At 66.4% G+C, this 54,153-nt stretch carries 51 protein-coding genes (1 of these 51 cut by a window edge); 28 read left to right on the forward strand and 23 right to left on the reverse strand.

Translation table 11 applies throughout. The features are described 5' to 3' along the window. The 3 genes from AAHB16_RS19335 to AAHB16_RS19345 all read right to left on the reverse strand — a co-directional run. On the reverse strand, positions 1–78 hold the start of the coding sequence (locus AAHB16_RS19335) for an Sbal_3080 family lipoprotein (RefSeq protein WP_150373293.1). 489 nt of this gene lie to the left of the window's left edge; only the first 78 of its 567 coding nucleotides appear in the window; the start codon lies at positions 76–78; its stop codon lies beyond the left edge, outside the window. 138 nt (positions 79–216) lie between these two features. Further along, positions 217–783 carry an OB-fold putative lipoprotein gene (locus AAHB16_RS19340; RefSeq protein WP_150373291.1) on the reverse strand — a complete coding sequence of 189 codons (567 nt, stop codon included), beginning with the start codon at positions 781–783 and terminating at the stop codon, positions 217–219. 75 nt (positions 784–858) lie between these two features. Next, positions 859–1,443: a TetR/AcrR family transcriptional regulator gene (locus AAHB16_RS19345; RefSeq protein ID WP_150373290.1), complete on the reverse strand. Its 585-nt coding sequence runs from the start codon at positions 1,441–1,443 to the stop codon at positions 859–861. A gap of 136 nt (positions 1,444–1,579) precedes the next feature. Here AAHB16_RS19345 and AAHB16_RS19350 point away from each other — a divergent pair, with 136 nt between their 5' ends. After that, positions 1,580–2,518: a 2-dehydropantoate 2-reductase gene (locus AAHB16_RS19350; protein WP_150373288.1), complete on the forward strand. Its 939-nt coding sequence runs from the start codon at positions 1,580–1,582 to the stop codon at positions 2,516–2,518. Between the two features lie 76 nt (positions 2,519–2,594). After that, positions 2,595–3,560 carry a ketopantoate reductase family protein gene (locus AAHB16_RS19355; RefSeq protein WP_342051752.1) on the forward strand — a complete coding sequence of 322 codons (966 nt, stop codon included), beginning with the start codon at positions 2,595–2,597 and terminating at the stop codon, positions 3,558–3,560. A 9-nt stretch (positions 3,561–3,569) separates the two neighbouring features. On the opposite strand, the gene mnmE is transcribed toward AAHB16_RS19355, so the two are convergent. From mnmE to rpmH, 7 genes are all read right to left on the reverse strand, one after another. Beyond that, positions 3,570–4,997: a tRNA uridine-5-carboxymethylaminomethyl(34) synthesis GTPase MnmE gene (gene mnmE / locus AAHB16_RS19360; protein ID WP_342051753.1), complete on the reverse strand. Its 1,428-nt coding sequence runs from the start codon at positions 4,995–4,997 to the stop codon at positions 3,570–3,572. Continuing rightward, complete coding sequence (locus AAHB16_RS19365; RefSeq protein WP_342051754.1) at positions 4,994–5,857, reverse strand: CHAD domain-containing protein; 864 nt, start codon at positions 5,855–5,857, stop codon at positions 4,994–4,996. Before AAHB16_RS19365 ends, mnmE begins: the two co-directional genes overlap by 4 nt. Before the next feature lie 111 nt (positions 5,858–5,968). Then, positions 5,969–6,739, reverse strand: a complete 771-nt coding sequence (tam, locus tag AAHB16_RS19370) for a trans-aconitate 2-methyltransferase (RefSeq protein WP_150373284.1) — start codon at positions 6,737–6,739, stop codon at positions 5,969–5,971. A gap of 106 nt (positions 6,740–6,845) precedes the next feature. Continuing rightward, entirely contained in the window at positions 6,846–8,519 is a 1,674-nt protein-coding gene (gene yidC / locus AAHB16_RS19375) for a membrane protein insertase YidC (protein ID WP_150373283.1), read from the reverse strand. Positions 8,520–8,541: 22 nt separating this feature from the next. Beyond that, positions 8,542–8,838, reverse strand: a complete 297-nt coding sequence (yidD, locus tag AAHB16_RS19380) for a membrane protein insertion efficiency factor YidD (RefSeq protein WP_150373281.1) — start codon at positions 8,836–8,838, stop codon at positions 8,542–8,544. A 10-nt stretch (positions 8,839–8,848) separates the two neighbouring features. Then, positions 8,849–9,232, reverse strand: a complete 384-nt coding sequence (gene rnpA / locus AAHB16_RS19385) for a ribonuclease P protein component (protein WP_150373280.1) — start codon at positions 9,230–9,232, stop codon at positions 8,849–8,851. A gap of 118 nt (positions 9,233–9,350) precedes the next feature. After that, the gene (rpmH, locus tag AAHB16_RS19390; RefSeq protein WP_008650850.1) at positions 9,351–9,485 is read right to left on the reverse strand and encodes a 50S ribosomal protein L34; all 135 of its coding nucleotides are present in this window, start codon (positions 9,483–9,485) and stop codon (positions 9,351–9,353) included. Positions 9,486–10,277: 792 nt separating this feature from the next. Here rpmH and dnaA point away from each other — a divergent pair. The 3 genes from dnaA (at position 10,278) to gyrB (ending at position 16,200) form a co-directional block, all read left to right on the forward strand. Next, the gene (dnaA, locus tag AAHB16_RS19395) at positions 10,278–12,026 is read left to right on the forward strand and encodes a chromosomal replication initiator protein DnaA (protein ID WP_342051755.1); all 1,749 of its coding nucleotides are present in this window, start codon (positions 10,278–10,280) and stop codon (positions 12,024–12,026) included. 378 nt (positions 12,027–12,404) lie between these two features. After that, complete coding sequence (dnaN, locus tag AAHB16_RS19400; RefSeq protein ID WP_150373277.1) at positions 12,405–13,520, forward strand: DNA polymerase III subunit beta; 1,116 nt, start codon at positions 12,405–12,407, stop codon at positions 13,518–13,520. 154 nt (positions 13,521–13,674) lie between these two features. After that, positions 13,675–16,200 carry a DNA topoisomerase (ATP-hydrolyzing) subunit B gene (gene gyrB / locus AAHB16_RS19405; protein WP_342051756.1) on the forward strand — a complete coding sequence of 842 codons (2,526 nt, stop codon included), beginning with the start codon at positions 13,675–13,677 and terminating at the stop codon, positions 16,198–16,200. A 118-nt stretch (positions 16,201–16,318) separates the two neighbouring features. On the opposite strand, the gene AAHB16_RS19410 is transcribed toward gyrB, so the two are convergent. Next, a complete protein-coding gene (locus AAHB16_RS19410; RefSeq protein ID WP_150373925.1) occupies positions 16,319–17,233 on the reverse strand; it encodes an AraC family transcriptional regulator in 915 nt (304 codons plus the stop codon). 283 nt (positions 17,234–17,516) lie between these two features. Between AAHB16_RS19410 and AAHB16_RS19415 the strand changes: the two genes are divergently transcribed. Both AAHB16_RS19415 and AAHB16_RS19420 read left to right on the forward strand, forming a co-directional pair. Then, entirely contained in the window at positions 17,517–18,257 is a 741-nt protein-coding gene (locus AAHB16_RS19415) for an SDR family oxidoreductase (RefSeq protein WP_342051757.1), read from the forward strand. 40 nt (positions 18,258–18,297) lie between these two features. Next, on the forward strand, positions 18,298–19,059 hold the full coding sequence (locus AAHB16_RS19420) for an SDR family NAD(P)-dependent oxidoreductase (RefSeq protein WP_150373924.1): 762 nt from the start codon (positions 18,298–18,300) through the stop codon (positions 19,057–19,059). An 84-nt stretch (positions 19,060–19,143) separates the two neighbouring features. On the opposite strand, the gene AAHB16_RS19425 is transcribed toward AAHB16_RS19420, so the two are convergent. The 3 genes from AAHB16_RS19425 to AAHB16_RS19435 form a co-directional block, all read right to left on the reverse strand. Further along, positions 19,144–20,823 carry a putative bifunctional diguanylate cyclase/phosphodiesterase gene (locus tag AAHB16_RS19425; protein ID WP_342051758.1) on the reverse strand — a complete coding sequence of 560 codons (1,680 nt, stop codon included), beginning with the start codon at positions 20,821–20,823 and terminating at the stop codon, positions 19,144–19,146. A gap of 223 nt (positions 20,824–21,046) precedes the next feature. Continuing rightward, positions 21,047–22,282, reverse strand: coding sequence for an NAD(P)/FAD-dependent oxidoreductase (locus AAHB16_RS19430; RefSeq protein ID WP_342051759.1), 1,236 nt, complete (start codon positions 22,280–22,282; stop codon positions 21,047–21,049). A 165-nt stretch (positions 22,283–22,447) separates the two neighbouring features. After that, positions 22,448–23,356: a LysR family transcriptional regulator gene (locus AAHB16_RS19435; RefSeq protein WP_150373269.1), complete on the reverse strand. Its 909-nt coding sequence runs from the start codon at positions 23,354–23,356 to the stop codon at positions 22,448–22,450. A gap of 143 nt (positions 23,357–23,499) precedes the next feature. On the opposite strand from AAHB16_RS19435, the gene AAHB16_RS19440 reads away from it, so the two are divergent. From AAHB16_RS19440 to AAHB16_RS19465, 6 genes are all read left to right on the forward strand, one after another. Beyond that, the gene (locus AAHB16_RS19440) at positions 23,500–26,550 is read left to right on the forward strand and encodes a xanthine dehydrogenase family protein molybdopterin-binding subunit (RefSeq protein WP_342051760.1); all 3,051 of its coding nucleotides are present in this window, start codon (positions 23,500–23,502) and stop codon (positions 26,548–26,550) included. Further along, positions 26,547–27,362 carry an FAD binding domain-containing protein gene (locus AAHB16_RS19445; protein WP_342051761.1) on the forward strand — a complete coding sequence of 272 codons (816 nt, stop codon included), beginning with the start codon at positions 26,547–26,549 and terminating at the stop codon, positions 27,360–27,362. Before AAHB16_RS19440 ends, AAHB16_RS19445 begins: the two co-directional genes overlap by 4 nt. Continuing rightward, a complete protein-coding gene (locus AAHB16_RS19450) occupies positions 27,359–27,937 on the forward strand; it encodes a (2Fe-2S)-binding protein (protein WP_150373264.1) in 579 nt (192 codons plus the stop codon). Before AAHB16_RS19445 ends, AAHB16_RS19450 begins: the two co-directional genes overlap by 4 nt. Beyond that, a complete protein-coding gene (locus AAHB16_RS19455; RefSeq protein ID WP_342051762.1) occupies positions 27,930–29,552 on the forward strand; it encodes an AMP-binding protein in 1,623 nt (540 codons plus the stop codon). The genes AAHB16_RS19450 and AAHB16_RS19455 overlap by 8 nt, the downstream gene beginning before the upstream one ends. A 3-nt stretch (positions 29,553–29,555) precedes the next feature. Then, a complete protein-coding gene (locus AAHB16_RS19460) occupies positions 29,556–30,371 on the forward strand; it encodes an enoyl-CoA hydratase/isomerase family protein (RefSeq protein WP_150373261.1) in 816 nt (271 codons plus the stop codon). Positions 30,372–30,466: 95 nt separating this feature from the next. After that, entirely contained in the window at positions 30,467–31,810 is a 1,344-nt protein-coding gene (locus tag AAHB16_RS19465; RefSeq protein ID WP_342051763.1) for an MFS transporter, read from the forward strand. Positions 31,811–31,894: 84 nt separating this feature from the next. On the opposite strand, the gene AAHB16_RS19470 is transcribed toward AAHB16_RS19465, so the two are convergent. After that, a complete protein-coding gene (locus AAHB16_RS19470) occupies positions 31,895–32,812 on the reverse strand; it encodes a hypothetical protein (RefSeq protein ID WP_150373257.1) in 918 nt (305 codons plus the stop codon). Positions 32,813–33,092: 280 nt separating this feature from the next. After that, complete coding sequence (locus tag AAHB16_RS19475) at positions 33,093–33,254, reverse strand: hypothetical protein (protein ID WP_191002157.1); 162 nt, start codon at positions 33,252–33,254, stop codon at positions 33,093–33,095. Positions 33,255–33,365: 111 nt separating this feature from the next. Between AAHB16_RS19475 and AAHB16_RS19480 the strand changes: the two genes are divergently transcribed. The 3 genes from AAHB16_RS19480 to AAHB16_RS19490 are packed head-to-tail and all read left to right on the forward strand — an operon-like array spanning position 33,366 to position 35,768. Continuing rightward, positions 33,366–33,725 (forward strand): PepSY domain-containing protein, encoded by a 360-nt coding sequence (locus tag AAHB16_RS19480; protein ID WP_223851347.1) that lies wholly within the window; start codon positions 33,366–33,368, stop codon positions 33,723–33,725. A gap of 1 nt (position 33,726) precedes the next feature. Then, positions 33,727–34,392, forward strand: a complete 666-nt coding sequence (locus tag AAHB16_RS19485) for a response regulator transcription factor (protein ID WP_342051764.1) — start codon at positions 33,727–33,729, stop codon at positions 34,390–34,392. Next, the gene (locus AAHB16_RS19490) at positions 34,389–35,768 is read left to right on the forward strand and encodes a sensor histidine kinase (protein ID WP_342051765.1); all 1,380 of its coding nucleotides are present in this window, start codon (positions 34,389–34,391) and stop codon (positions 35,766–35,768) included. The genes AAHB16_RS19485 and AAHB16_RS19490 overlap by 4 nt, the downstream gene beginning before the upstream one ends. A 60-nt stretch (positions 35,769–35,828) precedes the next feature. Here AAHB16_RS19490 and AAHB16_RS19495 read toward each other — a convergent pair whose 3' ends face one another. The 4 genes from AAHB16_RS19495 to AAHB16_RS19510 form a co-directional block, all read right to left on the reverse strand. After that, positions 35,829–36,440, reverse strand: a complete 612-nt coding sequence (locus AAHB16_RS19495) for a 2-hydroxychromene-2-carboxylate isomerase (protein WP_150373252.1) — start codon at positions 36,438–36,440, stop codon at positions 35,829–35,831. A 6-nt stretch (positions 36,441–36,446) separates the two neighbouring features. Then, positions 36,447–37,775, reverse strand: a complete 1,329-nt coding sequence (locus tag AAHB16_RS19500; RefSeq protein WP_342051766.1) for an MFS transporter — start codon at positions 37,773–37,775, stop codon at positions 36,447–36,449. Positions 37,776–37,809: 34 nt separating this feature from the next. Further along, positions 37,810–38,589 (reverse strand): aldolase, encoded by a 780-nt coding sequence (locus tag AAHB16_RS19505; RefSeq protein WP_150373249.1) that lies wholly within the window; start codon positions 38,587–38,589, stop codon positions 37,810–37,812. Positions 38,590–38,695: 106 nt separating this feature from the next. After that, positions 38,696–39,595, reverse strand: a complete 900-nt coding sequence (locus AAHB16_RS19510) for a LysR family transcriptional regulator (protein ID WP_342051767.1) — start codon at positions 39,593–39,595, stop codon at positions 38,696–38,698. Between the two features lie 45 nt (positions 39,596–39,640). On the opposite strand from AAHB16_RS19510, the gene AAHB16_RS19515 reads away from it, so the two are divergent. The 8 genes from AAHB16_RS19515 (at position 39,641) to AAHB16_RS19550 (ending at position 47,725) form a co-directional block, all read left to right on the forward strand. Beyond that, the gene (locus tag AAHB16_RS19515; protein WP_150373246.1) at positions 39,641–39,979 is read left to right on the forward strand and encodes a nucleotide pyrophosphohydrolase; all 339 of its coding nucleotides are present in this window, start codon (positions 39,641–39,643) and stop codon (positions 39,977–39,979) included. A gap of 29 nt (positions 39,980–40,008) precedes the next feature. Next, positions 40,009–40,845 carry a DUF72 domain-containing protein gene (locus tag AAHB16_RS19520; RefSeq protein WP_150373245.1) on the forward strand — a complete coding sequence of 279 codons (837 nt, stop codon included), beginning with the start codon at positions 40,009–40,011 and terminating at the stop codon, positions 40,843–40,845. A 26-nt stretch (positions 40,846–40,871) separates the two neighbouring features. Next, entirely contained in the window at positions 40,872–42,266 is a 1,395-nt protein-coding gene (dbpA, locus tag AAHB16_RS19525) for an ATP-dependent RNA helicase DbpA (protein ID WP_342051768.1), read from the forward strand. A gap of 170 nt (positions 42,267–42,436) precedes the next feature. Continuing rightward, positions 42,437–42,877, forward strand: a complete 441-nt coding sequence (locus AAHB16_RS19530; protein ID WP_342051775.1) for a CBS domain-containing protein — start codon at positions 42,437–42,439, stop codon at positions 42,875–42,877. 233 nt (positions 42,878–43,110) lie between these two features. Next, on the forward strand, positions 43,111–44,601 hold the full coding sequence (locus AAHB16_RS19535; protein ID WP_342051769.1) for an MDR family MFS transporter: 1,491 nt from the start codon (positions 43,111–43,113) through the stop codon (positions 44,599–44,601). A 75-nt stretch (positions 44,602–44,676) separates the two neighbouring features. Beyond that, entirely contained in the window at positions 44,677–45,303 is a 627-nt protein-coding gene (locus AAHB16_RS19540) for a glutathione peroxidase (protein WP_223851346.1), read from the forward strand. Positions 45,304–45,361: 58 nt separating this feature from the next. Next, positions 45,362–46,210 carry a fumarylacetoacetate hydrolase family protein gene (locus tag AAHB16_RS19545; protein ID WP_150373241.1) on the forward strand — a complete coding sequence of 283 codons (849 nt, stop codon included), beginning with the start codon at positions 45,362–45,364 and terminating at the stop codon, positions 46,208–46,210. Between the two features lie 237 nt (positions 46,211–46,447). Beyond that, positions 46,448–47,725 carry a M20 aminoacylase family protein gene (locus AAHB16_RS19550; RefSeq protein ID WP_342051770.1) on the forward strand — a complete coding sequence of 426 codons (1,278 nt, stop codon included), beginning with the start codon at positions 46,448–46,450 and terminating at the stop codon, positions 47,723–47,725. 7 nt (positions 47,726–47,732) lie between these two features. On the opposite strand, the gene AAHB16_RS19555 is transcribed toward AAHB16_RS19550, so the two are convergent. Then, on the reverse strand, positions 47,733–48,545 hold the full coding sequence (locus AAHB16_RS19555) for an AraC family transcriptional regulator (RefSeq protein ID WP_150373239.1): 813 nt from the start codon (positions 48,543–48,545) through the stop codon (positions 47,733–47,735). A 141-nt stretch (positions 48,546–48,686) separates the two neighbouring features. On the opposite strand from AAHB16_RS19555, the gene AAHB16_RS19560 reads away from it, so the two are divergent. Further along, on the forward strand, positions 48,687–49,910 hold the full coding sequence (locus tag AAHB16_RS19560) for an MFS transporter (RefSeq protein ID WP_150373237.1): 1,224 nt from the start codon (positions 48,687–48,689) through the stop codon (positions 49,908–49,910). A 57-nt stretch (positions 49,911–49,967) separates the two neighbouring features. Here the strand turns inward: AAHB16_RS19560 and AAHB16_RS19565 are convergent, their stop codons facing one another. Beyond that, positions 49,968–51,254: a M20/M25/M40 family metallo-hydrolase gene (locus AAHB16_RS19565; RefSeq protein ID WP_150373236.1), complete on the reverse strand. Its 1,287-nt coding sequence runs from the start codon at positions 51,252–51,254 to the stop codon at positions 49,968–49,970. A 159-nt stretch (positions 51,255–51,413) separates the two neighbouring features. Here AAHB16_RS19565 and AAHB16_RS19570 point away from each other — a divergent pair, with 159 nt between their 5' ends. Together AAHB16_RS19570 and AAHB16_RS19575 are read left to right on the forward strand one after the other, a co-directional pair. Next, positions 51,414–51,713 (forward strand): hypothetical protein, encoded by a 300-nt coding sequence (locus AAHB16_RS19570; RefSeq protein WP_191002156.1) that lies wholly within the window; start codon positions 51,414–51,416, stop codon positions 51,711–51,713. Positions 51,714–51,798: 85 nt separating this feature from the next. Beyond that, positions 51,799–52,824: a Bug family tripartite tricarboxylate transporter substrate binding protein gene (locus tag AAHB16_RS19575; RefSeq protein ID WP_150373234.1), complete on the forward strand. Its 1,026-nt coding sequence runs from the start codon at positions 51,799–51,801 to the stop codon at positions 52,822–52,824. Positions 52,825–52,852: 28 nt separating this feature from the next. Here AAHB16_RS19575 and AAHB16_RS19580 read toward each other — a convergent pair whose 3' ends face one another. Beyond that, positions 52,853–53,581: a response regulator transcription factor gene (locus tag AAHB16_RS19580; RefSeq protein WP_342051771.1), complete on the reverse strand. Its 729-nt coding sequence runs from the start codon at positions 53,579–53,581 to the stop codon at positions 52,853–52,855. A gap of 163 nt (positions 53,582–53,744) precedes the next feature. Between AAHB16_RS19580 and AAHB16_RS19585 the strand changes: the two genes are divergently transcribed. Next, on the forward strand, positions 53,745–54,153 hold a 409-nt coding region (locus AAHB16_RS19585), incomplete at its 3' end, for a response regulator transcription factor (protein WP_342051772.1).

A 54,153-nucleotide genomic window follows, 5' to 3' on the forward strand; every position in this document is an offset into this window, starting at 1 on the left:
CACGGGGGTGACGGCCACGTAGGTCGAGCAGGCGCTGACCGTCAGGGCGAGCGCGGTGGCAAGAAGGGTTCGTTTCATCGGGGTGTCCTGGCGGGGTTCCGGAGCGTGTCGGCGCGGCCGAGCGCACCGCCGGCAGCATGCCTACTTACTCTAGGCGCCCGGACGCCCTTTCAATCGCACGAACAGAGGCCAAAACCCCCGGCAAAGCGCCGGCGGCTAGTTCGCGCCGCCGCGCAGCAGGCAGTCCGCGAGCAGCGGCGTGTCGCCGTTCAGCAGACCGGCACCCGTGCATTCCACGGCCACTTTCTGGCCGCGCCGCACCATGGTCGCGCGCGCTTCCACCTCGCAGGCGCGCGTGCCCGGACCGCAGATCTGCCGCGGCAGCAGGTTCGCGCGCACGACATGACCGTAATCGTTGGTACGGATCTCGAGGAACACGTCGCTGCCTTCGCGGCGAATGCCGCTCGCAATGCCCTCGACGATGAAATACTGGCCGCGGTAGCGATCGTCCGCCGCGCCGGTATTGTCGCGGTAGTCGTTGAGAATCGCATCCGCGTCGTACTGGGGAAGCCGGTCGGCCGGCCGCGCGGGGTCGATGCTGATCGGATCGAGCGTGCCGTTGCGCGGGATGCCGCGCGGCAGGCTGGCCGGCGCGTCGGGGGCCGCCGCATCGCTGGTATCGGAGACGACCGCGGGGGTCTTTTCATTGCCGACAAACCACAGCATGCCGAGAACCACGACAGCAATGACGGCAATGAGGGTCTGACGGGTGCGACTCAACATCGGAGAACCTGCGCTGGCGGAATGTGGCAAAGATCGCCAGTGTAAACGGTTCGCCGTTGTCCTGATGGGGAGTCCTCAGCCGCCGGGCAACTGCGCGCGCGCCGCGGCCAGCACCTCGTTGGACAGCGCATGCCCGCGCGTGGCGCGCGAGAGTACCAGCGCACCGACCAGCATCGCCATCTGCGCCAGCGCATCGGTATGCCGCTGGCCGGCATCCTCGGCCGGTTGCAGTGCTTCCAGCAACGCCAGCTGCGCGGCGAATCCCGCGACGAAGGCCTCGTGCACGGGCTTGTCGTCGGCCTCGCGGGCCACATCGTTGGCGAGCGCGGCAATCGGGCAGCCCGTGCCCATGGCATTGCGGCTGCGCGCGGACAGGTAGCTGTCGATCAGCGCCGTGAGCGCGGTGGCGCGGTCCGGCGCGCCGTCGATGCGCTTGCGCCACCGTTCGGTCGATTCCTCGAACGCGCGCGTGCAGGCGATGGCGGCCAGCGCATCCTTCGATTCGAAATGGCCGTAGAACCCGCCGTGCGTGAGGCCGGCCGCCGACATCAGATCCGCCACGCTGATGCCGTGAAACCCCTGTTCGCGAAACAGGCGGGCGGACACCTGTTCGATATTGGCACGGTTCTTCTCTGCTTCCGCCTTCGATACCCGTGGCATCTGGTCGCTCCTGCTTCATTTCTCGATGGCCCGATGGTCGGCGCTCCCCGGCCCGCTGTCAACGTGCCCTGAATAAAAGTTGATCGTCATGTATTATCGCGAAGCGATATGACGGACATTCCTGGAGACGAACATCATGAAGATTCTGGTTTTGGGCGCGGGCGCCATCGGCGGCTATTACGGTGCGCGGCTGATCGAAGCGGGCGCCGACGTCACGTTTCTCGTGCGCCCGGGCCGTGCGGCGCGGTTGGCCGCCGACGGCCTCGTGGTGCGCAGCGAGCTCGGTGAATTCCGGCAGCCCGTCCGGTGCGTGGACGACGCCGGCGTGCGCGCATCCGACGTCGCCTACGACCTCGTGCTGCTCGCCTGCAAGGGTTACGACCTCGCCTCCGCGATGGACGCCATCGCGCCGGCCATCGGCCCGCAGACGCGCATCCTGCCGTTTCTCAATGGGGTGTCCGTGTACGAGCGCCTTGACGCGCGCTTCGGCCGCGCGCATGTGATGGGCGGCGTATCGCAGATCGCGACCATGCTCGACGCCGATGGATCGATCGCCCATTACGGCAAGCTCGACGTGGTGATCGTCGGCGCGCGCGAGCCGGTACAGCAGGCCGCGGCGGAAGCGTTCCACGCGCTCATCCGCACCACGCCCGGTACGCGCAGCGTCTCCGACAACATCGGGCAGGCGCTGTGGAACAAGTGGATCCATATCGCGACGGCCGCGCTGATGACCTGCCTGATGCGCGGAACGGTCGGCGAGATCGCGCGCACGCAGGACGGCAAGGCGCTGATGCGCCGCGCGATGTCCGAGAGCCTTGCCGTGGCCGACGCCGAGGGTTATCCGATTCCGGCAGCGGTGGTGACGCAGATGGAGACGCGGCTGCTCGACGAAAATCTGGACTGGATGGCCTCGATGGCGCGCGATATCGCCAATGGGGCACCGCGCCTCGAGGCCGACGACGTGGTCGGCGACCTCGTGCGCCGCGCGGCGGCGTTCGGGCAGGACGCGCCGATCGCGCAGGCCGCGTACTGCCATCTGCAGGTGTACGAAGGCCAACAGCGCCGGGGCGCCTGAGCCTGACATCGCCGCCTGCGGCGTGCGCGGCGCCGCAGTATAGTTTCCCCCACACCAGACCCTGTGGAGAGACACCATGAAGATTGCAGTGATCGGCGCCGGCGGCGTGGGCGGGTTTTTCGGGGCGAAGCTGGCCGCTGCCGGCTGCGACGTGACGTTCGTCGCGCGCGGCAACCATCTGCGCGCGATGCGCGAGCATGGCTTGCGGGTTCGTGGCACGCGGAGCGCGGATGGAACGGGTGACGATCTGCACCTCCGCGACGTGAATGCCGTGGAGGACGTCGGCCAGATCGCGCACGCGGACCTGATCCTGATCGCCGTCAAGCTGTGGGACACCGAAGCGCTCGCACCCGCGCTCAGGCGCCTGACCGACGGGGGCGCGGCGGTGGTGTCTTTCCAGAACGGCGTGCACAAGGACGAGATCCTGCGCCGTCATCTGCCCGCGGAGGCCACCTTCGGCGGCGTGAGCTACATCGCATCCGTGATCGCCGAGCCCGGCATCATCGAATACAAGGGCGCATTGCAGCGGCTGGTGTTCGGCGAGTTCGACCGCAGCGTGAGCCCGCGTGTCCAGGCGTTCCATGCCGCCTGCGTGAAGGCGGGCTTCCAGGCCGATATCAGCGAGGACATCACGCGCACGATCTGGGAAAAGTTCGTCTTCCTCGTGGGCCTGTCCGGCACGACGTCGAGCATGCGCCAGCCGATCGGCCCGATCCGATCGAACCCGCAGACGCGGCCGTTCCTGCATGACGTCATGCGCGAAGTGGTCGCCGTGGGCCGCGCAAAGGGCGTTGCGCTCGCGGAGAACTTCGCCGACGATCGCCTCGCCTTCTCGGACACGCTGCAACCCGACATGACGTCGTCGATGCACCACGATCTCCAGCGCGGCAATCGCCTGGAAGTCCCCTGGCTCAGCGGCGGCGTCGCCGCGTACGGCCGGGAACTGGGTGTACCCACGCCGTGCAACCGGGCCATTGCCGATGTGCTGGCGCTGTATGCGGAGGGGACGCGCGAGTCGTCCCGAGCCGTGCAGGGGACGTGACGGGAGATCTCACTTCCCGATACAGAACCGCGTAAAGATCGTCCCCAGCAGATCGTCGCTCGTGAACTCGCCCGTGATGCTGTTCAGGTGTTCCTGTGCCAGCCGCAGTTCTTCGGCAAACAGGTCGAGCGCCTGCGCCTGCTGGTCCGCGCGTTCCGCGGCACAGTCGAGGTGCGATTGCGCGCAGCGCAGCGCCGTGAGGTGCCGCTCGCGCGCGAGGAAGGTGCCTTCGCTGCCCGACTGCCAGCCGACGATACGCAGCAGTTCGCGGCGCATCAGGTCGATGCCCGCGCCCGTGCGCGCGGAGATCCAGATCTCGGTGGGATTGGGGCCGTTGGCCACCACCACGTGCGGGCGGTTGCCGCCGAACATCGTGTCGCTGGCGGAGGGTGCCATATCGATCTTGTTGACCACGCGCACGATCGGCGATCCCGGCGGCAGATGGCCGCTGAGCCGGTCGTCGATCGCATCGTCGATCTCCGACAGGCCGTTCTCGAGATAGTCCGACGCATCGACCAGATGCAGCACCACATCCGCGCGTCCGATCGCTTCCCACGTCCGCTCGATGCCGATGCGCTCGACCTCGTCGGCCGCATCCTCGCGCAGCCCCGCCGTATCGATGATATGGAGTGGAATACCTTCGATCTGGATCGTCTCGCGCACGCGATCGCGCGTGGTCCCCGCGATCGGGGTGACGATCGCCAGCTCCGCACCGGCCAGCGCATTCAGCAGCGACGACTTGCCGACGTTGGGCTGGCCCGCGAGCACCACCGACAGCCCTTCGCGCAGCAACGCGCCCTGCTTTGCCTGCCGGAGCACGCCCTTCAGCGCCTCGCGAATCGCCGCCAGCTGGCCGCGGGCATCGGAAGCCTCGAGGAAGTCGATCTCCTCTTCGGGAAAGTCGAGCGTCGCCTCCACGAGCATGCGCAGGTGAATCACCTTCTCCACGAGCGTATGGATGGCCTGCGAGAACACACCTTCCATCGAGCGCGCCGCCGAACGCGCGGCGGCTTCGGTGCTGGCCTCGATCAGGTCCGCGACGGCTTCGGCCTGGGCAAGGTCCAGCTTGTCGTTGAGGAACGCGCGCCGCGTGAACTCGCCCGGCTCGGCGAGCCGCAGGCCGACATCGCGTCCCGCCTCGAGGCACCGCGCGAGCAGCATCTGCATGACCACGGGACCGCCGTGACCCTGCAGTTCGAGCACCTCTTCGCCCGTGTAGGAATGCGGGGCCGGAAAGTACAGCGCGAGGCCGTGGTCGATGACACCGCCGCGCGCATCGAGGAACGGCAGGTACGTCGCATGGCGCGGCTTCAGCGTCTGGCCACACACGGCGCGCGCGATCGTCGCAACGTCGGGGCCGGATACGCGCACGACACCGATACCGCCGCGTCCGGGCGCGGTGGCGATGGCGGCAATGGGAAGCAGGGGAGCAGTCATGGGCCGTATTTTCGCAGATCGGTCAGGCACTCACACAGCAGTCGCCGGGCCACGGCATCGTCGACGACCGTGCCAAGCGCGGTCTGCCGACGGACGAGCTTCTTGTGCAGGCGCTTGCGCAGCCGCCGCGGCAGTACGTCCGCGAGCGCCTCGATCGCGTAGCGCAGCCGCTTGTTGCCGATGCGCAGGCGATGCACGTGTTCGGTCTGGCCGTCGCGCGCGGTCCGCGCCAGCGCGCGAACGTGGCGGCGTGCCTTGCGTACCCGGCGCTGCGCGAACGCATCGAGACGCACGGCTTTATCGCGGCGCTTCCGCGTGGCCGACGTCGTCTTCCGCACCGCTCGCACCATGCGTCGCACATCGTCCTCAAGCGTACCCAGACGCGGCCGCATGTCACGTGACAATTTCGTCATCATCACGTCGTGCGCCGCGGCGCGACGGGTCCGCGCGGCGTCGATCAGGGCCAGCAGGACCGGATGCGCGGGTTCGCGTTCGAGCGCCGGTGCGAGCGTCTCGGCGACGAACACATCCCAGTCGCGCGTCTCGCCACAGGCATCGGCCGTGTCGCGCAGCACGGATTTCCAGCGCGCACGGACCGCATCGGCGACCACTGGCTGGAACGCCCAGGCTACCGCGCGCAGATGCCGAACGGCGACGCGCAGGGCGTGGATCGCCTCCATATCATCAGCGCCGGGGCTATCGCGATCATCGCGGATATTGCCAACATCACCGACCAACGCATCGACGCGCGCCAGCACCGTGCAAAGCCCCGCATCCGCCAGGGCCACGAATGCGGCGAGCGGAGCCATCTTGCGTCGCAGGCCGCCGCGTGTGCGCCCGGACCGTATGCGTTCTGCCATGGCGGGTGGATCGTCTGACGCGCGTGCGCGACGCTTCCAGTGTAGGCGATCAGGCACGTGACCGCAGTACACGAGCCGCCTGGTGCGGCGCGACATGCGCGGCGCCGCGGGCTATCGCGTGGCGACGATAAACACGCGCGGGAATGGCAGCAGCACGGTGCCGTCCGCCAGCGCCGGCATGGCCGCCGCGATCTTCGCCTCGTAGCGGCGCAGATACTCGGCGCGCTCGGCGTCGTCGAGCGGCGCGAGGAACGGCCGCAGGCCGCTGCCCTTGAACCATTCGACGACCGCGGCCGCGCCGCCCGCGAGCGGATGCTGGTAGATCGTGCGCCAGATATCCACGCGCGCGCAGAGCGGCTTCAGCAGTTCGTAGTACCAGCGCTCGGACGCGAGCGGCGTGCGCGCGTCGGCCGCGGCGGCAAGCTTGGCGGCCCACGGTCCTTCCAGCGCGGTCTCGCGCATCAGCAGATGCGGCGCTTCGTTGAGGTTGTCGGGCATCTGCACCGCGAGGCTGCCGCCCGGCGCGAGCTTGCGGATCAGCGACGGCAGCAGCGTGGCATGGTCCGGCACCCATTGCAGCACCGCATTGGCGAGGATCGCATCGTACGGACCCTCGTCGCGCCAGTCCGTGATGTCGGCCTGATCGAAACGCAGGGCGGGCAGGCGCTTGCGCGCGGCCGCGATCATGTCGGCATCGCTGTCGAGCCCGATCGCCTCCGCATCGGGGTAACGGGCCGCGAGCACCTCCGTGGAGTTCCCCGGTCCGCAGCCGATATCGACGACGCGCTTCGCGTCCTGCGTGGGAATGGCGCCCACGAGATCGCGCACGGGACGCGTGCGTTCGTCTTCGAATTGCGTGTACTGCCGGGCGGACCAGGTCATGTCGGCTCCTCGTGAAGGGGGGGATCGACAGCAAGGATACGCCTGCTGCCCGCCAAAGAAAAAACCCGGCCGGAGCCGGGTTTTTCGTCTTGCGCGCGAGGAAGGATCAGCCCTTCGCCGCCGCGGCCGCCTTGCCCTTGCCGAGCATGCGGTTGATCTGCCATTGCTGGGCGATCGACAGGATGTTGTTCACGACCCAGTACAGCACGAGGCCGGCCGGGAAGAAGAAGAACATGAACGAGAACACCAGCGGCATGATCATCATGACCTTCGCCTGCACGGGGTCCGGCGGGGTCGGGTTCAGCTTGGTCTGCACGAACATGGACACGGCCATCACGACGGGCAGGATGTAGAACGGATCCGGCACCGACAGATCGTGGATCCAGCCCAGCCACGGCGCGCCGCGCATTTCCACCGACGACAGCAGCACCCAGTACAGCGCGATGAACACCGGAATCTGGATCACGATCGGCAGGCAGCCGCCGAGCGGATTGACCTTCTCGGTGCGGTACAGGCCCATCATCTCCTGGTTCATCTTCTGCGGGTCGCCCTTGTAGCGCTCGCGGATCGCGGTCATGCGCGGCTGCAGGTCCTTCATCTTGCCCATGGACTTGTAGCTGGCCGCGGACAGCGGGAAGAACACGAGCTTGATCAGCACGGTCAGCGCGATGATCGACCAGCCCCAGTTGTTCAGGAAGCCGTGCAGCTTCTCGAGCAGCCAGAACAGCGGCTTGGCCAGGATCGTCAGCCAGCCATAGTCCTTCACGAGTTCCAGGCCCGGCGTGATCTGCTCGAGCATGCGCTCTTCCTGCGGACCGGCGAACAGGCGGGCATCGGTGGTGACCGTCGCCCCCGGCGCGATCTGGCCCAGCGGCTGCTGGATACCGACGCGGTACAGGTTGTTGTCGATCTTCTCGACGTAGAACGAGTGTTCCTTGCCCGTCTGCGGAATCCACGCGGACGCGAAGTAGTGCTGCACCATCGCGACCCAGCCGTTGGTGGTCGGGCCCGGCACCGAAGCCTTGCCCTTGGCGATGTCCTCGAACGTGATCTTGTGATACTTGTCCGCGTCCGTGTACACGGCCGGACCCGTGAACGTGCTGTAGAACTGCGACTGCTCGACCTTGCTGCCGTCGCGCGCGAGTTCCATGTACAGCGTCGGCGAGATCGGGGCGGTGCCGTCGTTGGTCACGGCGAACTGCGTGTCCACGACATAGCTGCCCTTGTGGAACGTGTACGTCTTGACGAACTTGGTACCGTTCTTCTCGGCCGTCAGCACGACGCTGACCTTGTCGCCGCCGTCCAGCGAGCGCGGGCCCGGGGCCGCCGTGAAGATGGTCGTGTGGTTCGGCAGGTCGCCGCCGATCAGGCCCGAACGCGCGAGGTAGGTACGCGTGGCGTCACGCTCGAGCAGCACGACCGGCTTGCCGTCCTTTTCCTTCTCGTTGAGCAGTTCCAGGCGGGACAGGATGCCGCCGGCCGTATCGATCTCCGCACGCACCTCGTCGGTGGTGACGATGATCTTCTCGCCGGTGGGCTGGGCCGCCGCCGCGGGCGCTGCCGCGGGAGCGCCCGGCACGCCGGCGGCCGCCGAGGCGGCATTGGCCTGCGGTACGTCGTTGCGCGCCGCGGCGTCGCTCGCGCCTCCGGCCGGCGCCTGCTGCGTGGTCGCGCTCGGGAAGAACATCGACGCGTGGCCGTTGGCCCGCTGCCAGTTGTCGTAGAGGAGCACGAGGGCCATCGAGAAGATGACCCACAGGATGGTGCGTTTGATATCCATGTCTCGCTATGGTCGGAGGAATTCAGGGTCTGGGGAGCCGGATCGTGACAGGCGGCTGGCCTGGCGCGGCGCTCGTACGGGGCGCCTGGGCGCTCCCCATGTTTCGGGGCTCGGGCACGGGATCATACCCGCCCTGTGCGAAAGGATGACAACGGCAGAGCCGGCAAGCGGCCATCCAGCTTCCGCGTGCGGCGCCGTGCAGGGTGACGGCGTCGCGCGCGTATTCGGAACATGTCGGCAGGAAGCGGCACTGCGAGCCCAGGTACGGACTGAGCGCGATCTTGTAGATACGCAGCAGGACAAGCAGGATTCGCTTCATGGTGTCGGGATCAGGCGGGCGGTGGCATCGGCCTTGCCGCCACCTCCAGCAGGCTTGCGATTTCCGTGCTGCACGCCCGGCGGATCGCCGCCCGGCTGGCAAACTCGGCCCGCGGAAACTTGGTCTGCAGCCGCAACAGCACATCGCGGCCCGCGAGTTGGTCCTGCCGGCCGCGAAACAGTTCCCGGGCCATGCGCTTGACCAGGTTGCGCTCGGCGGCGCGCGGCGCGAACTTCTTGCCGACGACGACGCCAAGACGCGCTTCGGCCTTGCCGTTGGCGCGCACGTACAGCACGAAGTGCGGGCTGCGGCGGCGTGGCCGCAAAGCAAAAACGGATGAAAACTCATCCGTCTTTGTTAGCCTCGCGGCCTTTGGAAAGGCATGGGTAGACACGCTGTGCAAAGCTAGCGAAAAGCTGCGCCCGGCGGCTGCGCTCCCGGCCATCCTGAGTGCGAGGCGGTAGGCAAGAACGGGATCCGTCGGATCACCGTCCAGGCCGGTCGCCCGGCCCTCAGATTGCCAGGCGCTTGCGGCCCTTGGCGCGGCGAGCGTTGATGACGGCACGGCCGCCACGGGTCTTCATGCGCACGCGGAAGCCATGGGTACGCTTGCGGCGGGTAACGGAAGGTTGGTAAGTACGTTTCATGTTGCACTCTCTGGTTGATCCGGGCTATCCGGACGCCGGCACTGCCGGGGCCGTGGCCGCCGCGTATGGTTCGCACGAGGGTTCGCGGCGCGAGCCGCGAAGCCGATATCGAGTTGACTGCTGAGGAAGTCTCGATCCGCGCTGACCAACAACGCGGAAACTGGCAAGGACCGGGTGGCACATTTCGGGGCGTTACGGTTAACGTCCCGTACGACACACGTGATCCCCTGCCGAATCGCAGAACCCGCCATTTAACCGATTTTCGGCTGAGGTGTCAAGGAAACCGATGTGCGCAACCTCCGAAAGCGGCTCGGCCCAATCGGCCGCGCACGGGCCATTGTCCACACCTATCGGTGGGTAACAGCCACACGGCGCGATGAGGGGTCCAGGGGCGTCAAGGCGGCATCAAGTTGTTGTTCTGTTGGGAAAAAATCGTGTAAAGCGCGCTTGTCGCCACCCGCGCGGGGACAGGTTGTGCACAGCAATCCACTGAATTTGCACAAGTTGTCCACAGACTTATCCTTTGTGGATAACTCGGGCCGGGGGGTACAATCCCGGTCCAACTACTACACGGGCTGCGTGGCGCACGTACAACCCGGTCCTCTGCCATCGGTATACCGCTTCCCCCTGATGCCCTCGTCGCGCATCGTGGGTGCGGTATCGCCGTCTCGACCCGATCACGCGGATCGGGGCCGTGTGCGAGGCCGGATTGTGAAGAAGGCGTCGCAGCGCTCGTGCTGTATCCGGGAGGCTCGACCCGAGCCGCCTGGTACGGTCACTCAACAAGAACACATGCAAGATTTCTGGCAGGCGGCAGCCGCGCAACTCGAGCGCGAACTGACGCCGCAACAGTTCAAGACCTGGATCAAGCCGTTGGCGCCCGTCGCCTTCGACGAGGAGGCGCACGCGCTCAGAATCGCCGCGCCCAACCGTTTCAAGCTGGACTGGGTCAAGAGCCAATTCTCCGGCCGCATCACGGCCCTTGCGTGCGAGTACTGGGAAGCGCAGGTCAGCGTTCACTTCGTACTCGATCCCGCCGCCTCGGGGCGCGCGGCCGCCTATATGGCGCCGGGCGCGCAGCCGGGCGTGCATGGCGGCGCCCCGGAAGGCGCAGCACCGGGTACGTATCCGCAGTCGTCCGTGGCGGGTCAGTCCGCCCCCGGCCAGCGCGCGAACCATGCGCCCGCACAGGGGTACGGCAGCCAGCAATATGGCAATCAGGCGCCGGGCGGCTTCGACTATCCGGCGCCCCATCCGTCCAGCGCGCCGCAGGCGCCCTACCCCGCTCCCGTGAACCACGCGGGCGGCCATCCGGGCAGCCATCCGGGCAGCCACCCGGGCGCGCACCCGTCGCACGCCGGCCGCGGCGCGGCATCGGGCCATCCGTTACAGGGCAACCACGTGCCGGACATGGGCGAGATCGATGTCGCCCAGATGGATCCGGCCGAGGCCAGCGCGCGATCGTACCGCGTGCCCCAGCAGCAGCCGGCGCAGCCGCAGCAGAGCGACACGGTGCACGAGCGCTCGCGCCTGAATCCGATTCTCACGTTCGACAACTTCGTGACCGGCAAGGCGAACCAGCTTGCGCGCGCGGCGGCGATCCAGGTGGCGAACAACCCGGGCAAGTCGTACAACCCGCTCTATCTCTATGGCGGCGTGGGCCTCGGCAAGACGCACTTGATTCACGCGATCGGCAATTTCATGCTGATGGAGAATCCGCGCGCGCGCATCCGCTATATCCACGCCGAGCAGTACGTCTCCGACGTGGTGAAGGCGTACCAGCGTAAAGCGTTCGACGAGTTCAAGCGCTACTACCATTCGCTCGACCTGCTGCTGATCGACGATATTCAATTCTTCTCGGGCAAGAACCGCACGCAGGAAGAATTCTTCTACGCGTTCGAGGCGCTGATCGCGAACCGTGCGCAGGTGATCATCACCAGCGATACGTATCCGAAGGAGATCACCGGTATCGATGACCGGCTGATCTCGCGCTTCGACTCGGGCCTGACCGTGGCGATCGAACCGCCCGAGCTCGAAATGCGCGTGGCGATCCTGATGAAGAAGGCGGCCGCGGAAAACGTGAGCGTGCCGGAAGAGGTGGCGTTCTTCGTCGCGAAGCACCTGCGGTCCAACGTGCGCGAGCTCGAGGGCGCGCTGCGCAAGATCCTCGCGTTCTCGAACTTCCACGGCAAGGACATCACGATCGAGGTCACGCGCGAGGCGCTGAAGGATCTGCTGACCGTGCAGAACCGCCAGATCTCGGTGGAGAACATCCAGAAGACCTGCGCCGATTTCTACAACATCAAGGTCGCGGACATGTACTCGAAGAAGCGGCCGGCAAATATTGCACGGCCGCGGCAGATCGCGATGTACCTGGCGAAGGAACTCACGCAGAAGAGCCTGCCGGAGATCGGCGAGCTGTTCGGCGGACGCGATCACACCACCGTGTTGCACGCGGTGCGGAAGATCGCCGACGAACGCAGCAAGGATGCGCAGCTCAATCACGAGCTGCACGTGCTCGAACAGACGCTCAAGGGTTGAACGGTGGCGAAGGGCGGACGTGAACTAGCGTCCGCTCATGGCCATTCGACGATTTTACAAGCCGGCCTTGCCGGGCTGGCATACTACTGGCTACGCGCCCGGCGGCAAACGGGCGTCTGGATCAACCGGTTGTACCGCGGGAAATTGGCCTCAGATAAGGCTTTGCGGTGAGTCGGGACAGTTCTGCAATGCGGACGGGCGCGCCGTGGCTTTTTGGGCACAAGCGCGCCGCTTGCCGGAACCGCCCCGCTTCACCGCAGCGGCTTATCCTTGGTACAATGCAACATTAACTCCTTGATTCATAAGTGAATTTGAATCGATTTCAGGGGTTTGCGCATCTGCGGTCGAGCTGACGACAAACGACGAAGGATAAATTCAATGCAATTGGTCAAAACCTCGCGAGACAATCTGCTGCGTCCGCTGCAAATCGTGAGCGGCATCGTGGAGCGCCGCCACACACTCCCGATCCTGGCCAACCTGCTGATTCGCAAGTCCGGCTCGAACGTTTCCTTCCTGTCGACCGACATCGAGATTCAGATCACCACGCACGCCGAGTGCGGCGTCGGCAGCGACGACGTGGCCACGACCGTGGCCGCGCGGAAGCTGCTCGACATCCTGCGCGCGATGCCCGACGGCGATGTCGCGCTGTCGCTGAACGACAAGCGCATGACCGTGCAATCGGGCAAGAGCCGCTTTGCACTGCAGACGCTGGCGGCCGAGGAATTCCCGACCGTGGCGGAAGCGAGCGAGTTCAACGCGAGCGTGAGCCTGCCGCAGAAGACGTTCAAGCATCTGCTGGCGATGGTCCATTTCGCGATGGCCCAGCAGGACATCCGCTACTACCTGAACGGCATGCTGCTGGTCGTGGACGGCAAGAAGGTGATGGCCGTTGCGACCGACGGTCACCGTCTGGCGTATTGCGGTGTGGAGCTCGACACCGAAGCCACCGGTGGCGGCTCGCGTCAGGAAGTCATCATCCCGCGCAAGACGATTCTCGAACTGCAACGCCTGCTCGAGGACACGGACGATCCCGTGCAGGTGCAACTGGCCGCGAATCAGGTGAAGTTCAGCTTCGCGAACATCGAGCTGATCTCGAAGCTCGTGGAAGGCAAGTTCCCGGACTTCCAGCGCGTGATTCCGAAGGGCTACAAGAATGCGTTCGCGATCGACCGCGTGCGTCTGCAGCAGGCGCTGCAACGTACCGCGATCCTGACGACCGACAAGTTCAAGGGCGTGCGCTGCATTCTCGACACGCACACGCTGAAGATCAGCTCCACCAACGCCGATCAGGAAGAGGCGCAGGAAGAGCTGGAACTCGATTACTCGGGCGACGCGCTCGATATCGGGTTCAACGTGACCTATCTGCTCGACGTGCTGGGCAACCTGAAGAGCGAGCAGGTACAGGTCAGCCTCGGCGACTCGAATTCGAGTGCGCTGATTACCGTGCCGGACGACGACAACTTCAAGTACGTCGTCATGCCGATGCGCATCTGATCCTCCGGAATTCGGACGACAAGATACCAGCAGGGGGCCGGATCCCGTCGATCCGCCCCTTTTGCCGTTTTAGTAACCCGCTATTGCGGAACGATCGGGGCGCGCCAGCAGCAACACGCGCGCCGATTGCCGCATTTGCCGTGAGTAGGAAAACATGACCGAACAGCAGAAACCGCAACAGGAAAACACCTACGGAGCCTCTTCGATCCAGATCCTGGAAGGCCTGGAGGCGGTACGCAAGCGACCGGGCATGTATATCGGCGATACGTCCGACGGCACTGGCCTGCATCACCTCGTGTTCGAGGTGCTGGACAACTCGATCGACGAGGCGCTGGCGGGCTATTGCACCGAGATCTCGGTGACGATCCACAGCGACAACTCGATCTCGATCGTCGATAACGGCCGCGGCATTCCGCCGGCCGTGAAGTTCGACGACAAGCACGAGCCGAAACGCAGCGCCGCGGAAATCGCGATGACCGAGCTGCATGCCGGCGGCAAGTTCAACCAGAACAGCTACAAGGTGTCGGGCGGCCTGCACGGCGTGGGCGTGTCCTGCGTGAACGCGCTCTCCAAGTGGCTGCGCCTGACCGTGCGCCGCGATGGCCAGGTCAACCTGATCGAATTCTCGCGTGGCGAGGTGCAGAACCGGATCATCGAGACCGTGGAAGGCCCGGACGGCCAGCCCGTGGAAGTGTCGCCGATGAAGATCGTCGGCGCGACCGACAAGCGCGGTACCGAAGTGCACTTCCTCGCCGACGAGGAGATCTTCACGCACGTCGAATTCCACTACGAGGTGCTGTCCAAGCGCATCCGCGAGCTCTCGTTCCTGAACAACGGCGTGCATATCAAGCTCACCGACCAGCGTACGGGCAAGGAAGAGGATTTCGCGTTCTCGGGCGGCGTGAAGGGCTTCGTCGAGTACATCAACCGCGCGAAGACCGTGCTGCATCCGAACATCTTCTACGCGAACGCGGAGAGAGATGGCATTGCCGTGGAAGTGGCGATGCAATGGAACGACGGCTACAACGAGCAGGTGCTCTGCTTCACGAACAACATTCCGCAGCGCGATGGCGGTACCCACATGACGGGTCTGCGCGCGGCGATGACGCGCGTGATCAACAAGTACATCGAAGAGAACGAGATCGCCAAGAAGGCCAAGGTGGAGACCTCGGGCGACGACATGCGCGAAGGCCTGTCGTGCGTGCTCTCGGTGAAGGTACCCGAGCCGAAGTTCAGCTCGCAGACCAAGGACAAGCTGGTGTCGTCGGAAGTGCGTCTGCCGGTGGAAGAACTCGTCAGCAAGGCGCTGACGGACTTCCTGCTGGAAACGCCGACCGACGCGAAGATCATCTGCGGCAAGATCGTCGATGCGGCGCGCGCGCGCGAGGCCGCGCGCAAGGCGCGCGAGATGACGCGGCGCAAGGGCGCGTTCGATGGCATGGGCCTGCCGGGCAAGCTGGCGGACTGTCAGGAGCGCGATCCGGCGCTGTCCGAACTGTTCCTCGTGGAGGGTGACTCCGCAGGCGGCTCGGCCAAGCAGGGCCGCGACCGCAAGTTCCAGGCGATTCTGCCGCTGAAGGGCAAGATCCTGAACGTGGAGCGCGCGCGCTTCGACAAGATGCTGTCGAGCCAGGAAGTGCTGACGCTGATCACCGCGCTGGGCACGGGTATCGGCAAGGACGACTACAACCTCGAGAAGCTGCGCTACCACCGCATCATCATCATGACCGATGCGGACGTGGACGGTTCGCACATCCGTACGCTGCTGCTGACGTTCTTCTATCGCCAGATGCCGGACATCATCGAGCGTGGCTACGTGTACATCGCGCAGCCGCCGCTCTACAAGATCAAGCACGGCAAGGAAGAGCGCTACATCAAGGACGACAACGAGCTGAACGCATACCTGCTGAAGCTCGCGATGGAGAAGGCCGCGCTGATTCGTCCGGATGGCAGCGAGATCAACGGCGATGCGCTGACCGAGCTCGCCCGCCAGTATCAGCTGGCGGAAGGCGTGATCAGCCGCCTCTCGCGCATCGTGGATAGCGATGCCCTGCGCGCGATCGCGGACGGCGTCACGCTGGACCTCGATAGCGCCGCGGCGGCTGAAGCTTCGGCCGTGGCCCTCAAGGCGAAGCTCGCCGAGATGCACGCCAAGACGCTGCTGGGCGCCGCCGTCAACGACGACGGTACCGCCGACGTCTACGCACAGTTCGACGAGAAGTCCGACAAGCACCGCCTGATGATCGCGCGCCGCCACCACGGCAACGTCCGCCTCTCGCACCTCGACGCGGACTTCGTCCACGGCGCCGACTACGAGGCGCTGGCCAAGGCCGCGGCGACGTTCCAGGGCCTGATCCCCGACGGCACGAAGGTCAAGCGCGGCGAAGGCGAGAAGCAACGCGACCAGACCGTGTCCGACTTCCACCAGGCCATGCAATGGCTCCTGAGCGAAGCCGAACGCGGCGTGACGCGCCAGCGCTACAAGGGTCTCGGCGAAATGAATCCCGACCAGCTGTTCGAAACGACGCTGGACGTGACGCAGCGCCGCCTGCTGAAGGTACAGATCGAAGACGCGATCGCCGCGGACCAGATCTTCACGACGCTGATGGGCGACGAGGTGGAACCGCGCCGGAACTTCATCGAAAGCAATGCGCTGGTGGCGCGGAATATTGACGTTTGATGATGTCGGATGTCACGAAACGTGAGATCTCTGCCAAGTTGTTGAGAACTCTGTGACGTGGAAATTGAGAAAAAGCCGCCTTCTGGCGGCTTTTTTTTTGCCTAGTGTTTCGAGGGGATTACGGCCCCCTTATCGCTGGCTCTGGATTGAAGCGAACCGCCGGTGACAGGGTGAAGGACTCGCGCATGTCGCGTGCCTCCTCAACCGGTGTTCGCCCGAAAAGCCGCTTGAACTCCCTGCTGAACTGCGAAGTGCTCTCGTAGCCCACTCGTCCCGCTGCTGCCGCCGCGGTGACGCCGTCGCGAATCATCATCAGGCGCGCTTGATGAAGGCGGGTGGACTTGATGTACTGGATTGGCGACGTCTGGGTCACCGTGCGGAAGTTGGCGTGAAATGCCGGCACGCTCATGCCGGCCTCTTCGGCCAGGCGGGACACGTTCAATGGCGTCGCATAATCGGCATGGATGCGCTTCAGCGCTCTTGCGACGCGGCCGAAGCGCCCGTGGTGAGCGAGAGCGGCACGCATCGCGCCTCCCTGTGCCCCCGTCAACACGCGGTAGCAGATTTCCCGTACCAGGCCGGGCCCCAGAATCCGAGCATCCATCGGGACCGTCAATGTCTCCAGCAACCTGACGGTTGCATCGGCCAGATTCTCGTCAAGCCCCGTAGACACCATGCCGTTGGGCGGTGCCTGAGGCAGATCTCCTGCCGCCCCGATCTGCGTGATCAGTTCGCTGAGTTCGAGGAGGTCCAGACGGATGGACACCGCCAGCATGGGTTCCTCTGGCGAAGCCTGGGTTTCCGTGGAAAACGGCAGCGGTACCGACAGTACGAGATAGTGCTGCGCGTCGTAGACATAGACCTCATTGCCCAGAAAGCCAAGCTTGCGGCCCTGGCACACGATCACGATGCTCGGCTCGTACAGCACCGGTGTGCGCCCAAGGGGCCGATCCGAACGCATCAGCCGCACGCTATCGAGCGTCGACTGCGTGTAGCCCTCGTTGGGCGCCAGTTTCTCGATCAGACGAACCATCCTGACGGAAGCGGGGGAGCGGACCTTGGACACAAAGCCTCCTCTTGTTTGCCTGCAGCCGCCATTCTAGCCCGCCTTGCACACCGTACCAGCCGGTTCAATAGGAACAGGCAATAACGGCATCGGTCCGTGTATTCGCCTGCAGGCAGGTCATCCCTAACATTCATGCACCGGCCGAACGAACCGTACCGCTTCATTGGAGGCCGAAACGCAACTGCTGAGCGCGCTGCATCAAGCGCCGACCTCCGCGGCCAGATCCGAACCAACGATAGGAGTATGCAACATGGCAATCGTAGCCAACGAATCGAAAGTCATTCTGATCACCGGGGCGAGCAGCGGCATTGGCGAGGGCGCCGCGCGCCTGCTGGCCGCGCAGGGACACCGGCTCGTGATCGGTGCACGCCGGACCGACCGGCTCGCCGGGTTGGCGGCATCGATCGAAGCCTCCGGCGGCGTGGTGTGTTACCGCGAGCTCGACGTGACCTCGGCCGGCGACGTGGCGGCATTCGCCCAATTCGCGCTTGATGCCTTCGGTCGCATCGACGTCCTGATCAACAACGCGGGCGTGATGCCGCTTTCGCCGCTCAACGCGCTGAAGGTCGGCGAGTGGGACCGGATGATCGACGTGAACATTCGTGGCGTGCTGCATGGCATTGCCGCCGTGCTGCCGACGATGGAAACGCAAGGGATGGGCCAGATCATCAATATTTCTTCGATTGGCGGGCTCTCCGTGTCGCCGACTGCCGCGGTCTATTGCGCCACCAAGTTCGCCGTGCGCGCTATCTCCGATGGGCTGCGCCAGGAAACCGACAAGATCCGCGTGACGGTGATTTGCCCCGGCGTCGTGGAATCCGAACTGGCCGACTCGATCTCCGACGACACCGCGCGCAGGGCGATGCAGGAGTTCCGTCGCATCGCCATCACCCCTGACGCGATCGCACGTGCCATCGCCTACGCGGTGGAGCAGCCCGCCGACGTCGACGTCAGCGAGATCGTCGTACGGCCCACCGCCAGCCCGTTTTGATCCATCCCGGCACGGGACCCAAATCAATCAGGAGAACATCATGACATCACGAAACACGACAAGCGGTGCCTTCGCAGGCAAGGTCGCCATCGTCACCGGTGCAGCCAGTGGTATCGGCCTGGCGACCACCGAACTGCTTCACGCCGAAGGGGCGAATGTGATTGCCGTCGAGCGCAGCAGCAACGTCGAAGCGCTGGCGCGACCTGGCATCGTTCCCGTCGTCGCCGATGTGGCGCGAGAGGAAAGCGCCGTGCAGGCCGTTACCACGGCAATCGACCGCTTTGGCAAGCTCGACATCCTCGTCAACAACGCGGCGGTCATCATCAACAAGCCGCTGGTGGATATGTCGCTGGAAGACTGGAATGGCATCCAGGCCGTCAATGCCACGGGCGCTTTCCTGTTCTCGCGGGAAGCCATGCGCGCCATGCTGCCGGCAAAGACGGGGGCCATCGTCAACGTGGGGTCCTACGCCTGCTATCAGGCCTTTCCGCTCATCGCAGCGTATGCGGCATCCAAGGGCGCACTTGCTCAGTTGACGCGGGCGCTCTCGCTGGAAGCCATCGAACACGGTATTCGCGTGAATGCGGTGGGCTCCGGCGATGTCATCACCAACATTACCAACCACATCCATGCGGACGGCCAGGCCTTCCTTGCCGAGCATGGCAAGAAGGCACCGATCCGCCGCGCGGCACAGCCGAAGGAAATCGCCGAGGTGATCGCCTTCCTCGCATCGGAAAAGGCCAGCTTTATCGTCGGCGCCGTAGTCATGGCCGACGGTGGGATGAGCGTGGCCCTGCCTTGATCCACGTCTTGGCCGCGTAAGTATCTGAAGGCATCTGACGTGCCGAGAAAGAAAACCGCCCTCGGGCGGTTTTCTTCATGACCTTCAACGCGAGCGGCTTCCTGCGTTGTGCAACGACGAAGCGCTCGCGCCTCCGAACCGCATCTCGGCATTCGGGTCGATGCGCGATGCCGGCATCGGCTTGCCGATGAAATAGCCTTGCACGGCGTCGCAGCCGAGTTCCTTGACGAGGGCAAACTGCGTTTCGGTCTCGATGCCTTCCGCGACCGTTCTGATGCCGAGCGCGCGCGCGAGCGCGACCATGGCTTCGACCATCGCACGCGCCCGAGGGCAGGTTTCCTTGACGGTGAGTTCCTGCACGAACGACTTGTCGATCTTGATGCGATCGACAGGCAATCGCGTGAGGTATGCGAGGCTGGAGTAGCCGGTGCCGAAGTCGTCGAGAGAGACGGTCACGCCGAGCTGTCGTACCGCGGAAAGCGCGCGCGACGCGGTCGCGAAGTCGCTCATGACGACCGTCTCGGTCACCTCGATGTCCAGTACGGAGGCGCATACGCCGGCCGCTTCGGCCGCCTCGAGAACCAGTGTGGCGAGATCGCCGTTCTGGATCGTCGTGGCCGAGAGATTGACGGCGACCTTGAACGGCGGACGGCTCGCCGCCTGCCATGCCGCCGCCTGACGGAACGCATTGCGAATGAGCCAGTCGCCGGTCGCCTCGTAAGCCGGCGATGCAAGCAGCACGTCGAGGAAATCGATTGGCGTGAGCAGCCCGAGTTGCGGATGGTTCCATCGCAAGAGCGCTTCGGCACCGTAGACGCGGCCGGTATGCAGATCCAGCTGTGGCTGATAGTGCAGTTCGAACTGGCGCGCGGCGCTCGCACTCTCCCGATCTGCGCGTAGCCGCCGGCGATGCGAGAGGCGCAGCGCGTCCTCCTTGCCGAACGACCACACCTGCGAGCCGCCCGCGCGTTTCGCGTGATACATCGCGATGTCCGCATTGCGCAGGAGTTCTCCGGCATTCGCCGCCGAAACGGGATAGCGCGCCACGCCTATGCTGGCCCCCACCGAAGCCCGCGCGCACGACGTCAAGATGGGCTCGCGCAAGCGTACGACGACTTCATGCGCGACGCGTGGGGCCTCGTCCTCGGGCGCGTCGACGAGAAAAATCACAAACTCGTCCCCGCCGATGCGCGACACGGTCCCGCCTTCGCCACACATGCCGGAAAGACGCTCGCCGATGGCACGCAGTACGTCATCGCCCGCGACATGGCCGAACGAGTCGTTCGTATCCTTGAAGCGGTCAAGGTCGATGAAGAGCAGATCGACGGAAGCGGCCGTGCCTTCATCGACGAGACGGTTCAGGCGCAACAACAGTTCCCGCCGGTTGATGAGACCGGTCAGTTCGTCATGCGTCGCCTGGCGCAACAGGCGTTCGGAGATGGCGCGCGCTTCGGTGACATCGCGGACGAGCACGATGATTCCGTCGTCGCTGGGGAACGCCCGCACTTCAAACCAGGTATCGAGCGGAGCGTAGAAGTCGGTCGCGGTGCTGGGCGTACCCGTCTCGGCGGCCTGGCGATAGGCTTTTTCGTAGCTCGACCCGAGGAGGTCCGGATATTCGGCCCAGATCTCGCGGCCCAGCAGGTCCGCGGACTGACGCTTGAGCAGCCGCTCGGCGGTATGGTTGATATTCCGAAATTTCCACTCTCGGTCGAGCGACATGACGCCGTCCGTGATGTGATCGAGTATTTGAAAACTTCCCACGTCCGCGCTTCTCCGTATTCGACCGGTGCGACGGCGCCGGTAATGTCTGCGATAACTGACAGGGCATATCGTAAGAGGAAATTCGCATGATGGCGATCATTCAGCGCCGGCGCCAAGGTGCGGCTTGCTGGCACGAGGCCCTTCAAACGGCGGTTTGAGCGATTTTCCGGCCGCCTGGCCGGGCGCTCGTGACCCGTACCGCGAGAAACCATCGGGAGGCTGTTCATCCGCCATTCAGATATCGATGCACGAGCGCCACACACATGGCGCCTTCACCGACGGCAGATGCGACGCGCTTGATCGACGCATGGCGGACGTCTCCCGCAGCGAACACGCCCGGCATACTGGTCTCGAGATAAAGCGGAGCGCGGTCGAGCGGCCATCGCGGGTCGGGCTCGAACTCGCGCAGGTCTGGACCGGTGACGAGGTAGCCGGCTTCGTCCCGCACGATCCCCACGTGCGTGGCCCACTCTGTCTGCGGTAAGCCACCGATGCAGACGAAGAGGCAGTGCGCCTTGACCTTGCGGTGCTGGCCGGTGCGCATATCGGTCAGCGTGATTTCACGCAACGTCTCGTCGCCGTGGAGCGCCGTGACTTCGGTGCATGGGATGACTTCCACATTGGGTGCCGAGGTCACACGGTCCACCAGATATTGCGATAGCGTGCGCTTCAGCGAGGCGTCGCGCACGATCATGAAAACGCGATGGGCGGACTGCGCGAAGTACATTGCCGCCTGGCCTGCCGAGTTGCCGCCTCCGACAATATAGGCATCTTCGCCGTGCGTCAGTGCCGCTTCACTCGCCCCGGCACCATAGTAGAGGCCCGAGCCAAAGAAGCGATCCTCGTCAGGCAGCCCTAGCTTGCGATACGCCACGCCCGTGGCGCAGATCGACGTTCGCGCCGTGATGCGAGTACCGTCTTCCAGATAGACGATGCCCTTTCCTGGCGGAAACTCCGCACGGATGCCCGCGCGTGCAAGCAGTATCTCGGCCCCGAACCTCACCGCCTGGGCGCGAGCGCGCTCGGCGAGCTCCCAGCCACCGATGCCATCGGGAAAGCCCAGGTAGTTCTCGATCTTCGAGCTGCTACCTGCCTGACCGCCGACCGCCCACCGTTCCACCAGTACCGTGCGCAATCCCTCCGATGCCCCGTACACCGCCGCGCTCAGTCCCGCGGGGCCGGCGCCGTAGATGGCGAGGTCGTACTCCGATCGTGAGGGGTTGGCGAACCAGCCGAGCTTTTCCGTGATCTGACGGATGGTCGGGCATTCGAGCCGTGTGCCGTCATGGAAGACACACACGGGCAGGCGCGCATCGGTCAGGTCCTGCACGCCAGCAAGCGATGCAGCATCGTCGTCGCAAGTGAGCTCGATCCATTCGAAAGGAATGTCGCTGCGATGAAGGAAGTCGCGAATTGCGTAGCCGGTGGCTGTACGCCTTCTCCCGTAGATCTTTACCATGAAGGTGGCTCCAGGTCCGTCGTCCGTGCCAGTCAGGACGCCAATACCAACCACCATAGGGGTGCGGTGGAGCACGCGTCTTCCCCGATCCTGCTCCGGTTTGTCCGAATTCTGCAGTGCCTTCCGAGCATGCAATGACTGATGGTTCAGGGCGGATATGCCGCGCTATTCGTGCGGCATTCCGGACACCCTCCGGATCTCCTCGGCCACGATCGCGATCAGCGCGTCGGCGGCCGTGCCGAGCGGACGCTGCGGATGGCTCACGCATACCAGATGGCGCACGATGCGCGGCGCCAGGATCGGATAAATGCGCAGCCTGCCCTCGGTCACCGCCCGCTGCACCACGATGCGCGGCAGCACCGTGGCAAAGCGCGTGGCCTCGACGAACTGCATGATCGTGCCGAGGATATCGATCTCGAACTTTGGCTGCAGCGTGACACCTTCGACCTGCGTCGCGGCGTCTATCACGCCGCGCAGGCCATGACGTTTGGTGGGCAACACCAGTTCCAGTCCGGGCAGCTTGGCGAGTTCGACCGCCGCCGGCAGTTCCACGCCATGCTCGGTACTGGTGACCAGCACCATTTCCTCGTCGTGCAGGGTCTGCACATGGAGCGAGAGCTTGCCACGGGGCTTATGCACCACCGCGGCGTCGAGATGGCCGGCGGAGACCAGGTCGATCAGCGTGGCACTGAATCCGTCCGCGACGGACACCTCCATATTCGGGTAGCGCGCGTTGAAGCGGGCCAGCGACCCCACCAGCACGCTTTCCGTCTCCGACGCCACCATGCCGATGGAGATGCTGCCGGCCACCTGCTCTTCGCGTTGCATCAGTTGCTGCCGCGCATTGGCGAGGTCTCGCGTGATCGGCAGGAACAGCCGGTACATCATGCGGCCGGCGGCGGTCGGGACCATCCCGTGCGGGATGCGATCGAACAGCTTCTGGCCGAACTCTTCCTCCAGCTTGGCGATCTGCATGCTCAGTGCTGGCTGCACGATGTTCATGCGCTTGGCCGCACGTGTGACGGAGCCATCTTCGAAGAGCGCGATGAAGTACTGAATTTGTTTGAGGTCCATGCGCTTCTCGCTATCAGTCTTAATGATGCAGTCGATCAATAAACAATATTATAACTAATACCAGATTCTCACTAAGCTCCTGTTCAAGGCTGCAGGAACCGCGGATTCGTCCGTCGGATCCCGCGGACAGAATGGAGACAGGCATGAGAATCAAAGATGCTGGCGGCATGACCGGCAAGATCGAGGAGACCCGCGCGTCGGCCGGGCGCCAGCGTCATGTGGGCCGCCCGCATGTGGGCCGATCGATGGAGCGGCTCGAGGACGCTGCGATCCTGACAGGCCGTGGCCGCTATGGCGATGACCTGGGCGTGAAGCCCGGCACCCTGCACGCCGCCATCGTGCGTTCCCCGCATGCGCATGCCGAACTCGGCCGTATCGATGCCTCCGCCGCGCTCGACGCACCGGGCGTGCACGCGGTGCTGACCGGCGCGGACCTCGTGGCCTGGTCGCGTCCCTTCGTGGTGGCCGTGAAAGCCCCCATGGAGCAATGGGCGCTGGCCATGGACCGCGTGCGCTATGTGGGCGAGCCGGTGGCCGTGGTCGTGGCAGAAAGCCGCGCCCTCGCCGAAGACGCGCTCGATCTGGTGCGCGTCACTTACGACGTGCTGCCGCCCGTGGTATCGATCGAAGCGGCGCTGGGCGACGATGCGCCCGTCCTGCATCCCGGCGTGGGCGCCAATGTCGTGAGCGATCGCCACTTCCGCTACGGCGAGCCCGAAGCCGCTTTCGCCGCGGCCCCGCACCGGGTCACGCTGACCGCCCACTATCCGCGCAACACCTGCACGCCGATCGAATGCGGCGTGGTGATCGCGGAGTGCCTGCCCGGCGACGAAGGCTACGACGTCACCTCCAATTTCATGGGGCCGTTCTCGTTGCATGCGGTGATGGCGATGGTGCTCAAGGTGCCCGCCAACCGGCTGCGCCACAAAGCCCCGCGCGATTCCGGCGGCAGCTTCGGCGTGAAGCAGGCCGTGTTTCCCTACGCGGTGCTGATGTGCCTGGCGTCCCGCAAGGCCGGCGCGCCCGTGAAGTGGGTGGAAGACCGGCTCGAGCACCTCAGCGCCGCCACCTCCGCCACCGCGCGGCTGTCCACACTGGAAGCCGCGGTGAACGCCGATGGCCGCATCGTGGCGCTCTCCTATGACCAGGTCGAAGACTGCGGCGGCTACCTGCGCGCCCCGGAGCCCGCCACCTTCTATCGCATGCATGGCTGTCTGACCGGCGCCTACGACATCCCCAACCTGCTGGTGCGCAACCGGGTGGTGATGACCAACAAGACACCCACCGGGCTGGTGCGTGGCTTTGGCGGGCCGCAGGTGTATTTCGCGCTGGAGCGGCTGGTCCAGCGCATCGCAACGCAGCTCGGACTCGATCCGCTCGACGTCTATCGCCGCAACTTCGTTGCTGCCGATGCCTTCCCCTATCGCGCGGCGGCCGGGGCGTTGCTGGATTCCGGTAACTACCAGCAAGCGCTGACGCGCGCGCTGGAAGACGGCGGCTATGCCGAGCTGACGCGCCGCCGCGACGCCGCGCGCGCCGAGGGCCGGTTATATGGCATAGGCTTTGCCGCCATCGTGGAGCCGTCCGTCTCCAACATGGGCTACATCACCACCGCCATGCCGGCCGAGGCGCGCAAGAAAGCGGGCCCGAAGAATGGCGCCATCGCCAGCGCCACGGTCAGCGTGGATCTGCTTGGCGGTGTGGTGGTCACGATTGCCTCGACGCCGGCCGGACAGGGGCATATGACCGTGTGCGCGCAGGTGGTGGCCGACGTGCTGGGCGTGGCCCCGGCCGAGGTGGTGGTGAACGTCGAGTTCGATACCCACAAGGATGCGTGGTCGGTGGCCGCCGGCAATTACTCCAGCCGCTTTGCCGGCGCGGTGGCCGGCACCGTGCATCTGGCCGCCCAGCGGGTACGCGACAAGCTGGCGCGCATCGCGGCGCCGCAGTTCGGCTGCACGCCTGGCGAGGTGGAGTTCGCGGACGGCCATATCGCCCGGCATGGCGCACCCGAATCCGCACTGCCCTTCGCGCGTGTCGCGAGCAACGCGCCCCACTGGTCGCCGCAGCAATTGCCGGAGGGAGAAGAGCCTGGCCTGCGCGAGACGGTCTTCTGGTCGCCGCCCAATCTGGAAGCGCCCGATGACAACGACCGCATCAACACCTCCGCCGCCTATGGTTTCGCCTTCGATATGTGCGGCGTGGAGATTGACCGCGCCACGGGCCGCGTGCGTATCGACCGCTACGTGACCGCGCATGACGCCGGCACGCTGCTGAACCCGGCGCTGGCCGATGGCCAGATCCGCGGGGCTTTCGCGCAGGGGCTCGGCGCGGCATTGATGGAGGAGTTCCGCTATGGCGCCGACGGGAGCTTTCAGTCCGGCACGCTGGCCGACTATCTGATGCCGACCACCTGCGAAGTGCCCGATCCGGTGATCGTGCATCTGGAAACGCCGAGCCCTTTCACGCCGCTCGGCGCGAAGGGCCTTGGCGAGGGCAACAACATGAGCACGCCGCCCTGCATCGCGAACGCGGTGGCGGACGCGCTCGGCGTCGACGATATCCGCCTGCCGCTGACCCCGGCGAAGGTGATGGCCATGGTGGGCTTCGACGATCCGCCACCGTCGCGCCCCGAGCTGCTGGAAGCCATGCGGGATGCTGCCGTGCCTGCCGCCCGCAGGGGCAGTGGCAAGGCGCTCACCGCGCGCGGCACGGTGGATCTCGACGCCACACCCGAAGCCGTATTCGCCGTGCTGCTGGACCCGCAGGCGCTGGCCAGGGTCGTGCCCGGCTGCCACGCGCTGGAGCGCACCGCAGAAAACCATTACCGCGCCGATGTCACGGTCGGGGTCGGGATGATCAAGGCGCGCTTCGAGGCGGAGATCGCCCTGTCGGACCTCGATCCCCCGCACCGGCTGCGGCTAGCGGGCGCCGGCATGTCCTCGCTGGGCAGCGCGCGCGGCGCGGGCCTGGTGGAACTGGCGCCGCAGGGCAGCGGCACGCGCCTCAGTTACGACTACGAGGCCGAGGTCACCGGCAAGGTCGCGGCCGTGGGCGGTCGCATGCTGGAAGGCGCGGCCAAGGTGGTGCTGCGTCAGTTGTTCGAATCGCTCGGCCGCCAGGCCGCCGGCAAGCCGGTACGCCCGCAAGGCTGGCTTGACCGCCTGCTGGCTCGTTTGGGAGTTCGCCGATGAAACCATCCGCATTCGATTACCTGCGCGCCGAATCCACGCAGCACGCGCTCGATGCGCTTGCACGTGGCGGCGAGGGCGCGCGCGTGCTGGCCGGTGGCCAGTCGCTGATGGCGGTACTCAACATGCGCCTGGCACAGCCAGAACTGCTGATCGATATTTCGCGGACCGCCGAGCTGAATACGGTGCGCGTGGATGGCGGTCACCTGGCGGTGGGTGCCGCGGCCACACAGGGCAGTGTCGAATGGCGCGCCACGCTGGCCGACGAGGTGCCGCTGCTGGCGATGGCCCTTCCGTTTATCTCGCATTTCCAGATTCGCAACCGGGGCACCGTGTGCGGCTCCGTGGCGCATGCCGATCCGAGCGCGGAATTGCCACTGGTGCTGACGGCGCTGGGCGGCGAAGTGGTGCTGCGCGCCGCGCGGCGCCACCGCGTATTGCCGGCGGCCAGCTTCTTCCAGGGCATGTTGATGACGGCACGCGAGCCCGACGAGCTGGTGGAAGCGGTGCGCTTTCCGCTGCGGCGCCCCGGCGCGCGCTACGGCTTTGCCGAATTCTCCGCGCGCCACGGCGATTTCGCGCTCGTGTCCTGCGCGGCCACCGTGACCGATGACGCGATCGCGCTGGCGGTTGGCGGCGTGGCGGACCGGCCGGTGCTGGAAACCTGGCCCCGTCTTCAGGGCAAGGATCTCGAGGCCGCCATCAACGATTTCAGTTGGAAACTGGGCGCGCAAGACGACGCCCACATCAGCGCGCAGTACCGCCGGCATCTGGTGCGGCAACTGGGCAAGCGTGTGATCGAGGAGGCAAGATGAGCAAGACCACCAAGGGCGCCGGATCCGGCAAGCCCGCCGAGGTGATGCAGCGCCACGAGCAGCGGCGCATCACTCTGACCCTGAACGGCCGTGCGCGCAGCGGCCATTGCGAGCCGCGCGAGCTGCTGTCGGATTTTCTGCGCCACGAGCTCGGTGCCACCGGCACTCATGTGGGCTGCGAGCACGGTGTGTGCGGCGCATGCACGGTACGCGTCGACGGCGTTGCCGCGCGCTCTTGCCTGATGCTGGCGGTGCAGGCGGAGCACCGGTCCATCGATACCGTCGAGGGACTGGCGCCGGCCGGGCAGCTCGGCGACCTGCAGGACGCCTTCCGCCGCCACCACGCGTTGCAGTGCGGCTTCTGCACGGCGGGCATCCTGATGTCTTGCGCGGACTATCTGGAGCGCGTGCCGGAGCCCAGCGAGGCGCAGGTGCGCGACATGCTATCCGGCCACCTGTGCCGCTGTACGGGCTATACGCCGATCGTGGCGGCAGTGCTCGACGTGGCGGCCGGTCGTGCCCGCGCGCGCGCCGCCGATCACGATGCAACGCGCCTGGAGGCTTGCGATGCTTGATCTGGGCCGCACCTTCCTCCAGAGCGTGGAGCGCAGTCCGCACACGCCCGCCATTGTCGATGGCGACCTGATGCTGACCTACGCGCAATGGTACGAGCGCATTCGATGCGTGGCCTCCGGCCTGCGCAAGCTTGGCCTGGCCCCAGGCGACCGATTGCTGGCCGTGCTGCAAAACCGCTGGGAAATGGCCACGCTGCACTGGGCCTGCCAGTTCGCCTCGATCGTGATGGTGCCGCTGAACTGGCGCGCGAAGCCGGAGGAGCTCGAATACTGCGTGCAGGATGCCGGCGTCAAGGCCGTGGTGTTCGAGCCGGTCAGCGCCGATGCGGTGCTGGCCAGCCCCGCGGCGCGGGCCGTGCCCCGCATTGCGCTGGACGGCGCGGCGGGCGGCGCGATGTCCTTCGCCGCGCTGCTGGACGGCGCCGCGCAGCATGACGGCCCGGTCGCCGAGGCGGGCGACCTCTCGCTGATGCTCTACACCTCCGGCACCACCGGCAAGCCCAAGGGCGTGCCGCGCCGCCACCAGCAGGAGCGTGCCGCGGCGCTGGCGCATGTGGCCCAGAACCTGTATCGCCGCGGTGAACGCACCCTTGGCGTCATGCCCCTCTACCACACCATGGGCGTGCGATCGCTGCTGGCCATGGCGCTGGTGGACGGCCTGTTCGTCTGCGTGCGGCGCTGGAACGCCGCGCTGGCACTCCAGGAGATCGCCACCCACCGAATCACCTGCCTGTATCTGGTGCCCACGCTGTACCACGACCTGCTGGCCGCCCCGGGGTTCGATGCCGCCCTCGTGCGCAGCGCGACCAAGCTCGGCTTTGCTGGCGCCTCGATGAGCGACGACCTGTTGCGCCGTCTTGCGATGGCGTTCGAGCCGGAACTGTTCGTGAACCACTACGGCTCGTCCGAGGTTTACACGTTCAGCGTGGACCAGCGCGCCACCCGCAAGCCCGGCAGCGCCGGGCGCGCCGGAATCAACACGCGCCTGCGCGTGGTGCGCCTCGATGCGCGCTCACCCGACGATCTGGCCGCTTGCGGCGAGGAGGGCCAGATCATCGCCGATCTGCGCGGCGACGAGGCTTTCGAGGGCTACTGGAACCGCGACGACGCCAATGCGAAATCGCTGCGCGACGGCTGGTACTTCACGGGCGACACCGGCTACTTCGATGCCGAGGGCGACCTCTTCGTCAGCGGCCGGGTGGACGACATGATCATCAGCGGCGGCGAGAACGTGTCTCCGGTCGATATCGAATCCGTGCTGTCGCTTCATCCGGCGGTGGACGAGGTGGCGGTGGCGGGCGTGCCGGACCCGCGCTGGGGGCAGAAGGTGGTGGCGTTCGTCAAGCCGCGCGGCAACGTGGACGCACAGGCTCTCGATACCTACTGCCGTGGCTCGGACCTGGTGAACTTCAAGCGCCCGCGCGATTACGTGTTCGTGAAGGAGATCCCCAAGTCGCCGGTCGGCAAGATCCTCCGCCGCAAGCTCTCCGCCGGCGAGTACGAGCACGTCACCCCGCACGTCTCCCCGCACGTCACCCCTTCCGGCGACCCCACCCTCAACCCCAATCCCAATCAGGCAGCGGACGCCACGCCTGCCGACACGATCAAGGAGTAAAACATGACCCAGGCAACCGAACTGATTCATCCCGACCAGCAACGTCTGCAAGAGCTCGACGGCTTCTCCGTGGAGATCGACGCCGCGCGCGAGCGTGCGGACATCATCCTGCACCGCCCGCCGTACAACGTCATTGCCATGGCGGCGCGCGACCAGTTGCGCGCCGTCATCGAAGCGCTCGATGCCGACGAGCGCGTGCGCGTGATCGTGCTGCGCTCGCAGGGGGAGCACTTCTCCAGCGGCGGCGATATCAAGGGCTTTCTGGAGGCGTCGCCCGAGCACGTCTCGCAGCTGGCTTGGAACGTTGCAGCGCCGGCGCGCTGCAGCAAGCCGGTGATTGCCGCCAACCGCGGCTATTGCTTTGGCGTGGGCTTCGAACTGTCGCTGGCCTGCGACTTCCGCATTGCCACCGAGACCACGCAGTACGCGCTGCCGGAGCAGAAGCTCGGGCAGATTCCTGGCTCGGGCGGCTCGGCGCGCCTGCAGAAGATGGTGGGCATCGGCCGCACCAAGGACATCGTGATGCGCTCGCGCCGTATCTCGGGCAAGCAAGCCTATGAGTGGGGCATCGCGGTGGAGTGTGTCGCCGACGCGGAACTGGAAGCCGCCACCGATGCGCTGGTCGACGAGCTGCGCAGCTTCTCCCCGCTGGCGCAGCGTACCGCCAAAAAGCTGCTCAACGACACCGAAGACGCGCCGCTGTCCATCGCCATCGAGCTGGAAGGGCATTGCTATAGCCGCCTCCGCAGCTCCGACGATTTCCGCGAGGGCGTGGAAGCGTTCCACGGCAAGCGCAAGCCGGCGTTCACCGGCAGCTGACGCAATCGGGGGGCGCCTGACGGCAACGAACCGCCACGCGCCACCGCTGCCGCATTGATCGGGGCAGAGATCCAAATCAAAGGAGACAGACAACTATGGAAGCCGTAGCAAAGACGAGGACGGACACGATCGACGATACGCTGCCAGCGGCGAGCAATCGCCAGGTGCTTGGTGCGGTGACGGCGTCGTGCATGGGATGGGCGCTGGACCTGTTCGACCTGTTCATTCTGCTGTTCGTGGCGCCTGTGATCGGCAGGCTGTTTTTTCCGTCGGAACATGCCATGCTGTCGCTGGCGGCCGTGTACGCGTCGTTTGCGGTGACGCTGCTGATGCGTCCGCTCGGCTCCGCGATCTTCGGCTCCTATGCCGATCGCCGCGGGCGCAAGGGCGCGATGGTCGTTGCGGTGACCGGCGTTGGCTTGTCCACGGCGGCGTTCGGGCTGCTGCCCACGGTGGCACAAGTGGGACTGCTTGCGCCGGGCTTGTTCATCCTGCTGCGCCTGGTGCAGGGGATCTTTGTCGGCGGCGTGGTGGCCTCCACCCACACCATCGGTACGGAATCGGTGCCGCCGTCCTGGCGCGGCGCCGTGTCGGGACTGGTCGGTGGCGGTGGCGCGGGCATCGGGGCGCTGCTGGCTTCCATCACCTACATGGCAATGACCGCGCTGTTTCCCGGCGATGCGTTCGACGTCTGGGGTTGGCGCTGCATGTTCTTCGCCGGCATCATCAGCGCGGTGCTCGGCCTGATCATCTTCAATTCGCTCGAGGAGTCGCCGCTGTGGAAGCAGTTGCAGGCGGCCAAGGGCCGCACCGCACCGGCCGACGCCCCGTTGCGCGTCTTGTTCTCCAGCAAGTACCGCGGCGTCCTCGTTGTCAATATCCTGCTCACGATGGGCGGCGGCAGCGCCTACTACCTGACTTCAGGCTATCTGCCATCCTTCCTCAAGATCGCGGTGAACGCGCCGGCGGGCGCGTCCGCGGCCATTCTGATGGCCAGCAGTGCCGGCGTCATCGTGGCATCGATCTTTGCCGGTCACCTCAGCACGCTGATCGGTCGCCGGCGATGCTTCCTGCTGATCGGTGCCTTGAATCTGGTGCTGCTGCCGTGGATCTATCAACAGATGCCCGCAGCGCAGGACGTCATCACGCTTGGCATGTATGCCACAGCGCTGGCGATGCTCGGCTGCATGGGTTTTTCCCCGATCCTTATTTTCCTGAACGAACGGTTCCCGACCAGCATCCGTGCCACGGGGACTGGGCTGTCATGGAATATCGGCTTCGCGATCGGCGGGATGATGCCAACCTTCGCATCGCTGTGCGCCAGCACCCCCGCCGACCTGCCGAGGGTACTCGGAATCTTCGTCGCCGCGGTCACTGCCATTTACCTGGCTGGCGCGGTGATCGTGCCGGAAACCATCGGGCGCCTTGGAGAAAAGTGAGGCGGGCGCGCGGCGAGGGAGCGCCAGGCGACCAATAAAAATGGCCAGCATTTGCTGGCCATTTTTTCTACACATGCTGCCGCGTTACTGCGGGCTTTGCAGGCTTTGCAGTTCCTGCGTGAACGTCTTGGTGTAAGCCGCGTTCGAGAAGCCCGTGGCGTACGCGTTGTTCGATACCCACCTCACGGTGCGGCCAAGTTCCGGCGACCACCAGCCCGTGATCGTTTCCGAGTACGTTGCCGTGCCGAGGTTGCCGTTCGGCAGCAGGCTGTCGTTCGAGTTCGTGTACGTGATCACGAAGTTGACGCGCAGCGCGTTGTACGTGCCGGCGGCGACCGTGACCGGCTCGTAGCCCACCACGGTTGCCGTCACGTTGCCCGTCTCGCGATAGCCGGCCACGCAGCTGTAGTTCCACGTGTCGGTCCACGACTTGCCGACGTACATCGGGAAGGTGAACAGGGTGCGCTTGGGCGTGTACGTGCACAGGTTGCCGTTGCTGAGGAACGTGCGGGTCAGGCGGTTGCCGTCGAGGTTCTGCGTGTAGCGTACGTCCGGCGTGTTCGTGTCGGCGTTGACGCTGTCGACCGTGACGATACCGTTGGCGACGGCCGTCGTCGTGTAGGCAATGTGTTGCGTGCTGACGGTGCCGCCGAGGCGTGTCGTGGTTTCGGTGAGCGTGGCTACCGTGCCGACCTTCGGCGCGGGCACCGTGTAGCGTTGCGGTGCCACCGTCAGGTTCAGCTTGAACACCTTGCTGGCATCGCTCACCAGCGTGCCCGTGAGCTGGATGGTGTCGCCGGTCGGGCTGATCAGGTTGCCCGACCAGACCGTTTCGCTTTGCGACTGGTTCGTCAGCGTCGTCAGGTTGCTCGTGATGACCGCTTGCCACCTGACCGGCGCGCCCGTGCGCAGCGTGATGAAATCGCCCGACTGCACGTTGAGCGTCGCGGTCTGGCCGCTGCCGACGGTTGTCCCTTGCGTGCTGCTGCCCGTAGCGCTCACATTCAGCGAGCTGCCGGCGTCATCCCCACCACCACCGCAAGCACAAAGCATTGCAGCCAGCGCACAGCTGGCCATCCACTTACCCATTGCCTTCATGATTTCCCCTAACGTTTTTGTTTGTTTTGTCGATTGGCCCGAATTTGGTGACCGGCTCTCGATCAGGGGGAGATTCTAGAGAAGAGTGGTGTATGCGGCGCTCCCAACGTCAGGGGGATTGCCGCTTTATCGATATATTGTTGATAAAAGATACATACAAGACATCTACGTGCCGACTCGGCTGTCAGCGCCAGAACAGGCTGCTTACCAGTACCAGCGTGCCGAACAGCGCGCCAAGCATGCCGAGGGATTCGCGCAGGCCGCTGCGTTCGCGCCGGCGCGTGGGCGCGGATGGGGCTGGAGTAGTATCTGCAGCATGGACGCTTCGTTGGACGCTGGCCGGCATGGCTATTCTCGTGAGTGGAGTCGATGGGATGCATCATGCGGGCCGCAACCTGAACGGCGGCTGAGCATGGCGTTCAGGTTGCGTTCAGCTTCGGCGCGTCAGGATGACGCCATGGCTACCAGAACCTTCCATCTCCGCAATGCCGCGATCGCCCTCTCCATGGCGGCGACGCTCGGCGTGCTGTCCGTGACCTCGTACCCCGCGATGGCCGACACCGATGCCGATCGGGCGCGGGCCGCGCTCAGGGCCGGCGAGATCGTGCCGCTGGCGCGCGTGCTCGATGCCGTCAATCGCACCTACAACGGCGACGTGCTCGACGTGGAGCTCGATCACGACGACGGCCAGTGGATCTACGAGGTGAAGCTGCTGCTGCCCGATGGGGGCGTGTCCAAGCTCAAGTACGACGCGCGGACCGTGGCGCTGATCAAGAGCAAGGGCGCGAAGCTCGACGGCGCGCGAAAGGCGCCCTGACATGCGCATCCTGGTGGTGGAGGATGAACCCGACCTGGCGCGGCAACTCGAGCAGTCGCTCGTGGCGGCGGGGTTTGCCGTGGACGTGGCCGCCGATGGACTCGATGGCTGGCACCTTGGCAGCGAGAACCCCTACGACGCCGCGATTCTCGATCTCGGCCTGCCGTCGCTCGACGGCTTGTCCGTCCTGCGGCGCTGGCGCGAAGCGGGATCGGAGATGCCGGTGCTGATCCTCACCGCGCGCGACAGCTGGGTGGAGAAGGTCGAGGGGATCGATGCGGGCGCCGACGACTACCTGACCAAGCCGTTCCGCATGGAGGAGCTGCAGGCGCGCATCCGCGCACTGATTCGCCGCGCGTCGGGCAAGCTCGCGCCCGTGCTCGCCTGTGGGCCGATCGAACTGAACCCGCGCACGGGCACCGTGTCGGTCGCCGGCGCGGTGGTCTCGCTCACGAGCCACGAGTTTCGCGTGCTCGATTACCTGATGCACCATCAGGACGAGATCGTGAGCAAGACCGCGCTGACCGAGCATATCTACGCGCAGGACTTCGACCGCGACAGCAATACCATCGAGGTGTTCATCGGCCGGCTGCGCAAGAAGCTCGACACCGATCGCATCGAGACCGTGCGCGGCCGCGGCTATCGCATGAAGTCCGCGCAGGCATGACGGCGCCGGCGCAATCCCCCACGCGCTCGATCGCGCGACGGCTGTTCGCGGTCTCCACGCTATGGGTGATCGGCGCGCTCGTCACGACGGGCCTGATCCTGTCCGCGCTGTTCGAGCGCCATGTCGATCAGACCTACGCCAGCCAGCTCAATCGTGAAGTGACGAGCCTCGCGGGGTCGCTTGAATGGACACCCGCCGGCGTGCTCGTGAACACGCGCACGCCGGCCGATCCGCGCTATGAGCGCCCCTACTCCGGCGCCTACTGGCACGCGGTCGGCGGCAAGTCCGAAGTACGTTCGCGCTCGCTATGGGATGCCGAGTTCCCCGCGAAGATGGATCGCGAGGTGCCGACGACGGATGCCTACGTGGCCACGGGGCCGCGCGATCAGTCGCTGATGGTGATGACGCGCACGGTGCGGCTGGAAGGCACGGGGACGCCGGGCCCGCAGGGAGCACAGGGGACAGCGATGCCGCCCGTCACGATCGGCGTGGCGATCGACCGTACCGAACTGCGCGCGGCCAAGCGCTCGTTCCGCAATCTGCTGTGGCTGTCGCTCGCGGTGCTCGGCGTGGGCCTGGTGGCCGCCGTCGTCGCGCAGATCAGCTTCGGCCTGTTGCCGCTCAGGCGGTTGCGCGAAGCGTTGGTCTCCATGCACCGGCAGCGCGAAACGACGCTCGGCGGCACATGGCCCAGCGAAGTGATTCCGCTCGTCGATGAAATCAACAAGCTGCTCGCGCGCAATGCCGAGGCCGTCGCGCGCTCGCGGCGCCAGGCCGCGGATCTCGCGCATGCGGTCAAGACCCCACTGGCCGTGCTGACGAACGATATCGATCGCCTGCCGCCCGAAGAGCGGCATCGCATGGCCGAGCAGTTCGACGTCATGCGCAGGCAGGTCGATCGCCATCTGGCCCGCGCGCGTGCCGCCGGTGCCACGCGCGATGCGGGGCTGGTGCCCGTGCACGACGTGGCGGGCTCGCTCGTGCACGCGCTGCGCAGACTGCATGGCGAACGCGCGCTCGATATCGAGGCGGAGGGCGAAGGGATGTTCCCCGGCGACCGGCAGGACCTGATCGAGATGCTCGGCAACCTGCTCGACAACGCATGCCGCTGGGCGCGGCACAGCGTGCGTCTGCGCGTGGCGCAGCGCGACGATGCGCTGGAGATCGAGGTTGCCGACGACGGCCCTGGCATTCCGGACGAGGCGCGCGAGGCCGTGATGTCACGCTTTGTGCGGCTCGACGAGCAGGCCGAAGGCAGCGGACTCGGGCTGGCGATCGTGCGCGATATCAGCGCGCTGTATGGCGGCGAACTGCAACTTGCACGGGCGCGCGAAGGCGGGCTTTCGGCGCGGTTGCGCTTTCCGTCGGGTGGATGAGCGCGGTTAAAAAAAAGCTCCCCGGAGGGAGCCGCAGTCCTGCAAGTTGTTCGGGACGTATCAGGACGCGAGCCGCAGCGCGATGGCCTCCTCGAGCATGTCGAGCCGATCCTGCCCCCAGAACAACTCCCCCTCGAACACATAGGACGGCGAGCCGAACACGCCCGCCGCGACGGCCTCGTCGGTGTAGCGGCGGTACAGTGCCTCGATGTCGTCCTGCAGCGCCCGCGCCAGCAGCGCATCGGCATCGAGGCCCTGCCCGCGCACGATCTCGCGCAGCGTGTCCGCCGACGAGATATCGCGTTCCTCGCACCATTCGGCGTGCAGGATGGCCTTGTACAGCCCGAGCACCGGCAGGTGCGCCCGATCGGCCGCGATCACGATGCGCGACGCGAGGTCCGCGTTCGGGCACATGTACTTCGGCGTCGGATTCACGTCGATGCCGAGCTTGCGGCACCAGCGCCTGAGCTCCGCGATGCGATATTGCTGGCGCTCCGGCGCGCGCTGGCCGAGCAGCACGCCGCCCGTGCGCGCATAGACGTTGGGCAGGTCCACGGGCTTGTGCCGGATCTCCACATCCATGCGCCGCGAAAGCGCGTCGAGCCGATCGGCGCCGAGGTAGGCCCAGTCCGAGTTGAGCCAGAAGTAGTAGTCGATATGCGGGCGGGTCATGCGCGCTTACCCCCCTTGTGTGCCGCGTTGCACGGCGCCGAGCGGAGCCGTCGCGAATGCCGAATCGCGCATGCATGCGGCGCTGATGAACGCGATGACGCTCAGCGCGCAGAGATACCACACGATATACGTGGGACTGCCCTTGCCATAGGCGAGCAGCGAGGTGGCGACGATGGGCGCGAGCCCGCCGCCGATGGCGCCCGATACCTGCACCGCGATCGAGATGCCGCTGTAACGCACCTCGGCCGGAAACTGCGCGGAGAACAGGCTGCCTTCGGGGCCGTAGAGGCAGGCGTAGACGAGGCCGATCGCAATCGCGACCGCAATGGTGATGTTCTTCGGATCGAGCGACTGCAGCAGCGAGAAGAACTGCGGCGCGAAGACCAGAATGCCGACCGTGCCTGCCATGAACACCCACTTGAAGCCGAAGCGATCGCCCAGCACGCCGAACAGCGGCATGGTGAACAGCGCGATGGCCGCGCCCCATACGGTGGCATCGAGCATCACCGACTTGGGCACACCGAGCGTGCCCGTGGCGTACGCCAGCGAGAACGTGACCACGGTATAGAACCACGTCACCTCGGCAAGGCGTCCGCCGACGACGGTGAGCACCTGGCGCGGATAGCGCTTGAGCACCACCATCGCGGGCATCTCCACCTTCTCGCCCTTCTTCTGCATCTGCTCGAAGTCCGGCGACTCGGCGACCTTCGCGCGAATGAACCAGCCGACCGCGAGCAGGATCACGCTGGCGAGGAACGGCACGCGCCAGCCCCATGTCAGCATGTCCTTCTCGGGCAACGCGGCCACCATGCCCATGGCGAGCGACGACAGCACGAGTCCCGGCGCGACACCGGCCTGCGGCAGGCTGCCGAAGAAGCCCTTCTTGCCCTCGGGCGCATGTTCCACGGCCATCAGCACCGCGCCGCCCCACTCGCCGCCCACCGCGATGCCCTGCAGCAGGCGCAGCAGCACGAGCGCCACGGCGGCCCAGTAGCCAATGCTGTCGTACGACGGAATCAGGCCGATGAGGATGGTCGGAATGCCCATCATGAACAGCGTGATCAGCAACATCGACTTGCGGCCGACCTTGTCGCCGAAATGGCCGAACACGATGCCGCCGAGCGGCCGCGCGAAGAAGCCCACCGAGTAGGTGGCAAACGCGGCGAGCGTGCCCGTGAGCGGATCGAACGAGGGGAAGAAGATCTTGTTGAAGATCAGCGCGGCCGCGGTACCGTACAGAAAAAAGTCGTACCACTCGATGGTGGTACCCATCATGCTGGCCAGACCCGCGGTGATGTACTCGCGCCGCGTGCGCGTGGTGGGAATGCTGTTCATCGTGACGCTCCTTGTGTGGGGGAATGGCAGCGCGTCACGCTGCGGGCAGCGGCGGCACGCCGTGCGTCTGGCGGGCCCAGTAAGAGAACGTCGCGTTGACGATCGACGGCTTGAGCAGGTAGTCGTGAGCTTCCTTCGCGAGCGCGTCGTCGACGGGCGTCAGCGGCCCGAATGCCTGCGCGCGAATCTGCATGCGCGCGGCGCGCTCGAGGTACACGGAGAGATAGGTGGCCTCTTCGCAACTCTGGCCCGCGGTCAGGTAACCGTGATGCGCGAGGATGATCGCGCGCTTGCTGCCGAGCGCCCTCGAGATGATCACGCCTTCCTGATCGGCGATGGGCACGCCGGGCCATTCGCCCAGGAATGCGCAGTCGTCGTGCAGCGGCGTCATGTCCATCTGCGCGATGACCAGCGGCTGACGCGCGGCGGCGAGCGCGGACGCCCACGGCGAATGCGTGTGGATGATCGACTGGACGTCGGGGCGCGCCTCGTAGACCCACAGATGGAAACGCGTCGCCGGATTGGGCATGCCGTCGCCGGTCAGCGTGTTGAGGTCGCTATCGACCTCGATGAAATCCTCGGGCGTGGCTTCGTCGAAGCCGAGGCCGAAGCGCAGCGTCCAGTAGGCGCCTGGGCGCTCGGACCGCACGCTGATCTGGCCCGCGAGGCCGGCTTCCTGCTCGGTCATCGCGAGGATGCGGCACGCGTACGCCATGGTCTCCTGCATCGTGCGCGGCTTGTTGCGCAGATGCTTTGCCATCTCCGTGGTGGCGCGCGTGTCGAAGTAGGACTTGTCTCTGAGGGGGGCATTCATACTGTTCTCTCTCTCCGTGGTGGCACGGAGCCCAGTATGGAAACGACGCCTTGCGGGTGCTATGCAGCTACGCGCATAGCAGGTATCTCATTCCGTCACGCCTTTGTCATGCGCCGGCCGGGCCCAGCGCGCGTGCGACTTGTAGCGCGCATTCGAGCAGCGCACCGGTCAGGGGCATGGCATGCCGCTCGCCGTGGCCGATGGCGACGATGCGACGGCGCAGCAGCGGACTGCGGATGCGCAGCTTGCGCAGGCCATAGTCGGCCAGCAGCTTGTCCGGCAGGCGGCACGGGAGGATGCACTCGCCGACGCCCGTGGAGACGAGCTTGAGGATCGCATCGACGGTCTCCGCTTCCGCGACGTAGTCGGGGTGCAGGCCCGCGCTCTGGAGCATGCGGCGCAGCGCATAGCCCGGAGGAAACCCGACGAGCCGGAGTTCGCGGCCGTGCAGATCGATGTCCGCGCCTGCGGTCTGGTCTTCGGCCGCCCGCGTGACGAGGCACATCTCGTCCTCGAACAACGGGTGCGAGGTCAGCGTAGCCGTATCCACGGCCGTGTCGTAGACGAAGCCGAGATCGGCCTTGCCGCTTTCCACGAGCGACACGACCTCGGGCGAGCTGCGCCCCATCAGCGAAAGGTTCACGCCCGGGTGGCTGCTGACGAATGCGGCCACCACGTCGGCCATGAAGTAGTAGCTGACCGTATGCACGATCGCGAGCCGCACCGTGCCCTGCGTGGTGCCGTGGCTCTCGCGGATGGTGTCCACGGCCTGATCGATCGCGCGGTACGGCCCCCGGATCGCGTCATGGAGCTTCCTGCCCGCTTCGGTCAGCTCCACGCCGCGGCCCGTGCGGATGAACAGCGGCTTGCCCAGATGCGCCTCGAGCGCGGCCAGCTGCCGGCTCAGGCCCGACTGCGTCTGGTCGAGTTCCTCCGCCGCGCGCGAGAGCGACTTGAGTTCGGCGATGCGAAGGAAACTGCGGAGCTGGCGGTCGGGGGTGTCCATGGGGCAGAGGATACAATCAAACACTGTTACCGGAGTCCCACGTTCATGCCCCTTATCGATATCCGCAATCTGCAGCAGGCCGCGGGCGGCTTTGCCGATGCACGCGGCTGGCGCAAGTATCACAGCCCCAAGAACCTCGCCATGGCGCTGAGCGTCGAAGTGGCGGAGCTCGTCGAGATCTTTCAGTGGAAGACCGAGGAGGAATCGCGGCAGGTCATGACGACCGGCGAGCGCGCGCATGTGGAGCAGGAGCTCGCCGACATCACCATCTATCTGGCGCAGCTCGTGACGACGCTCGGCGTGGACCTCGATGCGGCGGTGCGGGCAAAGATGGAAATGAATGCGGTCAAGTACCCTGCCGATCCGGAGCGCGGCTTGCGCTGACGGATTCGGCCGGACCAACCGGAGCCAGCATGGCCACGCGAAGCAAGGCAGGATCGTATCCCTCGAATGTGCATATCGGCATCGGCGGCTGGACCTTCGCGCCGTGGCGAGACAATTTTTATCCGGCGGGGCTCGCGCATGCGCGCGAGTTGCAATATGCGAGCCGGCATCTGACGGCGATCGAGATCAACAGCACCTACCACGGCACGCAGAAGCGTACGTCGTTCGTGAAGTGGCGCGACGAGGCGCCCGATGGGTTCGTGTTCGCCGTCAAGGCCAGCCGCTTCGCGACCAACCGCCGCGTGCTGGCCGAGTCCGGCGACTCGATCGCGCGGTTCATCGACAGCGGCATTGCGGAGCTCGGCAAGAAGCTCGGGCCCGTGGTGTGGCAGTTCGCGCCGACCAAGTCGTTCGATGCCGAGGACTTCGAGGCGTTCCTGGCGTTGCTGCCCGCCTCTGTCGAGGGCGTGAAGCTGCGGCACGTGCTCGAGGTGCGGCACGAGAGCTTCGCCTGCGAGGCATACCTGAAGCTCGCGCGCAGGTACAAGGCGGCCACCGTGTTCACGGACTCGCCGAAGTTCCCGTCGATGGCGGACCTGACGGCGGACTTCGTCTACGCGCGGCTCATGGACAGCAGCGAGAAGCTGGCCACCGGCTACGGACCCAAGGCGCTCGACCAGTGGACCGCGCGCGTGCGGGCGTGGAGCGACGGCAAGGCGCCGGACGATCTGCCGCGTGTGGGCGACAGCGATGGCCGGCTCAAGGCGAAGGACGTGTACCTGTTCTTTATCAACGGCGCCAAGGAGCGCGCGCCGGCCGCCGCGCAGGCGCTGCTCGGCAAGCTTGGCTGGCAGCCGGCGGAGTGAAGGCGCCGGCCCGCCTATAATCCGGCATGACTTCCGCATCCGAACCCCTCTTCTCCACCCTGCCCCTGTCGGCCGGCACGCTGGCCACCCTTGCGCAGCTCGGCTACGACACCATGACGCCGATCCAGGCCGCGAGCCTGCCCGCCGCGCTCGCTGGCGAGGATCTGATCGCGCAGGCCCGTACCGGCAGCGGCAAGACCGCCGCGTTCGCGCTCGCCCTGCTCCACCGCCTGGACGCGCGCCGCTTCGACGTGCAGGCCCTCGTCATGTGCCCCACGCGCGAGCTCGCGGATCAGGTCACGCAGGAGATCCGCCGCCTGGCCCGCGCCGAGGAGAACATCAAGGTCCTGACGCTGTGCGGCGGCTCGCCGATGCGCCCGCAGGTCGATAGCCTGATCCACGGGGCCCATATCGTGGTGGGCACGCCGGGCCGGCTCATGGACCATATCGAGCGCGGCAGCCTCGATATGCGCGCGATCAACACGCTGGTGCTCGACGAAGCCGACCGCATGCTCGACATGGGCTTCGTCGATGACATCGCCTTCGTCGCGCGCCATTGCCCGAAGGAACGCCAGACGCTGCTGTTCTCGGCGACCTATCCGCCGGGCATCGAGAAGCTTGCGCAGCAGTTCATGCGCAAGCCGCGCGAGATCAAGGTGGCCGAGCAGCATGCGCCCGGCAAGATCCGCCAGCGCTTCTACGAGATCGAGGAAGGCCAGCGCCTGAACACCGTGGCGCGGCTGCTCGAGCATTACCGCCCCGCCAGCACCCTCGCCTTCTGCAATACAAAGGCACGCTGCCGCGACCTCGTCGATCTGCTGCGCGCGCAGGGCTACCAGGCCCTCGCGCTGCATGGCGAGCTCGACCAGCGCGACCGCGACCAGGTGCTCGTGCAGTTTGCCAACCGTAGCTGCTCCATCCTCGTCGCCACCGACGTGGCGGCGCGGGGTCTCGATATCTCGCAGCTGGAGGCCGTGATCAACGTCGACGTCACGCCCGACCCCGAGGTGCATGTGCACCGGGTCGGCCGCACGGGCCGCGCCGATGCCGAAGGCTGGGCGTTCACGCTGGTCAGCATGAACGAGATGGGCCGCGTGGGGAATCTGGAGCAGCACCACGGCGGCGAGTTCGAATGGCACGCGGTGGCGGAACTGCTGCCCACGGGCACCGAGCGGCTGCTGCCGCCCATGGTGACGCTGCAGATGCTGGGCGGCCGCAAGGAAAAGTACCGTCCGGGCGACCTGCTCGGCGCGCTGACCGGCGACGCGGGCTTTGCGAAGGAACAGATCGGCAAGATCAACGTGATGGAGATGTCCACGTATATCGCCGTCGATCGCGCCATCGGCCGCGAAGCCGTCCGCAAGCTCAACGAGGTCAAGGTCAAGGGCCGCAAGGTCAAGGTGCGCATGCTCACGGAGTGATTCGCCGAGTGATGCACAAGCCTCAGCGGAGCTTACGTCCCGTGACAAGATTCGTACAAGTCACCCTGTAAGCGCCGCCGATCCTTTGCTAATCTGGAGAGGCGGCCGGCGGCGTTTTGCGCGGTGCCGCACGGATGTCCCAGACGCAAGAGACCGAACGAGGAGTGGGTATGAAAACCGCACGGCAGGTTCTGGAATCGAAGCCAACGCAAGCCATCTTCAGCATCCCGCCGGTAGCGACGGTGTACGCCGCGCTGCAGCTGATGGCGGAAAAAGGGATCGGCGCGTTGCTCGTCATGGAGCAAAACAAGATCGTCGGCATCCTCAGCGAGCGCGATTACGCGCGCAAGGTGATCCTGATGCAGCGCACGTCGCGCGAGACGCTGGTGCGCGAGATCATGACGAGCTCGGTGATCTATGTGCGCGCGGACCAGAGCACCGATGACTGCATGGCGCTGATGACGCGCCATCGCCTGCGCCACCTGCCGGTGATGGAGGGCGACGAACTCGTCGGCATGCTGTCGATCGGCGACCTGGTGAAGGACATCATCTCCGAGCAGAAATTCATCATCGAGCAACTGGAACACTACATCTCCGGCAACGTCCACTGAGGCGGCGCGAACCAGATAGCCCACCGCTATTCGTCCGCCGTTCCGATTGTTTAAAGCAGGCGCCGCCACCGTTCGGTAGACGCATATAATTATGCGATTACTGAATAAGGCCGCGCCTGATGTCCCCGCCTTTGTCCGCTCAAACCGCACAGCCCACCGCAGAGGCTGGCGGGTCGTCTTCCCATTCTCCCGCAGCCCACGCCAGCCACGAGCAACTCGATCACGGCGCGATCATGCGCGTGATCGGCGGCATCGTGCTGTGTATCCTGCTCGCCGCGCTGGACCAGACCGTGGTCATTCCAGCGGTGCCGGCCATCGCGAACGACCTGAACGGGTTTGGGCATCTGTCGTGGATCGTGACCGCGTACCTGATCGTCTCGACGGTCACGACGCCGCTCTACGGCAAGCTCTCGGACAGCTTCGGACGGCGCCGGCTGCTGATGATCGCGATCTCGCTGTTCGTGGTGGCCTCGGTGGCCTGCGCGCTCGCCCAGTCGCTATCGCAGCTGATCCTGTTCCGCGCGCTGCAGGGCGTGGGCGGCGGCGGCCTGATGTCGCTGGCGCAGGCCGCGATCGCCGATGTGGTGGCGCCGCGCCAGCGCGGCCGCTACCAGGGGTATCTGGCGATGGTGTGGGCCATGGCGTCGATCGCCGGCCCGCTCGTCGGCGGCTGGGTCTCGGACCATATGTCGTGGCGCTGGCTGTTCTGGATCAACGTGCCGCTCGGCGCGCTCGCCATGGCCATGTGCTACCGCGGCCTCGCGCATCTGCGCCCCCGCGGCGGCGCAGTCCGCGTGGACTGGCTCGGCGCGCTGCTGCTCGCGGTGGCGATCGTCGCGTTCCTGCTCGGCATGAGCTGGGCCGGCGACGCATTCGACTGGATCTCGCCCGAGATGGGCGCGCTGCTCGGCATTACCGCCATCGCGCTCGCGCTGCTCGCGTGGCAGGAACACCGCGCGCCCGATCCGATGCTCGCGCCGCGCCTGTTCCATAACCGCGCCTATGTGATGGGCGTGGGCGCATCGGCGATGTCGGCGCTCAATATCTTCCTCTGCATCTTCGCGCTGCCGCTGCTGTTCCAGCTCGTGCGCGGCGCCGACGCATCGATGTCGGGCCTGCTCGTGGTGCCGTTCCTGCTGTCCACCGTGGCCGGCAACCTCGTGGTGGCGTGGCTCGCGCCGCGCGTCGGCCGCATGCGCGGCATCCTGACCGGGGGCTACGTCGCCGCGGCCATCGGTCTGATCGCGCTGGCGGCGGCGACGCCCGCCGTGCCGACCGTCTTGGTGCTGATCGCCATGACGATCGCCGGTGTCGGCCTCGGCATGACCATGGTCGGCACGCTGATCGGCGTCCAGAACGCGCTCGAACGCCGCGACATGGGCTCGGGCACGGGCGCGTTGCTCGTTATCCGTTCGCTCGGCAGCGCCATCGGCGGCGCCCTGGCGGGCACGCTGCTGGCGCTCGAGTTCCGCACGGCGATGACGCGGGCGGGCATTGCCGAGTCGCTCGACCTCGGCGCGCTGCGCCACGGCAGCGAGGCCATGGCGCACCTGTCGCCGGCCGCGCGCCAGGCGCTGGCCGGCGGCGTGGAGTCGGGCTTCCACCTGATCTTCGCGGCGGGCGCGCTGGCCGCGATCGTCGCGCTCGTGATCGTCCGCCGCATGCCGGACCTCGAACTGCGCGGCAGCGTCACCGAGCATGCGAAGACCGCGATGATGGACTGAGGCGGATCGCCCGCAGGAACAGTACACTTGGCGCGATCCCCGAACCGGAAGGTTCCTGAACCGGAGAATGCCGCCATGACCCGTACGCTTTCCGCCATGCTGTCAGCCGGCGCCGCCCTGGCGGCGGCCGCGACGATGGCCGCCTTGCCCGCGCAGGCGGCCGACAAACCTGCAACTAACGCCGGCGCCGCCAGCCCCGCCACGAGCCCCGCGGCCGGCGCCTGCCCGGCATCGCTGAACTTCAAGTTCCCGCGCCTGCAGGACGAGGCCCCGCAGAATCTCTGCCAGTACGCGGGCAAGGTCGTGCTCGTGGTCAACACCGCCAGTTATTGCGGATTCACGCCCCAGTACGAGGGGCTCGAGGCGCTGTACGGCAAGTATCGCGAGCGTGGCCTCGTGGTGCTGGGCTTCCCCTCGAACGACTTCTCGCAGGAGCCCGGCTCGGAGAAGGAAATCTCCGACTTCTGCTACAACACGTATGGCGTCAAGTTTCCGATGCTGGGCAAGACCCACGTGCGCGGCGGCGAGGCGAACCCGATGTACGCGCTGCTGGCCAGGGAGACCGGCACCGCGCCGAAGTGGAACTTCTACAAGTACCTGATCGACCGGAACGGGCAGGTGGTCGGCAGCTACGACAGCAAGACGAAGCCGGACGACAGGCAGCTCGTCGGCAGGATCGAGCAACTCCTGGGCGCGCGCTGAACGCTGCCGGCGCGCCACTGACCATCGCAACCATCGCAACCATCGCAAAAGGAAAACAATGAAGCTCGTACGTGTTGGGCATCCCGGTGCGGAGCGCCCGGGCCTCGTCGACAGCGACGGCCGCGTCCGTGACCTCTCGGGCGTGATTGGAGACATCGGTCCGCAGGAACTCTCGCCTGCGGCGCTCGCGAAGCTGGCCAGGATCGATCCGGCGAGCCTGCCGCTCGTGGACAGCCAGCGCCATGGCGTGCCCTGGACCGGCATCGGCAAGATCATCGCGATCGGGCTCAACTACGCGGACCATGCGGCCGAGGCGGGCATGGCGCTGCCGGCCGAGCCGATCGTCTTCCTGAAGGCGACCACGTCCCTGAACGGCCCGGACGATCCCGTGATGCTGCCGTTCGGCTCCGAGAAGAGCGACTGGGAAGTGGAGCTCGGCGTGGTCATCGGCACGACGGCGCGCAACGTATCGCGCGAATCGGCGCTGGACCACGTGGCCGGATACTGCGTGGTCAACGATGTGTCCGAACGCGAGTTTCAACTGGAGCGCGGCGGCACCTGGGACAAGGGCAAGGGCTGCGACACGTTCTGTCCCGTGGGGCCGTGGCTCGTGACGCGCGACGAGGTGGCGGACCCGCAGAAGCTCGCCATGTGGCTCGATGTGAACGGCGAACGCATGCAGAAGGGCTCCACCGCGACGATGGTGTTCGACGTGGCCACCGTGGTCAGCTACGTCAGCCGCTTCATGACGCTGATGCCCGGCGACCTCATCGCCACGGGCACGCCGCCGGGCGTCGGCATGGGCTTCAAGCCGCCGCGCTACCTGAACGCGGGCGACACGATGCGTCTGCATATCGAGGGCCTCGGCGTGCAGACCCAGCTCGTGGTGCCCTACGGCGAGCGCTAGAACGCGGACTGTCTGTCGGTCATGCACCGACTTGGGTGCGGGGAATGTCTGTCAACGAGGTTCCCCGCTGAAACGTCTTCATACAAAGCGTCGCGTTTCCTTGCAAAGCGTTCCGTGCGGGCAACAGTTTTGCGGCGATTTGGGGCGCATCCGCACGAAATCCGCAATCGGGGTTTTATCTGCGGATTTCACGTGACACACTGAAATCAACGCTGTCACAAGACGAGAGCCCACGCCATGTCCGAACACGCCCCCGAAATAGAGTCGATATTGAAGACGGTTCAGATCGACGAACCCGATGCCGACGGTACCCCCGCCGACAAGCCTTTCAAGCCCCGCCACTTCTGCACGCTGCACGACACGCTCGACAGCCGGGCCGAGCTGCAGGACATCCGGCGCCACATCCACCAGCACCCGGAACTCGCGTTCAACGAGCTCCACACCTCGGAACTCGTCGCGAGCCGGCTCGAGGCGTGGGGCTACGAGGTCACGCGCAACGTGGGCGGGACCGGCGTGGTCGGCACGCTGCGAAACGGCCAGAGCCGCCGCAGCGTGGGCATCCGCGCCGATATGGATGCGCTGCCGATCCACGAGCGGTCGGGTCTGCCGTACGCCAGCGTGCATGAAGGCAAGATGCACGCATGCGGCCACGATGGCCACACCACCGTGCTGCTGGGCGCGGCCCGCCAGCTTGCGCGCACGCGCCAGTTCGACGGCACCGTGAACCTGATCTTCCAGCCGGCCGAGGAAATCGGCGCGGGCGGCGGGGCAGAGCGCATGCTCGCCGATGGCCTGTTCGAGCGATTCCCCTGCGACGCGATCTTCGGCCTGCACAACCATCCGGGCGTGGAAGCGGGCACATTCATGTTCCGCGCGGGGCCGTTCATGGCCGCGTGCGATACGGTGGCCATCACGATCCGTGGCAAGGGCGGCCATGCCGCGCGTCCGCATCAGGCCATCGATCCGATTCTCGTCGCGGGCAGCCTCGTCATGGCATTGCAGTCGGTCGTGGCGCGTAACGTCGATCCGAACGAGACCGCGGTGGTGACCATCGGCACGCTGCATGCGGGCCACGCCCCGAACGTGATTCCCGACAGCGCGCGCATGGAAATCAGCGTGCGCTCGTTCAGCGCCGAGGTGAGGGCGTCGATGGAGGCGCGCATCCGCCAGCTGGCCACCGCGCATGCCGAAGGCTATGGCGCGACCGTGGAGATCGACTACGTGCGCGGCTATCCGGTGCTCGTGAACAGCGAGCGCGAGACGGCGTTCGCGCAGCAGGTCGCCGAGGAACTCGTGGGGCCGGAACGCGCGATCGGCAACTTCCATCGCATCGCGGGCAGCGAGGACTTCGCGTACTTCCTGCAGCAGCGCCCGGGCTGCTTCGTGCGCATGGGCAATGGCGCGAACCAGCCGCTGCTGCATAACGCGGGGTACGACTTCAACGACGAGAATCTGACCGTGGGCGCTGCGTACTGGACGCGCCTGGTCGAGCGTTACCTCTCGGACGAGGCCTGACCGGCCGCTATCGGAAGAACGCGCTCGGCGGCACGCCGAACTGCCGCTTGAACATCGTCGCGAACGCGCTGGGGCTGTCGTAGCCGAGGTCCAGCGCGATATCCACCACCTTCTCTCCCGCGGCCAGTTTTTCCAGCGCCGCGAGCAGCCGCGCCTGCTGGCGCCACTGCCCGAACGTCATGCCCGTCTCGCGCGCGAACCGGCGCTGGATCGTCTTGGGATCGAGCCCGAGGCGCGCGCCCCAGTCCACGAGCGTCAGATCGGAATCGGGCGTCTCCACGATTTCCTCGCAGATTTCCCGCAGCCCCGCGTCGTCGGGCCGTGGCAGATGCAGCGGCAGCGTCGGCACGCGCAACACCTCGTCCAGCAGCAGCCGCATCAGCCGTCCGTCGCGCGAGTCGTCCGCATAGGGCAGGGGGATGTCGATCGCCGCGAGGATCAGTTCGCGCAGCAGCGGAGAGATGCCGAGCACCGTGCATTGGGTGAGCAGGTCCGGCGCGGCATCGGGACGGATATAGGCGGTCCGCATCTGCACGCGGCTGGCCATGCGGATCCAGTGGGTGGTATTGCCCGGCATCCACATGCCGCGCGTGGGCGGCACGAGCCACTGGCCCTGCGCCGTGTTGACGACCATCACGCCGTGCACCGCATGGACGAGCTGCGCGTGGGGATGCTGGTGCGGCTTGGTCTCGTGGCCTGCCGCATAGTCGGCCGCCATGGCCGTGACCGGCATCGGGCTGCGGTCGAACTGCAGATAGGCGGGCGAGGGCGCGTGGGAGTCCGCGCGCGCGGGGGTCGGGGCGGTTTTGCCTGTGGGCATGTCCTTTTCTCCAAGGTCGCGCCCCCATTCTCGCAGGACAGGCGCTGTTTTGCCATTTAGCATCTGCGGACAGTTGGAAAAGGTTCCCAGAAATTTCCAAGGATTCCCAGCGAGACAACCGGGCCAATGAGCCCCCGCACCATGACCACCACCGTCCATACCGCCCAGGCCGCCGCCGGCGCGGCGCAGCAGAAGGAGGAGGGCACGCGCTTCCGCGTGTTGTACGCGATCAGCTTCGCGCACTTCCTCAACGACATGATCCAGTCGCTGATTCTGGCGATCTACCCGATGCTCAAGGGGGGCTTCAACCTGAGCTTCACGCAGATCGGCCTGCTGACGCTGACCTATCAGATCACGGCCTCGCTGCTGCAGCCCATCGTCGGCCTGTACACCGACAAGCATCCCAAGCCGCATTCGCTGGCCATCGGCATGGGCTTCACGCTCGGCGGCCTGCTGCTGCTGTCCGTGGCGCCGACCTACGGCGTGCTGCTGGTGGCCGCCGCGCTGGTGGGCACGGGCTCCTCGATCTTCCATCCGGAGTCGTCGCGCGTGGCGCGCCTGGCATCGGGCGGCAAGCACGGTCTGGCGCAGTCGATCTTCCAGGTCGGCGGCAATGGCGGCAGTGCGATGGGTCCGCTGCTGGCCGCATGGATCGTCCACACGCAGGGCAATGTCGCGTGGTTCTCCGTGGCGGCCGTGATCGCGATCGCCGTGCTGTGGCAGATCGGCGGCTGGTACGGCCGTCATCTGGCCGAACGCGCGGGCAAGAAGAAGGCCGCCGGCGCCGTGGCGAAGCTGCCGACCTCGACGGTCGTGCGCGCGATCGCGGTGCTGCTGCTGCTGATCTTCTCCAAGTACTTCTACATGGCGAGCCTGAACACGTACTACACGTTCTATCTCATGGAGAAGTTCGGGCTCACGCGCCAGTCGTCGCAGGTGTACCTGTTCCTGTTCCTGTTCGCGGTGGCGGCCGGCACGATCCTCGGCGGTCCGATCGGCGACCGCGTCGGACGCAAGCAGGTGATCTGGGCCTCGATTCTCGGCGTGGCGCCGTTCACGCTGCTGCTGCCGCACGCGAACCTGTTCTGGACCGGCGTGCTGACGGTGGTCATCGGTTTTATCCTGGCCTCGGCGTTCTCGGCGATCCTCGTGTTCGCGCAGGAACTGATTCCGGGCAAGGTGGGCATGGTGTCCGGGCTGTTCTTCGGCTTCGCGTTCGGCATGGGCGGCATCGGCGCCGCGGTGCTGGGCCACCTCGCCGATACGCACGGCATCACGTCGGTCTACCGTCTCTGCGCGTACCTGCCGCTGCTGGGCCTGCTGGCGGTGTTCCTGCCGGATCTGCGAAAGCGCGCGGTCGCCTGACAGCCGCGCCTGCGGACAAACGCCCTCTGCCGAAAGGCGAGGGCGTTTTTTTGCTGCTTACTTGCCGGCCTTGTCCTGCGACACGTCCATGATCATGCGCGTCAGCAGATACAGGCGCGGCGTGACCGAGTTCAGGTCCACGTATTCCGCGTCGTTCGAATGCGCGCCAAAGCCGCGCAGGCCAAAGCGCTCGATCACGGGGGCCTTGGTGCCGGCCGCCGCGAACGCGGCATCGGTGCCGCCGCCTTCGGCGGTGTCGTACACGGCCAGCTTCTCGCCGATTTCCGCATAGATGCCCTGCGCGTGCGCGGCCAGCGTGCGCGCGGCCTGCGTGACCTCGAGCGGCGGACGGCGGCGTTCGAACTTCACCTCCACCTTCGTATCGGGAATCAGCTTCTTCTGAATCCGCTCATGCAGCGTCTTCTCGAGGCCGTCGTAGTCGGCGGTGCGGAGCACGCGGACGTCCGCCTGCGCGGTGGCGATGGCCGGAATCACGTTGCGGTTGGTGCCGGCGCTGGCGATCGTCCAGTTGACCTTGAGACCCGTGTCCGGATTCGACAGGTCGCGCATCTGCAGCACCTGGTTCGCCATCTCGTAGAACGCATTGCGGCCGAGCTCGGGCGAGCTGCCCGCGTGCGACGACTTGCCTTCCACCTTGAGCGCGATGGCGCCGATGCCGCTGGTGGCCAGCGACAGGCGGTCCCCGCTGATGCGCGTGGCCTCGCACGAGAACACGGCGTCCTGCTCGGCGCCGAGCTTCGTCATCGTCGCGCGCGCGCCCGGCGAGCTGATCTCCTCGTCGCCGTTGATCAGCACGGTGAGCGTGCCGTAATCCTTGAAGTTCATCTTCTGCAGGATGGCCACGGTGTGGAGGATCACCGCGACGCCGTTCTTGTCGTCGGCGATGCCCAGGCCGTAGGCGCGGTCGCCTTCCACGCGGAACGGCTGCTGCGCAAGCATGCCGCGCAGGTAGACGGTATCCATGTGGGCGATCAGCATGATCTTGCGCTTGCCGGTGCCCTTGAACTGCGCCAGCACCATCTTGCCGACCTTCTCGGGCGTGTCTTCCATCCGATAGACCTCGGTCGGCTCCACCAGCTTCGCGTCACCGCCGAGCGCGGCAAGCCGGTCGCGGATCAGGTTGGCAATGCGGTCCAGGCCTTCGATGTCCTTGCTGCCCGACTCGATCGACACGAGGTCGCGCATGGTGTCGATCAGCGCGGGCTTCTCCTGCTGGGCCAGCCGATAGGCGGGCTCGACCGGGGCGGCCTGCGCGGCGCAGGCCAGCGTGGCCAGCGCAAGCGCGAGGGAGGCGGAAAGCGGCCGCAGGGCGGGGTGTGGCATGTCGGATGCTCCTGTTGTTGTGGGGTAAGTGACGCGAGGCAAAATCTTGGCGATGCCGGCGCGCCACGTAAAGTGTTTTTTGTGCACGCACTGACATGGAACAATCGATCGGGCGAGGAATCTCGATCCGGGCATGCGTTTTGCGGCATCATTGCGGTCATGAAGTCCGCCGTAACCCCGTCTTCCCCCGCCTCCGGGCGTCCCGCCTGCGCGCATTGCCTCGCGCTCGCCGCCGATTCGCGCCGGCGCGAGCCGCATGCGTGCCTGGCCCTGCGCAGCACGGCGCCGCTGGTCAGCCAGAGCGCCGCGGGCGTGCCGTACAGCATGATGTCGTTCACGTGCCGCGAATGCGGGACGTCGTGGCGGCTCTACGATCGTGCCAACGAGCTCTTCGTCTCGTGGGTGCCCGAGCAGCCGCTGGAGACATCGCCCCCGCCGGCGAATGGCCCCGGTGCGTGATTCCGGTGCGCCGGACCGGCGAATGACCCGTTTCCGGGCAACCGCATTCCCATTCCAAACCTCTGCCGACCCTCAGCTTCTCACCATGGTTTCTCCCCTTAGCACGCCGATCCGCACGCCGATCCGCACGCCGAACCTTGCGGCCCTCGCCCTCGCCGCCGGCCTCACCGCCACCGCCGGCGTCCCTGCCGCCCACGCCGCGCAGCCCGACACGTACCCGAGCCGCCCGATCCGTCTGATCGTCGCCTACCCGACCGGCGGCATCAGCGACACCGTCGCGCGCGCGCTGGGCGACCAGCTGACCGCGCAGATGGGCGCATCGGTCGTGGTGGAGAACCGCGCGGGCGCGGGCGGCAGCATCGGGATCGACGCCGTCGCCAAGGCGGCGCCGGACGGCTATACGATCGGGTTCGCCTCGACGAGCCCGCTGACGCTCAACCCGCATGTCGGCCGCGTCAACTACGACCCGCGCCGCGATATCGCGCCGGTGATGAGCGTCATGTACTCGCCGGTGCTCGTGGTCGCGACGCAGGCCTTCACGGGCCAGTCGTTCCCGGACCTCATCGCCCAGTCGCGCGCCAAGCCGGGCTCGGTGCGCTGGGCGACGTCGGGCCTGGGCACGGTGGGCCACGTGATGCTCGAGCAGGTCAGGGCGAAGTCGAAGGCCGACGTGACGCTGATTCCGTACAAGGGCGGCGGCCAGCAGATGAACGACGCGCTCGGCGGCCAGTTCGAGGTCATGAGCACCAACGCGAGCCCGCAACTGACGGGCCAGATGCAGGCCGGCAAGCTGCGCGCGATCGCCGTGGGCGCGCCCAAGCGGATCGAGAGCCTGCCGAACGTACCGACGATGGCCGAACTCGGCTTTCCGAAGGCCAACCTGACCTCGACGTTCGGCGTGTTCGCGCCGGGCAAGACGCCGCCCGCGATCGTCAATCGCCTCAACGCGGAACTGAACAAGGCGCTGGCATCGCCCGAGGTGCGCGAGCGCCTGCTGCGTGACGGCGAAGTGCCCACCGGCGGTACCGCCGCGCAGTTCGCGGCGTCGATTCACGCGGAATACGATGACAACGCGCGCATCGTGAAGGAAGCGGGCATCAAGGCGGACTGAGCGGGACCCTACCGACCCACGCGGCCCGCTACACCGCATCGAGCCGGCAGCCGAGGCCGTGGACCGTGCGCAGGTCCACGCCGTTGTGCGGCCAGAGTTCGAGCTTGCCGCGCACGCGCGACAGGTGACTGTCGATCGTGCGCGCGCCGTCGGACACCTTGCCCTGCCAGACCTGATCCACCATCAGGCGCCGCGTGACCAGCGCGCCGAGATGGCGGAACAGCAGCAGCGCGAGCGCGAACTCCTTCGGCGCCAGCTTCACGCAGCGGTCGCGCACCCACGCGCGGCGCTCGCCCACCTCGAACCGGTAACGGCCATAGACGAGCTCGGGAGCGTCGTTGCCGGGACGGCCGGCACCGCTTCCCCCGATATTCCCCGCACGCCGGAACGGCGCCGCCGCGCGCCGCGCGAGCGCCTCCACCCGCGCCACCAGCTCGCGTTCGCGCACGGGCTTGCGCAGGCACGCATCGGCGCCGTCGCGCAGGCAACCCACGACTTCCGCTTCCTCGTGCGCGGCGGACAGGACCACCAGGGGCACGCCGTGACCGAACGACTGCCGCACGATACGCACGAACTCGCGGACATCGGCGCCGCCGTGGTCGCTGTCCAGCAGCAGCGCGTCGAAGCCCTGATGCCGCATCGCGTCGAGCAGCGCGGTACCGTGGCGGAAGCGCATGCAGCGGTGGGCGCCACGGCGCAGCGCGCGCTCCAGCAGCATCGCGCGCGCCGGATCGTCGTCGAGCACGGCTATATCCACGGCAGCGGCCTCCGGCAGGGATCAGGGGAGGGCCCATGGTAGGAGGCCCCGCCGCGCGCGCGAAGTAAACTTTTGTTGCGGGCCAATAAATGAGGATCGTCTCATGTGCAACGGCCGCCGAGTCGTCTCTAATGATGGCTGACGGCAGCCAACAGGGACGACGATGGGAATTACGATTGCTTCGCTCGAGGACGACCTCTCGGACGCATCACTGATCCGCGAGGCCGCCGCAGCCGCGGGACACGCCTGCACGACGTTCACGCGCGGCTGCCAGCTGCTGCGGGCCCTGCGCGCGACACCTTTCGACATGCTGCTGATCGAATGGAACGTGGCCGGCGTGTCGGGGCGCGACGTGCTCGCGTGGGCGCGCGCGCATCTGGATCCGCGCCTGCCGGTGATGTTCGTGACCGTGCGCGACGGCGAGGCCGATATCGTCGAGATGCTCATGGCGGGCGCGGACGACTATATGGTCAAGCCCGTGCGCCCGGCGGAACTGATGGCGCGCATCCACGCGCTCGTGCGGCGCGCCTATCCGGAGAGCCTGCCCGGCGGGGCGATCGTGGCGCGGGGCA

This window comes from Cupriavidus sp. OTU4054, assembly GCF_038440175.1.
GTDB lineage: Bacteria > Pseudomonadota > Gammaproteobacteria > Burkholderiales > Burkholderiaceae > Cupriavidus > Cupriavidus pauculus_D.

Excerpts from the sequence above, each read along its gene's own strand:
- AAHB16_RS19340 (WP_150373291.1), bottom strand. The coding sequence starts at position 783 with ATGTTGAGTCGCACCCGTCAGACCCTCATTGCCGTCATTGCTGTCGTG.
- AAHB16_RS19345 (WP_150373290.1), bottom strand. The coding sequence starts at position 1,443 with ATGCCACGGGTATCGAAGGCGGAAGCAGAGAAGAACCGTGCCAATATC.
- AAHB16_RS19350 (WP_150373288.1), top strand. The coding sequence starts at position 1,580 with ATGAAGATTCTGGTTTTGGGCGCGGGCGCCATCGGCGGCTATTACGGT.
- AAHB16_RS19355 (WP_342051752.1), top strand. The coding sequence starts at position 2,595 with ATGAAGATTGCAGTGATCGGCGCCGGCGGCGTGGGCGGGTTTTTCGGG.
- mnmE (WP_342051753.1), bottom strand. The coding sequence starts at position 4,997 with ATGACTGCTCCCCTGCTTCCCATTGCCGCCATCGCCACCGCGCCCGGA.
- AAHB16_RS19365 (WP_342051754.1), bottom strand. The coding sequence starts at position 5,857 with ATGGCAGAACGCATACGGTCCGGGCGCACACGCGGCGGCCTGCGACGC.
- tam (WP_150373284.1), bottom strand. The coding sequence starts at position 6,739 with ATGACCTGGTCCGCCCGGCAGTACACGCAATTCGAAGACGAACGCACG.
- yidC (WP_150373283.1), bottom strand. The coding sequence starts at position 8,519 with ATGGATATCAAACGCACCATCCTGTGGGTCATCTTCTCGATGGCCCTC.
- yidD (WP_150373281.1), bottom strand. The coding sequence starts at position 8,838 with ATGAAGCGAATCCTGCTTGTCCTGCTGCGTATCTACAAGATCGCGCTC.
- rpmH (WP_008650850.1), bottom strand. The coding sequence starts at position 9,485 with ATGAAACGTACTTACCAACCTTCCGTTACCCGCCGCAAGCGTACCCAT.
- dnaA (WP_342051755.1), top strand. The coding sequence starts at position 10,278 with ATGCAAGATTTCTGGCAGGCGGCAGCCGCGCAACTCGAGCGCGAACTG.
- dnaN (WP_150373277.1), top strand. The coding sequence starts at position 12,405 with ATGCAATTGGTCAAAACCTCGCGAGACAATCTGCTGCGTCCGCTGCAA.
- gyrB (WP_342051756.1), top strand. The coding sequence starts at position 13,675 with ATGACCGAACAGCAGAAACCGCAACAGGAAAACACCTACGGAGCCTCT.
- AAHB16_RS19410 (WP_150373925.1), bottom strand. The coding sequence starts at position 17,233 with ATGGTTCGTCTGATCGAGAAACTGGCGCCCAACGAGGGCTACACGCAG.
- AAHB16_RS19415 (WP_342051757.1), top strand. The coding sequence starts at position 17,517 with ATGGCAATCGTAGCCAACGAATCGAAAGTCATTCTGATCACCGGGGCG.
- AAHB16_RS19420 (WP_150373924.1), top strand. The coding sequence starts at position 18,298 with ATGACATCACGAAACACGACAAGCGGTGCCTTCGCAGGCAAGGTCGCC.
- AAHB16_RS19430 (WP_342051759.1), bottom strand. The coding sequence starts at position 22,282 with ATGGTAAAGATCTACGGGAGAAGGCGTACAGCCACCGGCTACGCAATT.
- AAHB16_RS19435 (WP_150373269.1), bottom strand. The coding sequence starts at position 23,356 with ATGGACCTCAAACAAATTCAGTACTTCATCGCGCTCTTCGAAGATGGC.
- AAHB16_RS19440 (WP_342051760.1), top strand. The coding sequence starts at position 23,500 with ATGAGAATCAAAGATGCTGGCGGCATGACCGGCAAGATCGAGGAGACC.
- AAHB16_RS19445 (WP_342051761.1), top strand. The coding sequence starts at position 26,547 with ATGAAACCATCCGCATTCGATTACCTGCGCGCCGAATCCACGCAGCAC.
- AAHB16_RS19450 (WP_150373264.1), top strand. The coding sequence starts at position 27,359 with ATGAGCAAGACCACCAAGGGCGCCGGATCCGGCAAGCCCGCCGAGGTG.
- AAHB16_RS19455 (WP_342051762.1), top strand. The coding sequence starts at position 27,930 with ATGCTTGATCTGGGCCGCACCTTCCTCCAGAGCGTGGAGCGCAGTCCG.
- AAHB16_RS19460 (WP_150373261.1), top strand. The coding sequence starts at position 29,556 with ATGACCCAGGCAACCGAACTGATTCATCCCGACCAGCAACGTCTGCAA.
- AAHB16_RS19465 (WP_342051763.1), top strand. The coding sequence starts at position 30,467 with ATGGAAGCCGTAGCAAAGACGAGGACGGACACGATCGACGATACGCTG.
- AAHB16_RS19475 (WP_191002157.1), bottom strand. The coding sequence starts at position 33,254 with ATGCCGGCCAGCGTCCAACGAAGCGTCCATGCTGCAGATACTACTCCA.
- AAHB16_RS19480 (WP_223851347.1), top strand. The coding sequence starts at position 33,366 with ATGGCTACCAGAACCTTCCATCTCCGCAATGCCGCGATCGCCCTCTCC.
- AAHB16_RS19485 (WP_342051764.1), top strand. The coding sequence starts at position 33,727 with ATGCGCATCCTGGTGGTGGAGGATGAACCCGACCTGGCGCGGCAACTC.
- AAHB16_RS19490 (WP_342051765.1), top strand. The coding sequence starts at position 34,389 with ATGACGGCGCCGGCGCAATCCCCCACGCGCTCGATCGCGCGACGGCTG.
- AAHB16_RS19495 (WP_150373252.1), bottom strand. The coding sequence starts at position 36,440 with ATGACCCGCCCGCATATCGACTACTACTTCTGGCTCAACTCGGACTGG.
- AAHB16_RS19500 (WP_342051766.1), bottom strand. The coding sequence starts at position 37,775 with ATGAACAGCATTCCCACCACGCGCACGCGGCGCGAGTACATCACCGCG.
- AAHB16_RS19505 (WP_150373249.1), bottom strand. The coding sequence starts at position 38,589 with ATGAATGCCCCCCTCAGAGACAAGTCCTACTTCGACACGCGCGCCACC.
- AAHB16_RS19510 (WP_342051767.1), bottom strand. The coding sequence starts at position 39,595 with ATGGACACCCCCGACCGCCAGCTCCGCAGTTTCCTTCGCATCGCCGAA.
- AAHB16_RS19515 (WP_150373246.1), top strand. The coding sequence starts at position 39,641 with ATGCCCCTTATCGATATCCGCAATCTGCAGCAGGCCGCGGGCGGCTTT.
- AAHB16_RS19520 (WP_150373245.1), top strand. The coding sequence starts at position 40,009 with ATGGCCACGCGAAGCAAGGCAGGATCGTATCCCTCGAATGTGCATATC.
- dbpA (WP_342051768.1), top strand. The coding sequence starts at position 40,872 with ATGACTTCCGCATCCGAACCCCTCTTCTCCACCCTGCCCCTGTCGGCC.
- AAHB16_RS19530 (WP_342051775.1), top strand. The coding sequence starts at position 42,437 with ATGAAAACCGCACGGCAGGTTCTGGAATCGAAGCCAACGCAAGCCATC.
- AAHB16_RS19535 (WP_342051769.1), top strand. The coding sequence starts at position 43,111 with ATGCGCGTGATCGGCGGCATCGTGCTGTGTATCCTGCTCGCCGCGCTG.
- AAHB16_RS19540 (WP_223851346.1), top strand. The coding sequence starts at position 44,677 with ATGACCCGTACGCTTTCCGCCATGCTGTCAGCCGGCGCCGCCCTGGCG.
- AAHB16_RS19545 (WP_150373241.1), top strand. The coding sequence starts at position 45,362 with ATGAAGCTCGTACGTGTTGGGCATCCCGGTGCGGAGCGCCCGGGCCTC.
- AAHB16_RS19550 (WP_342051770.1), top strand. The coding sequence starts at position 46,448 with ATGTCCGAACACGCCCCCGAAATAGAGTCGATATTGAAGACGGTTCAG.
- AAHB16_RS19555 (WP_150373239.1), bottom strand. The coding sequence starts at position 48,545 with ATGCCCACAGGCAAAACCGCCCCGACCCCCGCGCGCGCGGACTCCCAC.
- AAHB16_RS19560 (WP_150373237.1), top strand. The coding sequence starts at position 48,687 with ATGACCACCACCGTCCATACCGCCCAGGCCGCCGCCGGCGCGGCGCAG.
- AAHB16_RS19565 (WP_150373236.1), bottom strand. The coding sequence starts at position 51,254 with ATGCCACACCCCGCCCTGCGGCCGCTTTCCGCCTCCCTCGCGCTTGCG.
- AAHB16_RS19570 (WP_191002156.1), top strand. The coding sequence starts at position 51,414 with ATGAAGTCCGCCGTAACCCCGTCTTCCCCCGCCTCCGGGCGTCCCGCC.
- AAHB16_RS19575 (WP_150373234.1), top strand. The coding sequence starts at position 51,799 with ATGGTTTCTCCCCTTAGCACGCCGATCCGCACGCCGATCCGCACGCCG.